A 57671-nucleotide genomic window follows, 5' to 3' on the forward strand; every position below is an offset into this window, starting at 1 on the left:
ATGGATGGTGGTCCGATCTAATAGGTCAAAACAAAGTTATAGATACCAATTTTTATTCGGTATTGGCTTTTAATATTCCTGGTAATGGTTTTGATGGGTTTATTATTGAAAACTACAAAGATTTTGTAGCAAGAGATGTTGCCAATTTATTTTTGCTTGGCCTGGAGAGGTTAAAAATACAAAAACTTTTTGCGGTTATAGGTGGCTCTTTAGGAGGTGGTATTTCATGGGAAATGGCAGTAATTAAACCCGATTTCACCGAGCATTTAATTCCTGTTGCAACCGACTGGAAATCGACAGACTGGTTATTGGCCAATTGCCAAATTCAAGAACAGTTTTTGTTAAATTCTAAAAATCCCGTTCACGATGCACGCATGCATGCCATGCTTTGCTATCGTACGCCAGAGTCTTTTAAGGAACGTTTCCAGCGTTCAAAAAATGAGGATTTAGAAATATTTAATGTAGAAAGTTGGTTGCTTCATCACGGGAATAAATTGCAAGAGCGTTTTCAGCTTTCGGCCTATAAATTAATGAATCAGTTGTTAAGAACTATCGATGTGACTAAAAATAGAAAAGACGATTTTAACGTACTGGAAAATATTAAGGCCAATATTCATATTATTGGGGTCGATTCCGATTTGTTTTTTACCGCCGAAGAAAACAGGCAAACCCATAAGCAGCTGGCCCTTACACATCCTAATGTAACGTATAGCGAAATTAATTCGGTACATGGTCACGATGCCTTTTTAATTGAATACGAGCAACTAGAAAGAATAATTGAAGGCATTTTTGTGCCCAATTCTAAAGCCAAAAAATTGAAAGTTTTAAAGTTTGGTGGAAAATCTCTCGCCAATGGAGACGGGCTAAACCAGGTGCTTTCTATTATTAAGAATAAAACAAACGCGGGCGAGAAGATAGCCGTCGTGGTGTCTGCTAGAGGGCAAGCAACCAACGAGTTAGAGGCTATTTTGAGTCAGGCCGTAAGTGGTGAAGATTATCAAGAGGCTTTAAATGCTTTTAAAGCTTATCAAAAAGCGCCTGTGCCAACCATTGATTTTTCTCAAGAGTTTTCAAGACTAGACAAACTGTTTGAGGGCGTGGGTTTACTGCGCGATTGCAGTAAAAAAACCAAAGATGAAATTTTAGCGCATGGTGAGTTATTATCCATTAAATTAGTATCAGAATTACTGAATAAAAGCGGCGTAAAAGCGCAAGCAACAGACTCGAGAAAATTAATAGTAACAGATGATGATTTTGGTAATGCGCAACCCATTTCTAAAGACACTAAAGAAAATATAACGCATTATTTTAAATTAAAAAATAATGAAACTATAAGTATTTTTAGTGGTTTTATTGCTTCAAATTCCAAAGGAGAAACCACCACCTTGGGGCGAAATGGCAGTAACTATTCGGCGGCTTTATTGGCAAATTATTTAGATGCCGAAGAGCTTCAAAACTACACCCATGTAAATGGGATTTATACGGCAAATCCAGATTTGGTTGCCGATGCTCAAAAAATTAGAACCTTATCTTTTGGCGAAGCTAACGAGCTGGCAAACTTTGGTACAAACGTGCTACACGCAAAAACCATCATTCCTTTAGTAGAAAAAAACATTAATCTTCGTATTTTAAATACGTTTAACCCCGACGATGAAGGTACGCTAATTACGGCTAAACCAAGCTCTAAAGAAGCCACCTCATTATCGGTTTTAGACCATGTGGCCTTGTTAAATTTAGAGGGTCGTGGGTTGCTAGGTAAAATTGGAGTGGATGCTAGAATCTTTGGTGCTTTGGGGAACCAGGGTATTAGCGTGAGTATAATCTCTCAAGGCTCATCAGAACGAGGTATTGGCTTGGTTATAGAGGCAGACAAAGCTGCATTGGCCGTAAAAGCTCTAGAGCGCGAATTTGAAACTGATTTTTACTCGCAAGACGTGAGCAGAATTGAAGTGATTGATGATGTTTCGGTTATTTCTATTGTGGGTATCGAGTTGAGTTCCTTCCATAAACCATTCAATGCCTTAATTAAAAACCAAATTACGCCTTTGTTATTTAACAATGCCGTTACGGGTAGAAATGTGAGTTTGGTGGTAAGAAAAAACCAATTAAGCAAAGCCCTTAATGTTATTCATGGCGAAGTTTTTGGCGTCTCAAAAAAGATAAATATTGCTATTTTTGGTCATGGAGGGGTAGGAGGTGCTCTAATTCATCAGATTTTAAAATCTAAAGCCGAGATAGAAAAACGCAAAGGCATCAGTTTAAATGTGTTTGCCATTGCAAATTCAAAACATGTCGTATTAAATAACAATGGCATTCACAATAATTGGGAAGACTTATTAAAGACATCTACTGGTAAAAGTCATGTTCAGGATATTATCGCTTTCGCGGAAACACATCATTTAGAAAACTTAATTGCCGTCGATAATACGGCGAGTACAGATTTTTATAAAAATTATATCCCTCTAGTTGAAGCGGGTTTCGATTTGGTATCTTCTAACAAAATTGCCAATACCATTTCGCATGAGTATTACTCCAATTTAAGGAAACATTTAAAAGAAAATAATAAGCAATATTTGTACGAAACCACGGTTGGCGCAGGTTTGCCCTTAATCGATACCATTAAATTATTACATGAGTCTGGAGAGAATATTACTAGAATTCGAGGGGTGTTTTCGGGCACTCTAAGTTATCTGTTTAATACGTTCTCTTTAGAGGATAAACCGTTTAGTCAAATTATTAAAGAAACCATCGATAAAGGCTTTACCGAGCCCGATCCGCGTGAGGATTTTTCTGGAAATGATGTAGCCAGAAAGTTATTAATTCTTGCTAGAGAATTGGATTTGCAAAACGAATTTGAAGATGTTGAGGTGTTGAATTTAATACCAGAAGCCTATCAAAATATCCCTTTAGAATCTTTTTTAACACAATTACAGGTTTTAGATAGTCCTTATCAAAAAATAAAGGACAATCAAGAGCCCGGACATGTATTGCGCTATGTTGGCGATTTATCTGGCGATTTATCTCAAGATAAAGGGGTTTTAGAAGTAAAATTGGTGTCTGTTCCAGAAGACAGTACCTTAGGTCATGTAAAAGGCAGTGATGCCATTTTTGAAATTTTCACAGAGTCTTATGGCGAGCAACCCATAGTTATACAAGGTGCAGGTGCAGGAGCTCAGGTTACAGCACGTGGGGTTTTTGGTGATATTTTAAGGTTGTCAAAACACATAGATTAGAGTTTAAACGCGATGTTCAATACTTCTAAAATTTTGTTTTAAGAATTATTTTTTTATTATTACACAAATTAAAAATACGCGTGTTCGTGGGGAAAAAACAATAAATATGAAAAAGAAACAGTTTGAAACCGAAGCTATACGCACCCAACTAAATAGGAGTGAGTTTTTAGAGCATTCCAATCCGTTATACTTAACATCGAGCTTTATCTTTGAAGATGCCGAAGACATGCGGGCGTCGTTTAGTGAAGAAAAAGAGCGTAATATTTACAGTCGTTTTTCAAACCCAAATACTTCAGAGTTTGTCGATAAAATTTGCAAAATGGAAGGTGCAGAAAGCGGTTACGCTTTTGCAACGGGAATGGCCGCGGTGTTTTCAACCTTTGCAGCCTTGTTAAATAGTGGTGATCATATTGTTTCGGCGCGTTCTGTCTTTGGGTCTACCCACACGCTTTTTACAAAAATATTACCAAAATGGGGTATTGAAACGAGTTACTTCGACATTAATAAACCCAATACGATTGAAGATTTTATCACTTCAAATACTAAAATCCTCTATGCCGAATCGCCTACAAACCCAGCAATCGATATTATAGATTTAGAGTTATTAGGCAGCATTGCGAAAAAGCATAATTTAATATTAGTTATCGATAATTGTTTTGCCACGCCATATTTACAACAACCTATAAAATACGGAGCTCATTTAGTAATTCACAGTGCGACAAAGTTAATTGATGGTCAAGGCCGAGTTTTAGGTGGTGTAACAGTGGGGAACGCCAAACTAATTCGAGAGATTTATTTATTTGCCAGAAATACAGGGCCTGCCTTATCGCCATTTAATGCATGGACTTTGTCTAAAAGTTTAGAAACACTAGCCGTAAGAGTAGATAGGCATTGCGAAAATGCTTTAAAAGTGGCTGAATTTTTAGAACAGCATCCTAAAGTAAATTGGGTGAAATATCCGTTTTTAAAATCGCATCCCCAATATGAAGTAGCTAAAAAACAGATGAAACTTGGCGGAAACATTGTGGCTTTTGAAATTAAAGGCGGTATCGCCGCAGGCATTAAGTTTTTAAACACTATTAAAATGTGCTCGCTATCGGCAAACTTAGGAGATACCAGAACCATTGTTACCCATCCTGCATCTACAACACACAGTAAACTGGCGGACGCAGATAAATTAGAGGTTAATATTACAGATGGCTTGGTGCGCATTTCGGTGGGCTTAGAACATGTCGATGATATAATTCTAGATTTAGAGCAAGCCTTAAACTCATAAATTAATTTTAGTACAGTAAAGTTTAAACGCTAATTTACAGGACAAAGGCCGTTAAGTTTAAAGTTTAAAAGTTAATAAATTCATAAAAGTTATAAAATTTTCTTCATTTATTTTGATTTTCAACGATTAAAGTCCCTTTTTCTTCTTTAAAGTGGATAAATATGTTTTGTATTGGTAAATATATTTTACATTTGTACCCCTAATAAGTTTGAAAGGGAGAATTAAAAATGAGACTGAATGATTATTGATGCTATTTTTAGTAGAAAGAATAAAAATGTTAAAGTGACAGATATAAATAATTCAACTGAAAATGATGTAGGCAAAAAAACCAATAAATCCGAAGAGAAAGTCACACGAAGTTTGGCTAAAACCATTAGTTGGAGAATTATTGGTACGCTAGATACCTTAATTTTGTCTTGGTTAATTACAGGAGAAGTTGTTATGGCGTTTACAATAGCATCAGTCGAATTTGGATCAAAATTGATATTGTATTTCTTTCACGAGCGTGTTTGGAATATTATAAAATGGGGAAAGTAATGATAGATCAAAATCAAATTGAAGCTTTAAACGAAGCTTACAAAAGCGAATCGCCTTCTACAATTATTCAAAAAGCTTTAGAGCTTAGTAGCGAAGTCGTGGTTACTACAAATTTTAGACCTTATGAAGCTGCTATTTTGCATGCCGTTTGTAAGGAGAAGTCTAACATACCTGTTATTTGGTGCGACACAGGCTACAATACACCACAAACTTATAAACATGCTGAGCAGCTTATAAAAGATTTAGCCTTAAACGTTTATCTGTATGTGCCCAAACAAACAGCAGCACACCGAGATGTGTTTATAGGCATTCCAGATGTTGATGCTCCAGAGCACGCTTTGTTTACCGAACAAGTTAAGTTAGAGCCTTTTAAACGCGCAATGGATGAGCACAAGCCTAAAGTGTGGTTTACAAATTTACGCGAAGGGCAAACTGCTTTTAGAAATAGTATTGGGATCTTTAGTTTGAGTAAAGATGGCATTTTAAAAGTAAGTCCGTTTTATTATTGGTCTGATAAAAAATTAGACGGCTATTTAAAGGAAAATAATTTACCAAACGAATTTAAATATTTCGATCCCACAAAAGTCACAGCCAATAGAGAATGTGGGTTGCATATATAAAATGTTTACACTCTTAGTAAGCCGCCATGCAACAATACTAATATCAATAATACGTTTACAAATCCTAAGAGGACATTCTCTTTTAGGTACAGATATTTTTAATTATGAATAAAGACACATCGCATATAAATTCGCTCGAAAACGAAGCTATTTATATCATGAGAGAAGTAGCAGCGCAATTTGATAAGCCTGTCTTGCTTTTTTCAGGAGGAAAAGATTCCATTACCTTGGTAAGATTAGCTGTAAAGGCGTTTTACCCTGCAAAAATTCCGTTTCCTTTAATGCATATTGATACGGGACATAATTTTCCCGAAACCATTGAGTTTAGAGATCGTTTAGTTAAAGAACTGGGTTTAGAGCTTATTGTTAGAAACGTACAAGACTCTATCGATGAGGGTAAGGTAGTAGAAGAGTCTGGCCGTTATGCAAGCAGAAACACCTTGCAAACAACGACGCTTTTAGATGCAATTGAAGAATTTAAATTCGATGCTTGTATAGGTGGTGCTCGTCGCGATGAAGAAAAAGCAAGAGCAAAAGAACGCATTTTCTCGGTGCGTGATGATTTTGGCCAATGGGACGAAAAAAATCAACGTCCTGAATTATTCGATATGCTAAATGGTGCTATTGAACACGGACAAAATGTACGGGTTTTCCCGATTTCGAATTGGACAGAACTAGATGTGTGGTCTTACATTCAAAAAGAAAACATCGAAATTCCTTCTATTTATTTCGCACATAAAAGAAAAACTTTTTTACGAGACGGATTAATATGGTCTGCAGACGATGAGGTAGTTTTTAGAGACGATAACGAGGAAGTTGCAGAACGAATAGTAAGGTTTAGAACCGTTGGTGACATGAGTTGTACCGCAGCAGTTTTATCTGATGCAGCAGATATCGATAGCGTTGTTCAAGAAATTAGAGAGAGTTCAATCTCCGAGCGTGGTGCGCGTATCGACGATAAGCGCTCAGAAGCAGCTATGGAAAAGCGTAAACAGCAAGGGTATTTTTAACATACCAAATTTTTTGTTTCCGCGAAAGCGGAAATCTTTTAAAACAGAATATAAAAACAAATTTTAAAATATAACCCAAACAAATGCCTGTTTCTGTTAAAGCGGGTTGGGTAAAGGCTATGGAAGTATTAAAAATTGCGACAGCAGGAAGTGTAGATGATGGGAAGAGTACCTTAATAGGACGTATTCTTTACGATACAAAATCATTAACAACAGATAAGCTCGAGGCTATCGAAAAAACCAGTAAACAACGTGGTTACGATTATTTAGACTTCTCTTTAGCAACAGATGGCTTAGTGGCAGAACGAGAGCAAGGCATTACCATAGATGTGGCGCATATTTATTTTTCGACTGCTAAAAAAAGCTATATTATTGCCGACACTCCAGGGCACATCGAATACACACGTAATATGGTTACAGGAGCTTCTACATCTCAAGCTTCTGTTATTTTAATCGATGCTAGAAAAGGTGTCATTGAGCAAACTAATCGTCATTTTTTTATCAATAATTTATTGCGAATTAAAGACGTGGTTGTAGCTATTAACAAAATGGATTTGGTCGATTATTCTGAAGATGTCTATAATAAAATCAAAGCAGACTTCTCTGAGTTGATGAGTAAAAGAGATTTCCAAGAGCAGAAAATTACCTTTATTCCAATAAGTGCTTTAAAAGGCGACAACGTAGTAAATATATCCGATAAAATGTCTTGGTATCATGGGGAAACCTTATTAGAGCATTTAGAGAAATTGGACAAGCAAGATGTATTTAATACCGGATCTCCTCGTTTCCCAGTACAATACGTGATACGACCAAAAACCGAAGAATTTCACGATTTTAGAGGATACGCGGGGAAAGTTTATGGAGGGAATTTAAGTGTAGGTGACCATATTGTTGTTTTACCATCGCAAACAAAGTCTAAGATTGCAGATATTTATTTCTATAACGAGAAATACGAAACAGCATCAAGGCGTTCTTCTGTTACTATTACTCTAGAAGACGATATTAACGTAAGTCGTGGGGATATGATTGTTAAAGAAAGCGATTTACCAACTGTAGAAAAGCAGTTTACGGCTAATGTATGTTGGATGGATTCCAACCAGCTTACAGCAGGCAAAAAATATATTATTCAACACGGTATAAATAAGGTTTTAGCTAAGGTTGACAAGATTCATCATAAAATTAACCCTGATTATTCTGGTATAGAAACTAATGTTTCTGGTTTAGAGGTTAACGATATTGCATCGGTAAGTTTTAAACTAAATAAACCTATTTTTTACGACAAGTTTAAAGATCATCGCACAAATGGTTCGTTTATCATCATCGATTCTCAAACCAACAATACCGTGGGTGTAGGCTTTATTCAATAAAACCCAGAGTTTAAAAAAACGACGCTTTAATCTTAAGTGTATTACAAGCTTATTGATTAATAAAAAGCACTTTTTAATTGCATAATTCTAGCGACTTAATTAATGTTTTGTATTTTGTAATCATTAATCTCATGTCTAAGTAGGATATTTGCGTTAAAAAAAGGTAAAGTATGTTAACTATAAAAAGGTTAGGTTAAGTACTCGTAATTTGCACATAAGGAGAAAACCAAGAAGTTTAAAGGGTTGGTTATGAGGTTGTTATTTTGATGCGTGTCATAATTTTAAATTTATATTTGTTGTAACTAATTAAGGGGTTATCATGTTGGTCTCGATCTTGTCTATCCTCAATACAGTAGTTCGGAAATTAGCAATCCGTTATTTTTTATAACAATTGCGTTGCAAATCTTTTCATAAGAAACTTTATCTTTGCTAGCTAAAAGGAGGAGAAGTTGTGGAGCTAATGTAGTGGATTGTAATGATTTGCCTTTAAAAAAAAATGTTGTAAATATTGTAAAATAGTAATATTCCTTTTTTACGATCATTTTAAGTTTTAAAAACGACAAGACAGCATAAGACACTGCAACATGAGTACAACGCTAACAAAAAACGATACGATTCAAGGTTTTTAAATACCAGTGGTAGAGCTAGGATTTAAATAAACACATTAAAAAAATATAGGAGATTTTTATAACAGTACAAGTACTTTATAAGGTCGCCAAAGAATAAATTGCAAAATAGAAGTTTAAAATGATTAAAACAGATATACTTATTATTGGAGCTGGGCCAACAGGACTCTTTACAGTCTTTGAAGCGGGATTATTAAAATTAAAATGTCATTTAATTGATGCTTTACCACAACCAGGTGGACAATGTTCAGAAATTTACCCCAAAAAACCGATTTATGATATTCCGGGCTTTCCAGAAATATTAGCAGGCGACTTAACTAAGAATTTATTAGAGCAAGGTAAACAATTTGAACCTGGCTTTACTTTAGGAGAGCGTGCAGAAACCATAGAAAAGTTAGACGATGGTACTTTTGTTGTCACTACGAATAAAGGTACAAAACATCACGCCCCTGTGGTGGCCATTGCTGGAGGATTGGGTTCTTTCGAGCCTAGAAAACCTCAAATTGATCGGATTAGCGATTTTGAAGATAAAGGCATAGAGTATTTTATTAAAAATCCAGAGATATACAGCGGTAAAAAAGTGGTGGTATCTGGTGGGGGAGATTCTGCTTTAGATTGGAGTATATTTCTAGCAGACATTGCATCTCAAGTAACCTTAATTCATAGAAGACATGAGTTTAGAGGCGCTTTAGACTCCGTAGAAAAAGTAAGAGAGTTAAAACTTTTAGGAAAAATAAATTTAATCACGCCTGCCGAGGTTACTAAACTGCATGGCACCGATAAATTGGAGGCCGTAACCGTTTTAAAAGAAGGGGTTGAACAAAAACTTGAAACCGATCATTTTATACCATTATTCGGACTTTCGCCAAAACTCGGCCCAATTGCAAACTGGGGACTAGAAATTGAGAAAAATGCCATTAAAGTAGATAATTCTCTCAATTACCAAACCAACATTCCTGGTATTTTTGCTATTGGAGACGTGAATACCTATCCCGAAAAATTAAAACTTATTCTTTGCGGTTTTCACGAGGCTACTTTAATGTGTCAGGCAGCTTACAGAATTATTAACCCAGGTAAAAGATACGTTTTAAAATATACAACAGTAAGCGGCATTGATGGTTTTGATGGTACCAGAAAAGAAGCGCCAAAGGCTGTAGTAAGATCTATTGAAGCATAAGAAAGTTGTATGAGTTTATTTGGAAAACCATTTAAATGCTTCAATCTTAAATTGAAGGATACGGTAGAAGATTTTACAAAAAAACTATTTTATGCCCTTTTTGATGATGAAGATGAGAAGGAGTGGCAAATGCTAAAAAGCACATTTTTAGAGATAGGGAAGCAGGTTTGTAAAAAAGACAGAGTTCTAACTTGGGAGGCCTTCTATAAAACACTACCAGAAGTAAGACGAAAGTTAGATTTAGATGCCATAGCCATAAATAAAAACGATCCAGCATCAAAATGTTTAGAAGAGGTGTATTTAGCCTACCCAGGGTTTCACGCTATAGCTATTTATAGAATAAGCCATGAGTTGTATAAGCTAGATATGCCCATAATTCCTAGAATGATGAGTGAATACGCTCACAATCTTACCGGTATCGATATTCATCCTGGTGCGACTATTGGCGAATCGTTCTTTATAGATCATGGTACTGGCATTGTTATAGGAGAAACCTCTGTGATTAAAAAACACGTCAAGATTTTTCAAGGGGTAACCTTAGGCGGTTTGCAAGTAAACAAAAGCATGGCGTCTACCAAACGACATCCTACCATTGAAGATCATGTAACCATTTACGCCAATGCCACGATTTTAGGAGGCGACATCGTAATTGGAGCTCATAGCACCATAGGAGCGAATGTATGGATTTCAGAGTCGGTGCCAGAACACTCGCTAGTGACTTATAAAACAGAAATTAAAATTAGACCAAAAAATAATGGAGTACGGTAAATCAATATTAGACCAAATAGGAAACACGCCATTAATAGAAGCAACGCATATTATTTCAAACAAAAAAGTAAGGCTGTTTTTAAAACTTGAAGGTAAAAACCCAGGTGGAAGCCTAAAAGACCGAGCCGCTTTTAATATGATAAATGAAGCCATGAAAAGAGGCGACATTAAAAAAGGTGATACTTTAGTGGAAGCCACTAGTGGTAACACGGGAATTGCGCTTGCCTTTATAGCACAACTTTTAGGTTTGAATATGGTTTTGATCATGCCAGAAAACTCTACGGTTGAACGCGTAAAAACCATGCGTGCTTATGGTGCTCAGGTTATTTTAACACCTGCCAATATTGGGATTGAGGGTTCAAGAGACCTCGCCTTTAAACTTAGAGACGAGAAAGGATATACGCTACTAAATCAGTTTGAAAATGACGACAATTGGAAAGCGCATTACAAAACCACTGGTCCAGAAATCTGGAAAGATACCGAAGCACAAGTAACCCATTTTGTAGCAACTATGGGCACCACAGGAACCATAACAGGAGTTTCTAAATTCTTAAAAGAGAAAAACCCGAACATTCAAATTATTGGTGCACAGCCAGCCGACGGGTCAAGTATTCCAGGCATTAGAAAATGGTCACCAGAATATGTACCTAAGTTTTTTGATAGCAGTAGAGTGGATCGAGTGATTGAGGTTAATGAAACTCAGGCTAGAGCCATGACGCAGCGGCTAGCAAAAGAAGAAGGCGTTTTTGCCGGAATGAGTAGTGGAGGCTCGGTGTTTAGCGCCCTACAAGTCGCAGAATCCCTTAAAGAAGGTGTAGTTGTGGCCATTATTTGCGATATAGGAGATCGCTATTTATCTTCTACTTTATTCGATTAAAGATTTTTTGATTTTTATTGTGAAAACAAAAATATAGTTGCTATTTTTGGCAACTAGTTCATAAACGTTTTATATCAATTTATATTTATAGTGTTTTGTAAATAAGCGTATTATAAATTTAATTTGATGTTAATAGTTATCAAGAAAGGTTGAGGGATTAGACCCAACGAAGCCTTGGCAACCCTTTATTTTTAAAGAAGGTGCTACATTCTACTAATATTTTTATATTAGAAAGATAACGAAAAGTTTTTCCTTTGCTTTTCTTGATGACATACAGATATATACAATCAAAATGTCAAAAATACAACAAGCCTTAAAAGATAGAATTTTAGTATTAGATGGTGCCATGGGTACGATGTTGCAGGCCTATAAATTTTCAGAAGACGATTTTAGAGGCGACCGCTTTAAAGATTATCCCACCCCATTACAAGGCAATAACGATTTGCTATCTATTACCCAGCCAGAGGCCATAAAAACCATACATGCAAAGTATTTTGAAGCCGGTGCAGATATTGTTGAAACCAACACCTTTTCAAGCACAACCATTGCTATGGCCGACTACCAAATGGAAGATTTGGTGTACGAGCTCAATTTTCAATCGGCTAAATTAGCCAAAGAGGTCGCCGAGGTTTTCACCGCTAAAGAACCGCACAAACCACGTTTTGTGGCGGGTGCCATTGGACCAACAAACCGAACCGCAAGTATGTCTCCAGATGTTAACGATCCGGGTTATAGAGCGGTGACCTTCGATGAACTCCGTGTCGCCTATAAACAACAAGTGGAAGCCTTAATGGATGGAGGTGTAGATATACTTTTAGTTGAAACCGTGTTCGATACCTTAAACGCAAAAGCAGCATTATTTGCTATTGAAGAAGTTAAAGAAGCTCGAAACATCGATATTCCAATTATGCTAAGTGGTACAATAACCGATGCTTCTGGAAGAACACTATCAGGACAAACCGCCGAGGCATTTTTAATTTCGGTGTCCCATATTCCATTATTATCTATCGGTTTTAATTGTGCCTTAGGCGCTAATCTACTACAGCCCCATTTAGAAGCCATTGTGAATAAAACAGACTTTGCCATATCGGCGCATCCCAATGCAGGTTTACCCAATGCCTTTGGAGAATACGACGAATCTCCAGAAGAAATGGGGGAGCAGATTGAGGTCTATTTACAAAAAAATCTAATTAACATTATTGGAGGCTGTTGTGGTACAACACCAGAGCACATAAGGGTGATCACAAATATTGCAGCAAAATATAAACCACGTTGTTATGCAGGAAGCGTTTCGGCATCACATTAAAATTGTTGAGTGAAGATGAAAGTAAAACAAACTAAATACATGCGGTTGTCTGGTTTAGAACCTTTGGTTTTAAACGAAAATAGCAATTTTATAAATGTAGGTGAGCGCACTAATGTTGCTGGGTCTCGTAAGTTTTTAAGATTGATAAAAGAAGAGAATTATGACGAAGCTTTAGATATTGCACGACATCAGGTTGATGGGGGTGCTCAGATTTTAGATGTTAATTTTGATGATGGTTTGATTGATGGCAAAGAAGCCATGATACGGTTCTTAAACCTCATTGCAGCCGAGCCAGATATTTGTAAAGTGCCCATAATGATCGATAGCTCAAAATGGGAGATTATAGAAGCTGGACTTCAAGTGGTGCAAGGTAAATGCGTTGTTAATTCCATTTCTCTAAAAGAAGGTGAAGCGAATTTTATTTGGGAAGCCAAGCAAATTAAACGTTATGGTGCTGCAGTAATTGTAATGGCTTTTGATGAAGTAGGGCAAGCCGATACTTACGAGCGCCGTATAGAAATAGCCAAACGGTCTTATGATATTTTAGTAGATAAAGTGGGTTTTCCTTCTGAAGATATTATTTTCGATTTAAATATATTTCCTGTAGCCACAGGGATGGAAGAACATCGTAGAAATGCCATAGATTTTATTGAAGCCACACGCTGGGTACGTGAAAACTTACCAAATGTAAGTGTAAGTGGAGGCGTGAGTAATGTGTCGTTTTCTTTTAGAGGAAATAATGGCGTTCGCGAAGCCATGCACTCTGTGTTTTTATATCATGCCATACAGGCGGGCATGAATATAGGTATTGTTAACCCTGCACTTTTAGAGGTTTATGACGATATTCCAAAAGACTTGCTAGAACATGTTGAAGACGTTATTTTAGATCGCAGAGACGATGCTACCGAGCGGCTTTTAGATTTTGCCGAAACCGTAAAGGGATCTAAAAAAGAAGCTGGAGCCGATTTGTCTTGGCGAGAAAACCCTTTACAAGACAGAATTACTCACGCCTTAGTAAAAGGTATAGATTCTTATATTGTTGAAGATGTTGAGCAAGCTCGACAGGAAGCCAATTCGCCAATAGATGTTATTGAAGGACATTTAATGACGGGTATGAATGTCGTTGGCGATTTATTTGGAGCTGGTAAAATGTTTTTACCTCAAGTTGTAAAATCTGCAAGGGTTATGAAAAAAGCCGTAGGCTATCTCAACCCCTTTATTGAAGCAGCAAAAACCGATAAACAAGAACCGGTTGGTAAGATACTTATGGCCACTGTAAAAGGCGATGTTCACGATATTGGTAAAAATATTGTAAGCGTTGTTTTAGCTTGTAATAATTACGAAATTGTGGATTTAGGTGTCATGGTGCCGCCAGAAAAAATTATTGAAACGGCAATAAGAGAACGTGTAGACGCTATTGGTTTGTCTGGCTTAATTACACCATCATTAGATGAAATGGTATATTTAGCCAAAGAAATGCAACGCAACAATCTTGAATTACCTTTGCTTATAGGGGGAGCAACCACATCAAAAGCACATACTGCAGTTAAGATTGACACCCAATACAACAACGCAGTGGTTCATGTAAACGACGCCTCACGTGCCGTAACCGTTGTTGGCGATTTGTTGAATAAAAAATCTTCTCAAGACTATGTTGCAAAGTTAAAAAAAGATTATGATGAGTTTCGAACAAAGTTCTTAAAACGGGGTAAAGAAAAATCATATATTTCTATTGAAGAAGCCAGAAAAAGAAAATATAAAATTGATTGGAATGCTACCGAAATTGTAAAACCAAATACCTTAGGTATTCAGGTGTTAGAGCAATTAAGCCTAAAAGAGTTGTTGCCTTTTATAGATTGGAGTCCGTTTTTTAGAAGCTGGGATTTACACGGGAAATTCCCCGACATTTTAACCGATAAGGTGGTTGGCGAGCAAGCTACAATTATGTACGAAGAAGCACAGCGCATGATTAAAGTTATTATTGCAAAACAATTGTTTAAACCTAAAGCAATTTTTGGCTTGTTTGAGGCAAATTCAATTCACCATGATGACATCTCAGTGATAAGAAAAGGAAAGGAAATCGCTGTTTTTAGAACCTTACGCCAACAATTAAAAAAACGAGAAGGTATTCCAAACCACGCACTAGCAGATTTTATTGCTCCTAAAGATTCTGGGAAAACCGATTATTTAGGTTTGTTTAGTGTAGGTATTTTTGGTGCACAAGAATTGGCCGAAAGCTATAAGTTAAAAGACGATGACTACAATGCTATTATGGCACAAGCCATAGCAGATAGATTTGCAGAAGCCTTGGCCGAATATCTACATAAGCAAATACGCATGAAGCACTGGGGGTATGCTGCTAATGAAAATTTAACTAATGACGATCTGATTAAGGAAAGCTATAAAGGGATCCGACCAGCGCCGGGGTACCCAGCATGTCCAGATCATCTTGAGAAAGAAACCATCTGGGAATTATTAGATGTGGAAAAACGAATTGGTATTTCATTAACCGAAAGCTTGGCCATGTGGCCTGCTGCTGCAGTGTCGGGGTATTATTTTGCTAATCCAGAAGCCAAGTATTTCGGATTAGGGAAAATTACAGACGATCAGGTTACCGATTATGCTAAACGAAAGGGAATCACTAAAGCAAAAGCCAGAAAGTGGTTGCACGCTAATATTGCAGAGTAAATATCTGTTTATATTTGCTTACATCTAAATGGCATCTTTTTTTTTCTACCACATCTGGCAAAAAAAGACCTGTCGCTGGTAAGCAGGTATAGCAGAAAGCACGAGCCTCGTGGTAACAACGAACAAAAAAGCAAGTTGGAATTACTCGTGAGTTCGAAAGCACATAAAATTAAAATAAATACTGATGAGATTTCTGCTGTTGCGGAAAAGATAAATAAGAACTAATGAAAGTAACAGAGCATATTGAAAAAGCAAAAGGTAAAACCTTGTTTTCTTTTGAAATTATACCACCAAAAAAAGGGAATAATATTCAAGAATTATATGATAATATAGATCCTTTAATGGAATTTAATCCACCTTTTATTGATGTGACAACTTCTAGAGAGGAGTTTGTGTACATTGAAAAGGAAGGTTTGTTCGATAGGAAAATTACCAGAATGCGACCTGGCACTCTTGGTATCTGTGCTGCCATAAAACACAAGTATAATGTAGATACGGTGCCGCATGTGTTATGTGGAGGATTTACTAAAGAAGAAACCGAATACTTATTGGTAGATTGTCATTATTTAGGTATTAATAACGTCATGGCTCTTCGCGGTGATGCCATGAAAGGAGAACAGTATTTTAAACCAACAAAAGGGGGACATACTTATGCCACTCAACTGGTAGAACAAATGCAAAATTTAAATTCTGGTAAGTATTTACACGGTATTTTAGAAGCAAACCATAAAGCCGATTTCTGTATTGGTGTTGCTGGATATCCAGAAAAACATTTAGAAGCCCCCTCGATGAAAACCGATTTAAAGCGCTTAAAAGAAAAAGTGGATGCTGGTGCCAATTATGTGGTTACTCAAATGTTTTTTGATAATAAAAAATACTTCGAGTTTGTAGAAGCGGCCCAGAAAGAAGGCATTAATGTGCCCATTATCCCCGGGATTAAGCCCATTGCGGTAAACCGCCATTTGCAGCTGTTACCACAGGTTTTTAAAATCGATTTGCCAGAAGCTTTAATTACCGAGGTGGAAAAATGTAAAGATAATAAGCAAGTGCGCCAAGTGGGGGTGGAGTGGTGTATCCAGCAATCTAAAGAATTGTTAGATGCAGGAGTACCCGTGTTACATTATTACTCTATGGGTAAAAGTGATAATATACATGCAATTGCCAAGGCGCTGTTTTAACCAAGCCGTCCTATAGAGAAATTATAGATGAAATTATTTCATACGTTTATTTTTTGTTTTACTTTTTTAACGGTGTTTTCGCAAGAAAATAGTAAGGCATCTTATATTGATGTCAATTATTTTAAGGGAAATATTGCACTTCACAATAACGATATCTTACATTTAATTAAAGGGCGCCCCGAAGGTTATATTTTGAGTTGGAACAAGAAAACATTTGGTTTTAACGATTGGGAGCAACGCTATAATTATCCAGATTTGGGTCTGTCGTTTGTGTATCAAAATTTAAAAAATGAAGTTTTGGGTGAGGTGTCTGGACTGTATGCTCATTATAATTTTTATTTTTTACAACGGCATGTCATGTTGCGCATTGGTCAAGGCTTGGCCTTTACTGAAAATCCCTACGATAAAGTTGATAATTTCCGAAACATTGCCTTTGGCTCTAAAATAATGAGCGGGACTTATCTTATGCTTAATTATAAAAAGGAGCGTATTATAGATAGGTTTGGTTTACAAGCTGGTTTTACCTTACTCCATTATTCTAACGCAAACATAAAAGCTCCCAACACTAGTATAAACACGGTAACTCTTAATTTGGGGCTTACTTATAATTTAGAAGATCAAGCGCCTGAATATATTGCAACAGTTTCGAATGCTAAAAACGAAACATATACGCAACCTTTAAAGTATAATATGGTATTTAGAACTGGGATTAATGAGAGCGATGTGGTGGGTAGCGGACAATATGCATTTTATATTCTCTCGGCTTATGCCGATAAAAGAATTACCCGTAAAAGTGCTTTGCAACTTGGGACAGATGTGTTTTTTTCAAACTTTCTAAAAGAACTTATTTATTATAAAAGTGTGTCTTTTCCAGAAGAAAACGTCACTGGCAATGAAGACTATAAACGTGTTGGTGTTTTTGCTGGGCACGAATTGTTTATTAATAAAACCTCGGTGGTTAGCCAATTCGGATACTACGTCTATTATCCCTTTGATTTTGAAGGCAAAACCTATTTAAGAATAGGTTTGAAGCGCTACTTTAGCACGAAATGGTTTGGGGCCATAACCTTAAAATCGCATGGAGCCAAAGCGGAAGCCTTAGAATTTGGTCTTGGGGTTAGGTTGTAAAAAACTCAGGTTAATTGTAGGTTGTGTTTTATAGATGATGTGTATTTTTAACACTTGTAATAACCTGACCTTAAACGATAAGCTTATCTCTAAATCAAATGCTTTATAGGAAATTGTAAAGCCTTAATTTCATTGAAGTTTTGAAGTTTTTTTTATGTTAAATAATATGATATTTGTCATGTATTAACAAGTTAAAGTTATTTAATTTTAATGATGAATTTAAATTAGAATATTATGAAAAAAAGAACGCCAGTTTCAGAAATAATGTCAAAAAAAATAATCGCCTTAACACGTACAGACGATTTATACACCGCCGAAAAACTTTTCAAGAAACATAAAATCAGACATATTCCAGTGGTGTCTCAAGAATCTATAATCGGCATGCTGAGTTATTCTGATTTGCTGAGAATTAGTTTTGCCGATGCTGTAAATGACGAGAATGAAGTGGACTCAGTGGTTTATGATATGTTTACTATCGAGCAAGTTATGAGCAAAAATCTGGTAACTGTTAGTAGTACAACAACTATTAAAGAAGTGGCAGAAATTCTTTCTGAAAAAGAATTCCATGCCCTTCCTGTAGTAGACGATTCTGTGTTAGTTGGTATCGTTACGACTACCGATTTAATTAACTTTTTGCTAAAACAATTTTAAGAATTAGCAATGGCTCTTAAGTTTTTAATGGTTTCAATTTGGTTATTGCTTTTAAAAACATAACTGCCTGCAACTAGTACATCGGCACCTGCTTTTGTTAAGGCCTTAGCATTTTTATCTGTAACTCCACCATCTATTTCAATGAGTGTCGATGCACCTTTTCGCTGTATTAATGCCTTAAGTTGTTCCACTTTGTTGTACGTATTCTCTATAAAGCTTTGGCCACCAAAACCGGGGTTTACACTCATTAAACACACGAGATCTATGTCGTTAATCGTATCTTCTAAAACGTTTATGTTGGTGTGCGGATTTAATGCAACACCGGCCTTCATACCTTCACTTTTAATAGCTTGAAGGGTGCGGTGTAAATGGGTGCAAGCCTCGTAGTGCACGGTAAGAACATGACTGCCTAACTCTGCAAATGTTTTAATATAGCGATCAGGATTCACGATCATTAAATGCACATCGATAGTTTTTTTTGCGTGTTTAGCAATCGCTTCTAAAACGGGCATACCAAAAGAAATGTTTGGTACAAAAACCCCATCCATAATATCGATATGAAACCAATCGGCTTCACTTTGGTTAACCATTTCTATGTCGCGTTGTAAGTTTGCAAAGTCTGCAGCTAAAATTGAGGGTGCTATTAGTTTAGAGCTCATATTGTATTTAATTTAACGTACAAAAATAACGACTTTGTCTTGTTAATTGAGTTTTTTGTCAATAAAGTTTTCAACCATAATAATAACCTTGTTTGCTACTGCATTTTCTGCTGCGCGTAGCCAAGTTAAATAGTCTTGTAGCTTGTTTAGTGTTTCTTTACTATCAATAAAAGTAAAACCAAAATTATAATCTTCGAAGATGCGATGCTCTATAGTAGTATCAATAACCTTGAAAATATTTTTGTGCCTTTGGTCGTGTTTTATGGTTTCAAAAGCCTCATCGACAATGTTTTTTTCACCTTCAAGAACTTGTAAAAAATTTTTATTCTTGTAGATGAGCACGCCAGTAATATCTCGTTTCAAATTGTTGGCCTTAGCTTTTGTGTGAAGTTTTTTTAATTCGTCTAAGGTATCGCATCCATTGGAGTCACTTATATAACATATCGTCTTATTCATGTGCACTAATTTTTTTCAGCTAAGGGTTAAGTTTTGTGTTTGAAACGCCAGTCGAGTTTATTGATATGTTTTGCGCATCGAACGTGTGAAGTTACTAAAAAAAAAATTATCAAAAAAACCCTTGGTAATCAGCCAAGGGTTCATTCATCAATCAAAAAACGAACAGTTCTTTAAAACTGTTTGTCACGTTTATTTAGGTTGAAATTTTAACCTAAATATGTTTTCAGTATTTTACTTCTAGAAGTGTGCTTTAATCTTCTTATCGCTTTTTCTTTTATTTGTCTTACGCGCTCACGAGTTAAATCGAATGTTTCTCCAATTTCTTCAAGCGTCATAGGGTGTTGACTTCCCAAACCAAAGTATAAGCGGATAACGTCTGCCTCACGCGGAGTTAAAGTTTCTAAAGCGCGCTCAATTTCTGTACGCAGCGATTCGTGTAATAACTCTTTGTCTGGATTTGGAGATTCACCACTATTTAAAACATCGTATAAGTTAGAATCTTCTCCTTCAACTAACGGCGCATCCATACTTACATGGCGACCAGAGTTTTTCATAGATTCTTTAACGTCGTTAATAGTCATATCCAATTCTTTAGCAATTTCTTCTGCAGAAGGTGGACGTTCGTGACTTTGCTCTAAAAAGGCAAATGTTTTATTAATTTTGTTAATTGAACCAATTTTATTTAATGGTAAGCGAACAATACGAGATTGCTCGGCTAAAGCCTGAAGAATGGATTGACGAATCCACCAAACAGCGTACGAAATAAATTTAAAACCACGTGTTTCATCAAAACGTTGAGCAGCTTTAATTAATCCTAAATTACCTTCATTAATTAAATCTGGTAAGGTAAGACCTTGATTTTGGTATTGCTTAGCTACCGATACAACAAAACGTAAATTAGCTTTGGTTAATTTCTCTAAGGCGATTTGATCTCCAGCCTTAATACGTTGTGCTAATTCTACTTCTTCGTCTGCGGTAATTAAGTCAACTTTTCCAATTTCTTGAAGGTATTTATCTAAAGATGCTGTTTCTCTGTTGGTAACCTGCTTCGTAATTTTAAGTTGTCTCATGTAATATTCTCCTTTTTTTTATAATTTCTATTCTTAATGCTATGGTTATACGTAGCAATACCTAATAATGTTACAAGAAAGTCGATAATTTTTCAAATTGCATTAGTTTACTTTAAAAAAGCTATATTTAACGGTTTTATATTAGCTGGCATTTTTTATTTTTGTTTTCGCATCGTTTATTTGTAAAACGCAGGCAAGGCATTTATGCTGTTGGGCTTTGTGTTTTGCTATAGTCAATGTCGGTTTTAATTAATAAACTATTTTTGTTATTTGACGAGAGCCTCGTTTATACTGTTAATTTTAATGGCATGAAAATACCAGATACCCCTAAATTAAGCATGCACTTACCTACAAAAGGCCTGTATATCAGTTCTATTGGCTTAGAAATAAAATTATAGTGTTTATTCTTTTTTCTAATACTCTAGAGCCTTAAATTTACCAGCCATAAATTTGAATGAATGAAATTTATAAAACAAGCATTTGATAATGATTTGTATTTAGCATTAATGGTTAAAATTATCAGCTTATGTACACTCATATTCATTGTGGTTTACTTTTTTTTCGGACTCTATAAAGAGCAAAATACATATGCTAAAATTATTAAAGAAAAGGCTGAATGTGAAAAGATTATAAACGAAATTCGTCAAAATTCAGAGGATTTAACCCGTTTAGCGAGGTTGTACACCAATACCAAAGACAGTCTTTTTCGAGATCAATATTTTGAGGTTTTAAATATTAACAAGGGTCAAGCTCCAAGGCCAGAAAAATTTAACAGAATTTATTGGAATGTATTAACCACAAAAGATCATCGAGAACCGCCATTTACGAAACGAAAAAACATATCGGCAAACAAATTAATTGATGATGCGAGTTTTGACGACCGAGAGCGGGCTGCTATAAAAAAAGCCCTGCAGTTTTCGTTTGCATTAACAAATCTTGAAATGGAATCCTTTTTAGTACTCGAAGGTAATACAGCAATAGGAGAGATGCCAAACCAAGAGAAGGCGGTTAGTATGGTTAATTCTGAGCATTACCATACCCAGATAATTTCCATTATGGAGCAACTCAATAAGGCTTATAATTTATTAGAAACACGAGTAGAAAACAATTTAAACGGTTTAAATAAGAAAATTAATAAGACGATTATTTTAATAGCAATAATTTTTGTGGTCATTGTATTAACCATGTTGAATATTATTGCATCTGCGTCAAATTTAAAAAAAGAAACCATAAGTCAGTTAAAAATTTCGGTCGAGGAGAAAACCGAAGAGTTAACAGCCTTAAACACCTCAAAAAATTTGTTTTTTTCCATTATCGCTCACGATTTAAAAGGACCATTTAATTCTTTAATAGGTTTTAGCGATGTGCTGTACGATCAAGTAAAAGTGAGTAAAAATGAAGGCTTGCTTGAGTCTGTTGAGATTATTAAAAATGTTTCTCAAAATACTTTCGAGCTGTTACAGAATCTTCTAGAGTGGGCTCAAATGCAGAGTGGAAGACTTGAGTTTAATCGCGAAAACATTAGAATAGACCAAGTTATAAACGATGTGTTAAAAGTATTGGCGTTACAGTCCAAACAAAAGAATATTACCATTAATGTGTCAATCGACCAACCAGACACCTTGGTTTATGCCGATAAAAATATGATTAGTACAGTGCTTCGAAATCTTATTTCGAATGCTGTAAAATACAGTTATGAAAATAGTAGTATTGATGTAACGTGCAGTGTAGAAAACCATGCTGTTAAAATTAGTGTGGCAGATCAAGGTGTGGGGATTGCCAAAGAGGCTCTAGAAAACCTTTTTAAAACCAAGTACGCTCAAAAAACCTTAGGGACATCAGGTGAGAAAGGTACAGGTATAGGTCTTATTCTTTCCAAAGATTTCATAGAAAAACACAACGGAAGTATTTGGGTAGAAAGTGAATTAGGCAAGGGTTCTACATTTATATTTACAATACCTTTTGTTTAGTGGCACAAAAACCTGCTCAAAAAGCCTGCTAAATATGCCGTTTTTTTAGAGGTTTATACACTGCTTTTTTTAGTTCGTTTTTAGCTTGTAATCACAATTTTAGCATCAATAAATAGAGTTCTTTATTTAGGTTTAATTAAAATGCGGGTGTAAAAAATTCTAATTATTGAATAAAACCACGTTTTTATTAGCTTTATTTTAAAATAACTTGTTCTGTTTTTGCGAGCTTTTCATCGCTTTTTTTCTTTCAAATATTTAGAGACTTCTGCAGTTTTCTGGCTAAACATTGCATTTATAAGTTAGGGTTTTGAGAATATGATTATAATGCCTTTCTTTGCCCAAAATTTTTAGTGCTGCTTTTAGGGGTTTTTGCAATAATGCGATACCAAGCGAAACTCTTAAAAGTAGCACGAATTAAACTTATAAACTTAAATTATTAACGTAAATTAAAATTATGGATGCAAAAGAAGCTAAAAAGAAAGCAAATAGGGTACTTATAGCGGGTCTCCTATCCAACTTTAGTGTGGGTATTTTATACACCTGGAGTAACATCAAGGACGCTATTGAGTACACTATGGTTCCTGGCACGAACGAAAGAATGTATGCAGCATGGGATATTGCTGATTTAAACTGGCCATACTCCGTTGGAGGGATGGTTTTTGCTGCAATTTTAATTTTTGCAGGAACATTACAAGATAAAATTGGACCTAAAAAAGTAATGTTAATGGGTATTGTTATGGTAGGTCTTGGAACTATTGTATCAGGATTGGTTGTAAAATCGCCACTAGCCTTTATTATCGCATTTGGAGTAGTAGTGGGAGCCGGTATTGGTTTTGTTTACGCTTGTCCGCGTCCTGCAGCAATGAAATGGTTTCATCCTTCTAAAAAAGGTATGATTAACGGAGTTGTTGTTGCTGGTTTTGGATTAGGAGCTGTTTGGTTAGGTCCTTTACAAGTGTATTTCTTAGAAAGCGTTGGTTTATCTTTAACACAAACACTTATGGTATTAGGTGGTCTTATTTTAGCTATTGGTATTCCATGTGCTTTAAACGTTGTTGATCCACCAAAAGGATACGTTCCTCCAGTACCAGAAGGATACGACCCAAGCAAGAGTAAAGTGGCTACTAATTCACCATCTGTTGCCTTATCAACTACGGCTAAAACGCCACAAGCTTGGACATTATTAGTTATATATGCATTTATGTGTTCTGCTGGAGCTCTTGTAATTTCTAATGCTACAGATTTAATGAGAATTCAAACAGGAGGAGCAGAAAGTCAATATGCTGCTATTGTTGCTGGAATTTTAGTATTTATGGTGCCATTAACAGCAGTATCAAATGCTACAGGTAGAGCCTCTGGAGGTATTCTTTCTGATAAAATTGGTAGAAAGCAAGCTTACTTTATCATGCACGCTATTGCTGCATTAAACATGTTAGGTTTCTATTTCTTATACACGACTCCTACATTAGTGGTAATTGGTATTATTTTGGCTTGTGTTACTTACGGTACAACCTTATCTATTACACCATCTATTGTAGCAGATTATTTCGGATTAAAGAACTACGGTGCAAACTACGGTTTAGTGTACTACGGTTGGGGACTATCTTTAATTATTGGCCCTCAAATTTCACAAATGGCAAAAGGTGCTACAGGTAACTACGATTTTGCATTCTTAGCAGCTGTTGTGTTAATTGCTATTTCTGCAATATTAGTGGCAACATTAAAACAACCTAAATTTACTCCAGAGCAAATAGTAGCGGAGTAGTAAATTAAAAATTATTTGAAGAGTAAATAGTTGGTTTAAAAATTAACCCAAATTATTATATAAATTCAATTCATTATGAAAAAGCAATTTTTTAGTACTAATGGCACTATGTGTTGGCCTAGTACAATTTAACACTGTTCAAGCTCAAGAAGAGCAAGAAAAAGATTTTACCGTAAAATGGAATGGTTACGTAAAAGGTGACTACCAGTTAGATACGCGTAGACTAAAAGACACCAGAGAAGGTCAATTCTACGAGTATCCTTTACCTGAGGTATTAGATGCTAATGGTAACGACATTAACGAAGAGTTTAGCTTTAACAGTTTCGCTATCGAAACCCGTTTAAAAGCTAGCGTTACCGGTCCAGAATTTTTAGGATTCCAAACAGCTGCTGTTATTGAAGCGCACTTTTTTGGAGCTAATGGAGGTGACATTAACAGTCTTGGACTAAGACATGCCTTCTTTACACTATCTAACGATAAAGTAGAGTGGTTGTTTGGTCAGTACTGGCACCCAACGTTTGTAACTAACGTGTCTCCTGGAACACACGCCTTTAATGCTGGTGTACCTTACCAACCGTTTAACCGTTCGCCACAAATTCGTTTCTCTACAAAAGGAGATGTACGTTTTACAGCAGCGATGTTAACCGAAAGAGATTTTACTACAGCAAGTGGTAGAACTGATTTTGGAGGTGCTGGCGTTAAGTTCTCTGGAGTGCCTACATTCCACGTACAATTACAAGCTGGTGACGACGATAATATCGTTGGTGGTATTGGTGCTACTGCAAAAACTATCGATTTTAATGATAGAACTGGTGGTTCTGCAGAAAATGATAACCACACTAGCTTATCTTTCATGGCTTATGGTAAAGCTCAATTAGGTGAAGTAACTTGGAAGCTTTACGGACAGTACGGTGGTAACACAACTGAGCAATTAGCTTTAGGTGGTTACGCTAGAGAGGCTAACGGAGACTTATTGGATAGTGAAGTACTTTCTGCATGGACAGAGTTTAGTGGTAAATTTGACGACAACTGGGGTTGGGGTCTATTTGCTGGGTATACTCAAGATGGTGGATTTGGTAACGATTACGATTCTGTTATTGTTTCTTCTGAAGTTGAAAATTCATACAGAATTTCACCGCGTGTAGATTATACTGTTGGTAAAGTACGTTTTGGACTGGAGTTAGATTATACTACTGCTCAGTATGGTAATATTGATTCTAATGGAGACTTCAATACTACCGGAATTGACGAAGTTGGAAACTTTAGAACTGCATTTTCTGCAACATTCTTCTTCTAAGAAGATTAAAGTTTCTTAAAATAATTAAAAATCGGAATCTTAGGGTTCCGATTTTTTTTTGTCTTAATGTCTATTCCTATATTTATAGAACATAATATTTTTCCCTGCGCACTGTATGACACGTTCCTATGATGAATGGCAACACATACTAATTACCCGTCATGGCGAGGAAGCATGACGAAGCCATCTTTCCATTAAAACGACAAGTAAAAACCTTGAGATTCTTCGCTGTACTCTGAATGACAGGCTGCTCTGAATGACAGGATTCGTTATAAACAACTACACACATCAATAATCCGTCATGGCGAGGAGGTACGACGAAGCCATCTTTTCAATTAAAACGACCAGTAAAAACCATGAGAATCTTCGCTGTGCTCTGAATAACAGGCTGCTATGAACAACCTCACACCGTAACAACCCGTCATGGCGAGGAAGTATGACGAAGCCATCTTTCCATTAAAACGACAAATAAAACATGAGATGCTTCGCGGTGCTCTGAATGACAGGCTGCTATGAACAACCTCACACCGTAACAACCCGTCATAGCAAGGAAGCATGACGAAGCCATCTTTGCATTAAAACGACAAATAAATCATGAGATGCTTCGCGGTGCTCTGAATGACAGGCTGCTATGAACAACCTCACACCATAACAATCCGTCATGGCGAGGAAGCATGACGAAGCCATCTTTCCATTAAAACGACAAATAAAACATGAGATGCTTCGCTGTGCTCTGAATAACAGGCTGCTATGAACAACCTCACACCGTAACAACCCGTCATGGCGAGGAAGTATGACGAAGCCATCTTTCCATTAAAACGACAAATAAAACATGAGATGCTTCGCGGTGCTCTGAATGACAGGCTGCTCTGATTGACCGGATTCGTTATAAACAACTACACATATCAATAATCCGTCATGGCGAGGAAGCATGACGAAGCCATCTTTTGATTGAAAGGGCAAGTAAAATCATGAGATTCTTCGCTGTGCTCTGAATGACAGGCTGCTCTGAATGACAGGATTCGCTATAAACAACTACACACATCAACAATCCGTCATGGCGAGGAAGCATGACGAAGCCATCTTTCCATTAAAACGACAAGCAAAAATCATGAGATTCTTCGCTGTGCTCTGAATGACAGGCTGCTCTGAATGACAGGATTCGCTATAAACAACTACACACATCAACAATCCGTCATGGCGAGGAAGCATGACGAAGCAATCTTTCCATTAAAACGACAAGTAAAAATCATGAGATTCTTCGCTGTGCTCTGAATGACAGGCTGCTATGAACAACCTCACACCGTAACAACCCGTCATAGCAAGGAAGCATGACGAAGCCATCTTTGCATTAAAACGACAAATAAATCATGAGATGCTTCGCGGTGCTCTGAATGACAGGCTGCTATGAACAACCTCACACCATAACAATCCGTCATGGCGAGGAAGCATGACGAAGCCATCTTTTGATTAAAACGACCAGTAAAAATCATGAGATTCTTCGCTGCGCTCTGAATAACAGGCTGCTATGAACAACCTCACACCGTAACAACCCGTCATGGCGAGGAAGTATGACGAAGCCATCTTTCCATTAAAACGACAAATAAAACATGAGATGCTTCGCGGTGCTCTGAATGACAGGCTGCTCTGATTGACCGGATTCGTTATAAACAACTACACACAGTGGTAATCCGTCATGGCGAGGAAGTATGACGAAGCCATCTTTCCATTAAAACGACAAATAAAACATGAGATGCTTCGCGGTGCTCTGAATGACAGGCTGCTCTGATTGACCGGATTCGTTATAAACAACTACACACAGTGGTAATCCGTCATGGCGAGGAAGCATGACGAAGCCATCTTTCCATTAAAACGACAAGCAAAAATCATGAGATTCTTCGCTGTGCTCTGAATGACAGACTTCGCTTTGAATGACAGCATTCGTTATAAACAACTACACACCGCAAAAATCCGTCATGGCGAGGAAGCATGACGAAGCCATCTTTTGATTAAAACGACCAGTAAAAATCATGAGATTCTTCGCTGCGCTCTGAATGACAGGCTGCTCTGAATGACAGGCTGCTCTGATTGACAGGATTCGTTATAAACAACTACACATATCAATAATCCGTCATGGCGAGGAAGCATGACGAAGCCATCTTTTGATTGAAAGGGCAAGTAAAATCATGAGATTCTTCGCTGTGCTCTGAATGACAGGCTGCCCTGTATGACGGGATTCATCCAGAATGATAGGATGCGGTTTTTATCTAAAACCTCATATTGCTTCTCCTTTCAAAAACACCCGTTCTATTTGATGGTTTCCAAAAGCATAGGGTATAAAATAATACGAATTAATAGGTTTTGTTAGTATTAAGTTCGCCAGTTTCCCTCTTGTAATGCTACCAACTTGTGTTTCTAATCCCATCGCATAGGCACCATTTATTGTGGCGGCATTTAGGGCTTCCTCTGGGGTCATTCTCATTTTAATACAGGCTGTAGAAATCACAAAATTCATGTTTCCAGATGGTGTTGAGCCCGGGTTGTAATCGGTTGCTAAGGCTAAAGGTAAACCCGCATCAATCATTTTTCTGGCAGGTGTGTAGGGAATACTTAAAAAGTAAGAGCAACTAGGTAACGCCACCGGCATGGTTGTTGTATTTTGAAGCGCAGTGATATCTTCATCGCGCATAATCTCTAAATGATCTACAGATAAGGCCTGGTGTTTTACACCAACTTGTACGCCACCAATAGCATTAAATTGGTTAACGTGTATTTTAGGTATTAAGCCGTGTTTTTTGCCAGCTTCTAAAATGAGTGCGGTGTCTTCCACAGAGAAATAGCCCGTTTCACAAAAAATATCGACATATTCTGCGAGTTTTTCCGAGGCAATTTTGGGCATTACGTCATCAATTAACATTTTAAGATAAGCCGCTTTATCATTTTTATAATCTTTAGGAACAGCATGCGCCCCTAAGAAAGTGGCTTTTATCTCAATGGGATAGTTTTCTTTTAAGCGTTTAATTACACGAAGCATTTTTAATTCGGCATCGGCCGTTAAGCCGTAACCCGATTTAATTTCGACCGCTCCTGTGCCCAATTGCATCACTTCTTCTAAACGGATTTTACTCTGATTGTACAGATCATCTTCTGAAGCTTCTTGAAGTGTTTTAGCAGAATTTAAAATACCGCCACCTTTATTAGCTATATCTTTATAAGACAAGCCGTTAATTCTATCTACAAATTCACCTTCACGATTTCCAGCATAAACAATATGCGTATGCGAATCGCACCAAGAGGGCAGTATCATTTTCCCTGTGGCATCGATTATCGTATCGAATGTCGTTTTCGGACAATCGTTCATGTGTCCATAATCTGAAATTAATCCGTCTTCAAGCACTAAAAAAGCATTTTTAATGGTTGGTAAAATTTTCATATCTGCACCAGAAATAAAATCGATGTGCTGGTCGCGAACTTGAATAAGTTCTTTTATGTTTTTAAATAAAGTCGTCATTAAAATAAATTGTTTAAAATGCTGTCTTCAACTAAATTGGGTAATGTTACTTTTAAATCTGGCCGGCGTTCCATTTCACGTTTTATAGCAAATAAAGCAGGTTCGTTTCTTGCCCAGCTTCGGCGTGCAATACCGTTATTTACATCGTAAAACAGCATGTTTTTTAAACGGGATTCCGCTTCGGGTGTACCATCTAATAACAAGCCAAAACCGCCATTAATAACTTCGCCCCAGCCTACGCCACCGCCATTGTGTATAGAGACCCAAGTTGCGCCTCTAAAACTGTCGCCAATAACGTTGTGCATAGCCATATCTGCTGTAAATTTACTGCCGTCGTAAATATTAGAGGTTTCTCGGTACGGCGAATCGGTACCGCTAACATCGTGGTGATCTCGGCCTAAAACCACAGGGCCAATAGTGCCTTTGGCAATGGCTTGATTAAAGGCCTGGGCTATTTTGGTTCGACCTTCGGCATCGGCATACAAGATACGCGCTTGCGAACCCACAACCATGTTGTTTTGTTTTGCGTTTTTTATCCAGATAATGTTGTCTTGCATTTGCAATTTTATTTCTTCAGGTGCATGCAGCATGATATCCTCTAAAACTTGCGCAGCAATTTCATCAGTTTTATCTAAATCTTCAGTTTTTCCAGAAGCGCAAACCCAGCGAAATGGTCCAAATCCATAATCGAAACACATAGGACCTAAAATATCCTGTACATACGACGCGTATTTAAAATCGATGCCATTTTCTGCCATAACATCGGCTCCTGCTCTTGAGGCTTCCAATAAAAAAGCATTGCCGTAATCGAAAAAGTATGTGCCTTTATTGGTGTGCTTATTAATGGCCGCGGCATGGCGACGCAAAGACGCCTGTACCTTTTCTTGAAATAGTTCTGGAGCTTCACGAATTAATCGGTTTGACTCTTCATAAGACACACCAACAGGGTAATAACCACCAGTCCACGGGATATGGAGCGAGGTTTGATCGGATCCGACGTGCACAAAAATGTCTTCTTCATCAAAACGCTCCCAAACATCAACTATATTTCCAATAAAAGCTATCGAAACCACCTCGTTATTGGCTTGTGCTTGTTTTACTCGAGCAACCAAATCGTCCATAGTATCAATAAGCAAATCCACCCAACCTTGCTCGTATCTTTTTGTGGCCGCTTTTATATTGACTTCGGCACAAATACTAATACAACCCGCAATATTTCCTGCCTTGGGTTGCGCGCCACTCATGCCGCCTAAACCCGAGGTTAAGAATATTTTCCCTGCTGGGGATTCGTTCTTTTTTAAAATCTTTCTAAACGCATTCATAACCGTAATGGTAGTACCGTGAACAATGCCTTGCGGGCCAATATACATAAAGGAACCAGCCGTCATTTGTCCGTATTGCGAAACCCCCAAAGCATTAAATTTTTCCCAATGGTCGGGTTTCGAATAATTGGGAATTACCATGCCATTGGTGACGACCACTCGAGGCGCATGTTGAGATGATGGGAATAACCCCATAGGATGCCCAGAATACAAATGTAAGGTCTGTTCATCTGTCATAATCGCTAAATACTGCATTACTAAAAGGTACTGCGCCCAATTTTGAAACACGGCGCCGTTACCACCATAAGTAATTAATTCTTCGGGATGTTGTGCTACAGCAGGATCGAGGTTGTTTTGAATCATGAGCATTATCGCTGCCGCTTGGGTGCATTTGGAAGGATATTCAGCAAGGTCTCTGGCGTACATTTTGTAATCTGGCTTAAAACGGTACATATAAATGCGTCCAAAATCTTGTAGTTCTTGAGCAAATTCTTCCGCTAAGGTGTCATGCCATTTCTTAGGAAAGTACCGCAAGGCATTGCGAATGGCGAGTTTTTTTTCTTCTTTCGATAAAATATCCTTTCGCTTTGGTGCGCGGTTGGCATCTTTTGGGTAGGGGCGTTTTACAGGTAATTGGCTTGGAATGCCTTGTAATATATGTGCTTTAAAGGTCATGATTTAAACGGTGTTAGTTTACAATAAAAGCGCGGTTTTTCACCATAGTTATTAGGGTGTGGATGTCGTCTTTTAAAATACGATCATCTTCTAATTTGGGCACCTTGCTCCTAATTATTTTAAAATTTTCTTCAATGATTTCAGAAAAGGTATTGGGTCTTCTAAATTCCATAGCTTGTGCAGCGTACATGAGTTCGATGGCTAAGATACTTTCAATATTTCCTAAAATCTGATTGAACTGCCGTCCAGAAATACTGCCCATAGATACGTGGTCTTCTTGCCCTAAAGACGTTGGAATACTATCTGCCGATGGCGGAAAACACAAGGATTTGTTTTCTGTTACCAATGCTGCGGTGGTGTATTGCGGAATCATAAAACCAGAATTTAAACCACCAGCTTTGGTTAATAATCGTGGTAAGCCGTATTGGCCTTCTAATAACAAATAACAACGCCTATCTGCAATATTGCCTAATTCTGAGGCGGCAATAGAGGCGTAGTCTAAAGCCATGGCTAGGGGTTGACCATGAAAATTTCCGCCAGAAATAGCCTCTGTTTCACTTAATATAATGGGATTGTCTGTAACCGAATTCATTTCAATTTCTGCCAATTCATTTAAATGATAGTAGGCATTTCTTGAAGCGCCATGTACTTGTGGCATGCAGCGTATTGAATAGGGATCTTGTACGCGGTTGCATTTAAAATGATTTTTTAGGTTTTGCGAATCTTTGAGTAACATTCTAATGCGTGCGGCGACTTTTATATTGCCTTTAAACGGCCGAATGTTATGCAAGGCTTCTTTAAAAGGTGAGGCACTGCCTTGATAACCCTCTAAACTCATCACGCCAGCAACATCGGCTAAATCGAGTAAATAGTTCATTTTGTCTAAACCCATAATGGTGTGGGCTAAAATAAACTGTGTCCCATTTATTAGACCTAAGCCTTCTTTAGCTTCTAAGCTCATTGGTTTTAAACCGTGCTGTTTCAGAATATTTTTTGCGGGTGTAATGGTGCCTTCAAACCAAAATTCACCCTCGCCTAATAGCGGTAAAAACAAATGGGCTAAAGGCGCCAAGTCTCCAGACGCACCAACCGAGCCTTGCTCTGGAACTACAGGAATTAAATCGTGATCTATAAAATAGAGAATGCGCTCAATTAATTCTAAACGCACTCCAGAAAACCCTTGACATAGGGCATGTACTTTACAAATCATCATGATTTTAGAACCCATTTTATCAATTGGTTTACCCACACCAACAGCATGTGTAATTAATAGGTTTTCTTGTAGTTTGCTGGTCTCCTCGGGTGTGATTTGAACGTCGCACAAGGGACCAAACCCGGTATTAATACCATATACGGCTTGGTTTGAACAGGCTATAGTTTCAACGTTTTGCCTGCAGTCTTCTATTTTTTTAATGGCTGCTTGATTAATAATTGCCTTTAAACTTCCGTTGGCAATCGCCATTACTTTTTTTACTGTAAGTTGATCTATTCCGTATTTAAACATGGTTTTGGTTTAACGGGGGTTTTAACAAAGTTATTCTTATTTTTGATGCTTAACAAGATTAATTATATAGTTAATTAATAATTATGAAGCATCAATTAGAGTTAAGGCATTTTAAATATTTTATTGCAGTAGCTGAAGATTTGCATTTTAGAAAAGCCGCCGAACGTCTATTTATATCACAACCTGGCTTAAGTAGACAAATTAAGCAAATGGAAGACGATTTGGGTTTGACATTGTTTGAGCGGCACAACAGAAAAGTGGAACTTACAAAAGCAGGACAGTATTTAAAAACCCAAATCACACAACATTTAAAAGATCTAGACCGTATTTTAAACCAAACGAAATTAATAAACAACGGTATTAAAGGCGATTTAAAATTTGGATATGTGGGATCTGCTATGCAAGAAATTATTCCGAATTTACTTTTAAAATTCAGATCACAAAATCCCTATGCGCAGTTTGGTTTAAAGGAGTTGGGCAATCAAAAACAAATAGACAGTTTACTGTCTTTAGATATAGATATTGGTTTTGTGAGGATAGAACGTGTGCCAAGGGATTTACAGATGAAGCCCATTTTAAAAGAGAATTTTTGCTTGGTCTTGCCCGAAAACCATCCTATAAATGAGGCTAGTTTTATAAATATGAATCAGTTTAAAGATGAAGATTTTATATTGTTCGATCCGCAATATAGTGCCTCATATCATGAAAAAGTGATGCAAATTTTTGACGACGCGGGTTTCACTCCAATAATTGCGCACAATACTATTCATGCCACGTCTATTTATAAATTGGTTGAAAATAATTTTGGTATTTCTATAGTCCCAAAATCACTTCAAAATTTAACGGTTAAAGGCATTAAATTTATCGAGTTGACTAACATTTTACAAAAAACAATATTATCGGTTGTTTGGAATAAAAACAATAGAAACCCTATGTTAAAGAAGTTTTTAGTGAATATTAATTAAAAGGGAATAAAAACCTGCTTTGTATACTGCAATAAAAACCATATTTTTACCGTCAATTTAAAAACAAACTATAATAATGAAAACTATTAAATTTTTAAGTGTCGCTTTTGTGGCAACTCTGTTATTTTCTTGTAATCAAAACGGAGTGACTAACAAACCATTAAATACTCAACTAGATTCGGTTAGTTATGCCGTTGGTTTAAATATGGGTAAAGGTTTAAAAGGTAATATAGAGCGTAGTAATTTTAATGAAGCCGATATAGATTTAATAAAACAAGGATTTATTAATGGTTTAGATTCTTTAAATATTTTAATGGAAGATGATCAGGTACAAACTCTTTTAACCGATTATTTCACAAAGAAGCAACAAGAAGAGCAAGAAAAACAACAAGCGGAACAATTAAAGAAAGCTGAAGAAGAATTTAACGATGTTAAAGTTGCTGGAGAAAACTTTTTGGAGGAAAACAAAACTAAAGATGGTGTTCAAACTACCGCTTCTGGATTACAATATATTGTATTAAAAGAAGGTAAAGGGGATAAACCTCAAGAAACGTCTAAAGTTAAAGTGCACTACCACGGTACAACAATTAATGGTGAGGTTTTTGATAGCTCTGTAGAAAGAGGTGTTCCATCAGAATTTGGTGTTAATCAAGTTATTCCGGGGTGGATAGAGGGTTTACAGCTTATGCCTGTAGGTTCGAAATACAAGTTTTTTATTCCACAAGAACTTGCTTATGGTGCTTTTCCACGTCAAGGTGGTAAAATTAAGCCATTCGACGCTTTGATTTTCGAGGTTGAATTATTAGAAATTACCGAGTAATAATACTCCAATACGAATTAGTAAAACAGCCGTTTAATAATAATTTAAGCGGCTGTTTTTTTTTAACACCCTATGTATTATATTATGTCTTTTAAATAAAGGTGGCAAGATATAGAGTTCTTTAGATTAATAAATACTTATCATTAAAACGTCTTTTGCAAAAACAGTAGGTTATTTTTGTCTTCAATAATGAAATCGTTAGCCTCGATTTTAGTGGAGTTAGCACTTTGTTATTAACAATTATATCAATAATAGTTGAGAAGACAGCGGTAAATATTTCTTGGTTTTTTTTGAGTTTAGACAATAAATAGTGAAAATAAGGCATCAAGGTTGTAACTTTGCAACCATAAATATGAAATAACAATATGGGTCATAAAGCAGGTTTTGTAAATATTATTGGCAATCCAAATGTTGGTAAATCCACATTAATGAATGCCTTTGTTGGCGAAAAACTATCCATCATAACATCTAAAGCACAAACAACCAGGCATAGAATTTTGGGTATTGTTAATGGAGATGATTTTCAAGTATTGTTTAGTGATACGCCGGGCATTATAAAACCAGCCTACCAATTACAGGAATCTATGATGGGGTTTGTAAAATCGGCTTTCGAAGATGCCGATATTTTACTTTATATGGTTGAAATTGGTGAGCATGAACTAAAAGACGATGCTTTTTTCGATAAAATTAAAAACAGTAAAATTCCTGTGCTCCTGTTGTTAAATAAGATTGATAAAAGTAACCAAGAAGAATTGGAAAATCAGGTTCAATTATGGACTCAAAAAGTGCCTAATGCCGAAATTATTCCTATTTCTGCTTTAGAAGGGTTTAATGTGAAAGAAGTTTTTAATCGTATTTTGGAATTACTTCCAGAATCGCCAGCTTTTTATCCAAAAGACCAGTTAACCGATAAACCCGAGCGTTTTTTTATAAACGAAACCATACGCGAGAAAATTTTAATGCATTACAAAAAGGAAATCCCTTATGCAGTCGAAATTGAAACCGAGGAGTTTCTTGAAGAAGAAAAGATTATTCGCATCCGATCTGTTATTATGGTCGAGCGTGACACTCAAAAAGGTATTATTATAGGCCATAAAGGAGCCGCTCTAAAACGAGTTGGTGTGGAAGCACGAAAAGATTTAGAAAAATTCTTTGGCAAGCAAATTCATCTTGAATTATACGTAAAAGTGAATAAAAATTGGCGTAGTAATCAAAACCAATTAAAACGTTTTGGTTATAATTCTTAGTTAGAAGTTTAAACCTTGGTTTTCTAAAATTCGCGTCATAAAATTATGTAAATCCTCGATTTCATTTTTGCTTGAGGCTTTACCTATGCGGCCTGCAAAATAAAGTACAAACCAGACAATTACCATTAAAAACATAAGGCTTAGTTGTACAACATAATCATTTTTTAAAGTCCAATTGCTATAAGCCCAAGCACCAAAACCAATAAAAAGGGTGGCTACAATAAAGTGAAAAAACATGAACATGGACCAAACCGTGGGGTTTGGGCCAAATAATCCATGTAATGAACAAGTGTGTTTTCCAGATTCATTTATTTCTAAATGAAGTTCTGGAGACCAAAATTTTTGTTTGGCCTTGGGTAGTCTAATAAAAACATGGTCGTCTATTCTATTAATGATAAAATCTGTTTGGGTTTTTTTAGCATCTTCGAAGGCCTTCAAGAGCGTTTCGCTGTTTGTTGTTAATTCAATTTTAAACCGCGGTCGTAATACAATATCGTTAGTAATTGGCATAGATTTATTTTACAGGTTTAAAGTAGCGATTTTTTTTTAATTTATAAATAGTTTTATTCTTTACTTAAAAATCGTGTAGCATCAGGTATATTTTCTATTTTTGCAAAAATTATATCCCAAGCGATATTAAATTCAGTTATAGACTGTTATAGAATTAAAAAAGTATGAGTAATATAGTAGCAATAGTAGGTCGTCCAAACGTAGGTAAATCTACATTTTTTAATCGATTAATTCAGCGAAGGGAAGCCATAGTTGATGCCACAAGTGGTGTTACGAGAGATCGACATTATGGAAAAAGTGATTGGAACGGTAAAGAGTTCTCATTAATCGATACTGGCGGATATGTTTTAGGAAGTGACGATATTTTTGAAGCTGAAATCGACAAACAAGTAGAGTTAGCTATTGAAGAAGCCGACGCCATTATTTTTATGGTTGACGTCGAGTCTGGTGTTACTGGAATGGATGAAGATGTGGCTAAATTATTGCGAAAGGTTGATAAGCCCGTTTTTCTTGCTGTAAATAAAGTAGATAACGCCAAACGTGCCCAAGATGCTGTAGAGTTTTATTCACTTGGACTGGGTGAATACTACACTATCGCCAGTATTAGCGGAAGCGGAACAGGTGATCTTTTAGACGCCTTAGTGGAAGCATTGCCAGAAACTAAGGAGGTTGAGGAGGATGTTTTACCACGATTTGCAGTAGTTGGTCGCCCAAACGCAGGTAAATCTTCTTTTATAAATGCATTAATTGGTGAAGATAGGTATATCGTTACCGATATTGCGGGAACAACAAGAGACTCTATCGATACCAAATACAACCGCTTCGGTTTCGAGTTTAATTTGGTTGATACAGCAGGAATTCGACGAAAGGCTAAGGTAAAGGACGATTTAGAATTTTACTCAGTTATGCGTAGTGTGCGAGCTATAGAGCATGCCGACGTTTGCTTGTTGGTTATGGACGCTACACGAGGTTTTGATGGGCAAGTGCAAAATATTTTCTGGTTGGCAGAACGCAATCGAAAAGGTATCGTTGTTCTAGTGAACAAATGGGATTTGGTGGAAAAAGACCATAAATCTATGAAAGAATACGAAAAAGCCATTAGAAAAGAAATGGAACCTTTTACCGATGTGCCTATCGTTTTTATTTCCGTGCTTAACAAGCAACGAATTTTTAAAGCTATTGAAACCGCTGTAGAGGTTTACAAAAACAGAAGCAAAAGGATAAAAACAAGTGAGTTAAATGAGATTTTCTTACCGTTAATAGAAAACTATCCGCCGCCGGCATACAAAGGCAAATATGTAAAAATTAAGTATGTTATGCAATTGCCTACACCGCAACCTCAATTTGTGTTTTTTTGTAATTTACCACAGTATGTAAAAGATGGTTATAAGCGTTTTCTTGAAAATAAACTGCGTGAGCATTTCAATTTTACAGGTGTGCCCATTAGTGTTTATATGAGGAAGAAGTAATATTTTACCGTATTAAATTTAACAAAGAAGCACATTAAAGTATCTTATTTTAATGTGCTTCTTTGTGTGGTAATACCTATTTCATTTTAAAATGTCGCATGGTTAATTTCAATTGTTTTTTTGCTCAGATGAGATATACGCAGATTCACGAACTCGTTATTTTACTATAATATGTGCGTGAGCTAAAATCAAAGCATAGTCAAAGTTATGGTTTAATCTTATACCGAAATATGGACTGAAAAGAACTGCGAAGCACATCATGAACACCTTATAAAATAGAAAGATGTGAGTAAACGATTTATAGGCGGCATGACCTGGTTAATTTGGTATGATGGATTTAAAAACGGTAAAACGACAGATTAGGTTTACCAACCACCAGATGCGCCACCTCCGCCGCCAGAACCTCCGCCAAAGCCTCCTCCAAAGCCACCGCCACCAAAACCACCGCCACCAAAACCACCAGAGCTACCTCTGTAAGATCCTCGTCCAGCATTACTTAAAATTAGCGCTTCTAAAAGACTCATGCCATCCCGGTCATGGCCATTAAATCCACCTCCGCCTTTGCCTCCGTTTTTACGGTTTTTAAAAAAGGATAAAAGCAGTAGTAGTAAAATGAAAATAACCACAACGATAAAACCAATAGGGATTTCAGTACTAGGATTAGATTGTCGAGTGCCTTGATATTCACCTTTTAGAACTTCAAAAATAGATTCTACACCCCGATTTAAGCCTCCATAATAATCATTGACTTTAAAATATGGTATAATATCGCGTTCTATAATGCGTTTAGATAAGGCATCAGTTAAAAGATGTTCCACACCATAACCTGTATTAATTCCTATTCTTTTATCGGTTAACGCTAAGAGTACCAGTATGCCATTGTCTTTCCCTTTTTGACCAATACCCCATTTATCAATCCAATGAGCGCCCAAATAGTTAATGTTCTCGCCATTTGTCGACTCTATAATAGCGACAACTATTTGAGTAGATGTCGTATCTGAATATTTTATAAGCTTCTCTTCTAAGCTATTTTTTTGAAATTCTGAAAGCAAATTGGTGTAATCGTAAACACTTGTTTGAAACTTAGGTATTTCAGGGACATCAAATTGCGCAAAAGAAATATTACAGGCAAAAAGTGCAAGAAGTACTGCTTTGAAAAGGTGGGGGGCTTTAAAAACAGATGTAATAATGAAAACTAAATGTGGCATGCCTTTTTTACTATCCTTTAGAAATATCGTTAGAGAGCTCGTTGGTATCTGAGTCTGAATATGGAAAATAAGATTTAAGTTGTTCTCCAGATTTCTGAACACCTTCAATTAAACCTTGTTTAAAGTTTCCTTTTTTAAAATGCGATTGCATCACATCTTTTGTGCTATCCCAGAAATCATCTGGGACAACTTTGTTTATGCCAATGTCGCCATAAATTACAAAGGTTTTGTCTTTAACAGCAACGTAAATTAACACACCATTTTTAAGTTTGGTATTGTCCATTTTCAAGTCGTGAAAAACCTCTAAAGCACGGTTTGTGGCGTCTCCATTCGAGGTTTTTTCAATATGAATTTTTACTTCGCCAGAGGTGTTTAATTCGGCTAACCTAATGGCTTCAATAATATCACGTTCTTCTTGGGGAGTTAAAAAGGCTTCAATATGGTTTGGCATCTCTTATTTAAAATTCAAATTCTACATCTGGAGCCAATTCACTTCCTGCTTCTGCTTTGTAGTAATCCATGGCTTCGAAATTAAAAATCCCGGCTAAAATGGAATTAGGGAATCGTTTAATATGTTTGTTATAAGGCTCTATGGCTGCATTAAAACGATCTCTAGCCACGTTAATTCTGTTTTCTGTGCCTTCCAATTGCGCTTGTAGTTCTAAAAAGTTTTGATTGGCTTTTAAGTCTGGATAACGTTCTACACTTACTAATAAGCGTGAGAGTGCACTGCTTAATCCGCTTTGAGCTTGATTGAATTCTTGCAACTGATCGGGTGTAATATTGCTAGGGTCTATATTTATTGAAGTCGCTTTGGCTCGCGCGTTTATAACCGCTTCTAGAGTGCTCTTTTCAAAATCGGCTGCGCCTTGAACCGTTTTTACTAAGTTGCCAATCAAATCGTTTCTCCTTTGGTAACTGCTTTCTACATTAGCCCAAGATTTTGTAGCTGTTTCACTTAAATCAATAGCGGTATTATTAAAGTTTTTCGCCCAAGAATAGCCTGCAAAAGCCAAAATAGCGATAATAATCCATGGTAAAAATTTTTTCATCGTAATCGTTTTTTAGTTGTTTGTTTTGTTAATTTATAAGTGTACCGTAAACTCAAATTGTTACAAGTGATTTTTAATTTTAATCAATTGGTTTTTTACATTTTCAAGTTTACTAATAATTTCAAAATTGGTTAGGGTTTCTTTTTTACCTTCTTTTAAATGCGTTTTTGCGCCTTCTAAAGTAAAACCACGTTCTTTAACGAGATGGTATATCAATTTTAAATTTTGTATGTCTTCAGGTGTGAACTTTCTATTGCCCTTGGCGTTTTTTTTGGGTTTAAGCACATCAAATTCTTTCTCCCAAAATCTTATTAATGAAGTGTTTACATGAAAGGCCTTGGCTACCTCGCCAATACCATAATATCTTTTTTCAGGTAAATCTATATGCATTAATCTAAAGATTGATTTTCTTGAGACGCGCTTTCTAGCAATTTGTTAAACTCTTCTGCGGTTAAACTACCGTAGTAAAAGTTTATTGGGTTAATACGTTTGCCGTCTTTATAAATCTCGTAATGTAGATGTGGTCCCATAGATCGGCCAGTATTGCCAACAAAGCCAATAATGTCGCCACGTTTTACTTTTTGGTTCTTTTTTACATTGTATTTATGTAAGTGAGCATAAAGACTTACGTATCCAAAACCGTGGTCTATTCTAATATGTTTACCGTAGCCACTAGATCTAGAATCTGCACGAGTAACAATGCCATCGCCAGGAGCGTAAATAGGGGTTCCTGTTGGTGCAGAAAAATCCATACCCCAATGCATTTTTTTAACTTTGGTAAACGGATCGGTTCGTACGCCGTAACCTGAGGCCATACGAGTTAAATCTTCATTTTTTACAGGTTGAATGGCGGGTATAGCACTTAAAAGGATTTCTTTTTCTTCAGCTAAAACGGTAATTTCATCAAGTGATTTTGATTGTACTACTATCTGTTTTTGTAAAATATCTAATCGCTTACTACTTTCAATAATGAGTTTAGAATTGTCGAAACCCTCTAGATCTCTATATCGGTTTATACCTCCAAAACCCGCTCTTCTTTGTTCTTCAGGAATAGGGTTTGCTTCAAAATATACACGGTAAATATTGTTGTCCCTTTCGGCAACATTTGCTAAAACCGCTTCGGCTTCATCCATTTTTTTGTTGAGTAATTGAAACTGCAACTCCATATTTTGAAGCTCTCTATTTAATGCTTTTTCCTTAGGAGATTCAACATACAAATTGGCGATAAAAAAAATGATTAATGAAAACAAAAATGTGCCTAATAAAAATAAAGAAGCATAGGCAAATGTTGTCCTTTTTTTGCGTTCAATTTTTCTATAGGAAAGCGTTTCAGAATCGTAATAATATTTTACCTTACTCATTGTTTAAATTATACTATTTTTGCATTTAAAAAATCAATCTCAATATTGGTTTAAAAATGAAAACGAACAAAGATAAAAATTGTTTTACATACAAGGCAATTTAATAGAAATAAGATTTACAATAAAAGTACATGAAATCACAAGATATCCGTTCAAAATTTTTAAGTTTTTTTGAAAGCAAAAAGCATACCATTGTACCCTCTGCACCAATGGTCTTAAAAGACGACCCTACACTAATGTTTGTGAATGCTGGCATGGTGCCGTTTAAAGAATATTTTTTAGGCAATGCCCAACCCAAAAACAACAGAATTGCAGACAGCCAAAAATGCTTGCGGGTTTCTGGTAAGCATAATGATTTAGAAGAGGTGGGCTACGATACCTACCACCACACCTTATTTGAGATGTTGGGTAATTGGAGTTTTGGTGATTACTTTAAGAAAGAGGCTATTGATTGGGCATGGGAATTGTTAACCGAGGTCTATGGTATTGATAAAGATATTTTATACGTTACCGTTTTTGAAGGTAGTGATGATACCGATAACTTACCTATGGATACCGAAGCTTATGATTTTTGGAAACAACACATTGCCGAAGATCGTATTTTAAAGGGTAATAAAAACGATAATTTCTGGGAAATGGGCGATCAAGGGCCTTGCGGACCCTGTAGTGAGATTCATGTCGATATTCGTTCGGCTGAAGAAAAAGCCAAGGTAGACGGAAAGACTTTGGTTAATATGGATCACCCTCAAGTAGTCGAAATTTGGAACTTAGTTTTCATGCAATACAACCGAAAAGCCAATGGAAGCCTAGAAAACTTACCAGAAAAACATATTGACACAGGTATGGGGTTTGAACGACTCTGTATGGTTTTACAAGGCGTACAATCTAATTACGATACCGATGTATTCATCCCCATAATTCGCGAGATTGAAACTATTACCAGTAAAGATTATGGCAAGGACGAACCCACCGATATCGCTATTCGTGTTATAGCAGATCATGTTCGCGCTGTGGCTTTCTCCATTGCAGATGGACAATTACCCAGTAATTCGGGGGCAGGCTATGTGATACGTCGAATATTGCGTCGTGCCGTGCGTTACGGGTTCACTTTTCTCAATAAAAAAGAACCTTTTATTTTCCGTTTAGTTGATGTTTTAAGTAAACAAATGGGAACCGCTTTTCCAGAAATACTTGCCCAAAAACAACTTATTGAAAATGTTATAAAAGAAGAAGAACAATCCTTCTTAAGAACCCTAGATCAAGGTTTGGTATTGTTAAACGCCATAGTTAGCGAAACTAAAGGCGATACCGTTTCTGGTGAAAAAGCATTCGAGTTGTATGATACTTATGGCTTTCCTATAGATTTAACAGCTTTGATTCTCTCTGAAAAAAACTTAAAGTTAGATGAGAAAGGCTTTAATGAGCAACTCGAAAAACAAAAAAACCGTTCGCGTGCCGCTAGTGAAATGTCTACAGATGACTGGACCATTTTAAGCGATGACGACGTCGAAGAATTTGTAGGTTACGATACCCTAAAGGCTCATGTAAAATTAACGCGCTATAGAAAAATCAGCTCAAAAAAAGAAGGGGATAGGTATCAATTAGTGTTTAACTTAACACCATTTTATCCTGAAGGTGGTGGTCAAGTTGGCGATAAAGGCTATTTAGAATCGGCTCAAGGCGATGTGGTATACATCTTAGATACCAAAAAAGAGAATAATGTCATTATTCATTTTACAAAAAACTTACCAAAGGATCTTAATGCCACTTTTAAAGCTGTAGTAGATGCTAAACAGCGACACAGAACCACATGTAATCATACCGCAACCCATTTATTGCACCAAGCATTAAGAGAGGTTTTAGGTGCGCATGTCGAGCAAAAAGGAAGCGCGGTACACTCAAAATATTTGCGATTTGATTTTTCACATTTCTCAAAATTAACAGCAGAGCAGTTACAAGAGGTCGAAAACTTTGTAAATAGAAGAATTGAAGGGAAATTACCATTAATTGAGAAACGAAACATACCAAAAGAGGAAGCCCTAGCTGATGGTGCTGTAAGTTTATTTGGAGAAAAATATGGCGATACGGTACGTACCGTTCAATTTGGACAGTCAGTAGAACTTTGTGGAGGGACACACGTGAAAAACACAGCCGACATTTGGCATTTTAAAATCGTGTCTGAAGGCGCCGTAGCAGCGGGCATACGCCGTATTGAAGCCATTACCAACGACGCTGTAAAAGATTTTTATTCTGAAAATACTAGCGCGTATTTTAAAATGAAAGATTTGCTTAACAATGCTAAAGAACCTGTTAAAGCACTTCAAAATTTACAAGATGAAAACAGCAATCTTAAAAAGCAAATAGAGGCGTTATTAAAAGAAAAAGCTAAAAATATTAAAGCCGAACTTAAGAGTGAATTACAAGATGTAAACGGAATCCAATTTTTAGCTAAACAAATAAATTTAGATGCCTCTGGAATTAAAGATGTAGCTTTCGAGTTGGGCACTCAGTTTGATAATCTATTCTTATTATTTGCCACAGAGCAAAACGGAAAGGCCTTACTGTCTTGCTATATTTCAAAAGAATTGGTGGCTAGTAAAGGTTTAAATGCGGGACAAGTGGTTAAAGACTTAGGTAAATTTATTCAAGGCGGCGGCGGCGGACAACCATTTTTCGCTACTGCTGGAGGTAAGAAGCCCGGAGGGATTAATGAGGCTTTGGAGGCTGCTAAGCGTTATATCGAATAGTCGCACAAAGACACAAAATTAAAACACAGAGGCTTCCACAGAAATTTTAAAAGTATATCTCTGTGAATCTCTGTGTTGCTCTGTGAATCTCTGTGTAAAAACTACAATAAAATGAACCTTCAAACCAAAATAAAACTAACCCAACAATCTCAAAATTTAATAGATTACAATTCTAATCTACTATTGTTAGGCTCTTGTTTTGTGGAAAACATAGGTAAGAAGTTAGACCATTTTAAATTTAATAAGCTTCAAAATCCTTTAGGGATCTTATTCAATCCAAAGGTTATTGAAACATTGGTTTTTAATGCTGTAAATCAAAAAGAATATCGAGAGGAAGATGTGTTTTTTCATAACGAACAATGGCATTGTTTTGAGGCACACTCTCGGTTAAGTAACACATCAAAAGAGAATTTGTTAAGAGATTTGAATACTGCCATTCAATTAACAAATCAACAAATTCAAAAGACAACACATATTGTAATTACACTGGGTACAGCTTGGATTTACAACGCTCTTGAAACTGGTAAAACCGTTGCGAACTGTCATAAAGTACCTCAAGAACAATTCCGTAGAGAAAAAATGACGGTTAATGCCATTTGCAAATCGCTAAACCACACGGTGGCATTGGTAAGACGTGTAAACAAAAATGCATCCATGGTGTTTACGGTTTCGCCGGTAAGACATTTAAAAGATGGTTTTGTAGAAAACACCTTAAGTAAAGCACATTTAATTACCGCCTTACATCAAATAATTAATCATGATGAGGGGTTGTATTATTTTCCTTCCTATGAAATCATGATGGATGAGCTGCGAGATTATAGGTTCTATGCCGAAGATATGGTGCATCCAAACCAAGTGGCTATAAATTATATTTGGGAGAAATTTCGAGATGTTTGGGTCTCGAAAGACGCTTTACAAACCATGATGGAAGTCGATGCCATTCAAAAGCGATTACAACACAAACCATTTAATTCTAAGTCTGAAGCACATCAAAAATTTCTTCAAAATTTAGATATGAAGATAAAAAGACTACAATCTCAATATCCTCAAATTTATTTTTAACATCAGATTTTAAGAACACAAAATCAGAAATCAATTGCAATTAACTTCATGGTTTTATAAATTGAATTTTGTGACATATTACCAAAATTATTTCTAAATTAGTACATGCGAAAAATTTTGTTAGGTGTTGTAATAACGCTGGTTGTTTTATTTGCGTTTAAATATTGTGAAGATAAAAAAGAAGATAAAATAGTACTTCAGGAAAGTTCTATGCTTATTCAAGAGCAAATTTTAAACGTGGGTAAACTCATTGTTACCGAAGGTCATTTTAGTGAAGTTTTTAATTATAAACATTCTCAAGAAATTTTCGGTAAATACCTTTCTTTCGATAAAAAAGCGCTTGTTGTTGTAAATGCTGATGTCACGATAGCCTACGATTTAAGTCAAATTGAATTTAAAATTGATGAAGCCAACAAAACACTTGAGATAATTAGCATTCCAGAAGAAGAAATTAAAATTTATCCAGATTTCGAATATTACGATGTGCAAGCCGATTTTCTTAATCCGTTTGTGGCCAAGGATTATAATCAAATTAAAAACACAGTTAAAGCCTCTTTATCTGAAAAAATAGAAAAATCTGGGTTAAAAGCTAATGCTAAAAATAGATTAGTAACCGAGCTTTCAAAATTTTATATTTTAACTAATTCTCTAGGTTGGACATTAATATGCAATGAAACACCTATGGATTCGATGAATAGTTTTCAAGATTTAAAACTATAAATTACGTAATAATGGATAAAGTGACTTTGCAAAATGTGCATAATCGGATAAAATCATACATTCACAATACCCCAGTGTTAACCTCACAATTAATAAACACTATTTGTGAAGCTCAAGTATTCTTTAAATGCGAGAACTTTCAGAAAATGGGGGCTTTTAAAATGCGGGGTGCTACGAATGCTATTTTAAACTTAACCGAAACTCAAAAAAGTAAAGGCGTAGTTACGCATTCATCGGGTAATTTTGCACAGGCCTTATCATTAGCCGCCAAACAAATGGGTGTTAAAGCTTATATTGTAATGCCTAAAAATGCACCACAAGTTAAAAAAGAGGCTGTAAAAACTTATAAAGGTATTATTGTGGAATGCGACTCAAACCTCGAGGCGCGCGAGTTCGAAGCAAAACGCATTCAAATGGAGAAAGGTGCAACTTTTATACACCCCTCGAATGATGATGCTGTAATTTACGGAAACGCTACAGCTGCCATAGAATTTTTGGAAGATTATCCCGATTTAGATTATATTTTCACGCCCGTTGGTGGTGGTGGCTTGTTAGCTGGTACCTTATTAGCATCTAAATATTTTTCTAAGAACTGTAAAGTGATTGCTGGCGAACCCATAGCAGTCGATGATGCTTACAGGTCGTTAAAATCTGGAATTATTGAAAAAAATGAAACCTCAAATACTATTGCAGATGGTTTAAGAACGCATTTAGGCGATAGAAATTTCCCGATTATAAAAGCGCATGTCGATACTATTATTCGTGTTGAAGAAGATGATATTGTTTACGCCATGAAACTGATTTGGGAACGCATGAAAATCGTTATCGAACCATCAAGTGCAGTCGCTTTTGCAGCGCTGTTAAAAGAAAAAGAAGTTTTAAAGCACAAAAAAATTGGTGTGATACTTTCTGGAGGCAATGTAGATTTAAGCCAGTTACCGTTTTAGTTTATTCTTCTAGTTTTTTATACAAACTATACCAACCACCTCCATTTACAGCTTCAATACCGTTATTTTTTAAAATAGAGGCCGCACTCGCAGAGCGCATACCGCTTGCACAACACGTGATTACCGGTTTATTATATTTTTTTATCTCTTTAATTTTAGAATTAAAGACTTGTAGTGGTATGTTTTTAGATTTTGGAATAGCGCCTTGATTGTATTCACCTTGTGATCTCACATCAATTATAATAGCGCCTTTTGCTTTAAATTCTTTAATCATTTCTTGCCTTTTGTTACCAAAGAACAGGCTAAATAACCCCATATTTTAGTTTATTATTTGTGCAAATATCCAATTAATTTTAATGAAGAATGTAACAAGTGTTACTTTTAATTTTTATATATTCAACCTCAAAATATATTGATAATGCAGCCATATGTTACGTTACAAATAGAAGCTGGTGTTGGAACGATTGAGTTTTTTCATCCCGATCACAATGCCATGCCAAGTGACAATCTTAAAAAATTAGAAAACACTATTATTGAAGCTGCTAAAAACGAGCGAGTTAAAGTCGTCGTTTTAAAAAGTGCTGGCGACAGGACATTTTGTGCAGGAGCTAGTTTTAAAGAACTAATCGCTATTAATAATACAGAAACAGGAAAGGAGTTTTTCTCTGGTTTCGCTCATGTTATAAATGCCATGCGAAAATGTCCAAAACTAATTATTGGACGTGTACAAGGTAAAGCTGTTGGCGGCGGTGTTGGTTTGGCAGCAGCGACAGACTATTGTTTAGCAAGCCAATTCGCCGCGATAAAATTAAGTGAGTTAAGTATTGGAATTGGCCCCTTTGTAATTGAACCTGCAGTCTCCAGAAAAATAGGACAAACGGCCATGTCTCAAATAACGATTAATGCCGAGCAGTTTTATACGGCGCAATTCGCTAAAGAAAAAGGCCTTTATGCTGATGTTTTTGATACTGTTGAAGCTTTAGATGAAGCCGTTAAAACTTTAGCTGAAAATCTAGCAACTTATAATCCTGAAGCTTTAGTGCAAATGAAAAAGGTATTTTGGAAAGATACGGCACACTGGGATAGTTTGCTTATGGAGCGTGCCGAAATTAGTGGTCATTTGGTGTTGAGTACGTTTACAAAAGAAACTTTGAAGCGGTTTATGTAGTTTTTATATTTAACGTTGCAATATGAATGTTATTTGAGGAAAAACCCCAATAGAGAGTTAATAATCTGTTGACTTAGTAAGTTCGTTCTTTAAAATTGTACTTTTATATTGTGAGATGGCTTCGTCGTTCCTGCTCGCCATGACGGATTGTTATGGTGTACTGTTATTCATAGCAGCCTGTCAGAGTACAGGGAAGAATCTCTTTCTCTATAAACTTAGCATAACCCATTATAAAGATTCTTCAGTCGTGCCTCCTTCTGAATGACAGACGTGGATTATTCAAAGCGAAGTCTGTCATTCAGAGCAGCCTGTCATTCAGAGCGCAGCGAAGAATCTCACGATTTTACTTGTCGTTTTAATTGAAAAGATGGCTTCGTCATGCTTCCTCGCCATGACGTATAATTAGTATGTGCTGTCTTTCAAAGCGAAGTCTGTCATTCAGAGCCTGTCATTCAGAGCACAGCGAAGAATCTCACGATTTTACTTGCCCTTTCAATCAAAAGATGGCTTCGTCATGCTTCCTCGCCATGACGGATTGTTACGGTGTATTGTTATTCATAGCAGCCTGTCAGAGTACAGGGAAGAATATCTTTCTCTATAAACTTAGCATAACCCATTGTAAAGATTCTTCAGTCTTTCCTCCTTCTGAATGACAGACGTGGATTATTCAAAGCGCAGCCTGTCATTCAGAGCGCAGCGAAGAATCTCATGATTTTACTTGCCCTTTTAATCAAAAGATGGCTTCGTCATGCTTCCTCGCAATGTCGGAACACCACTGTGTGTAGTTGTTTATAACGAAGTCTGTCATTCAGAGCACAGCGAAGAATCTCACGATTTTACTTGCCCTTTCAATCAAAAGATGGCTTCGTCACGCTTCCTCGCCATGACGGATTGTTACGGTGTATTGTTATTCATAGCAGCCTGTCAGAGTACAGGGAAGAATCTCTTTCTCTATAAACTTAGCATAACCCATTATAAAGATTCTTCAGTCGTGCCTCCTTCTTAATGACAGACGTGGATTATTCAAAGTGAAGTCTGTCATTCAGAGCAGCCTGTCATTCAGAGCGCAGCGAAGAATCTCACGATTTTACTTGTCGTTTTAATTGAAAAGATGGCTTCGTCATGTTTCCTCGCCATGACGGATTGTTACGATGTATTGTTATTCATAGCAGCCTGTCAGAGTACAGGGAAGAATCTCTTTCTCTATAAACTTAGCATAACCCATTATAAAGATTCTTCAGTCGTGCCTCCTTCTGAATGACAGACGTGGATTATTCAAAGCGAAGTCTGTCATTCAGAGCAGCCTGTCATTCAGAGCGCAGCGAAGAATCTCACGATTTTACTTGCCCTTTTAATCAAAAGATGGCTTCGTCATGCTTCCTCGCCATGACGTATAATTAGTATGTGCTGTCTTTCAAAGCGAAGTCTGTCATTCAGAGCAGCCTGTCATTCAGAGCGCAGCGAAGAATCTCACGATTTTACTTGCCCTTTCAATCAAAAGATGGCTTCGTCATGCTTCCTCGCCATGACGGGTTGTTACGGTGTATTGTTATTCGTAGCAGCTTGTCAGAGTACAGGGAAGAATCTCTTTCTCTATAAACTTAGCATAACCCATTATAAAGATTCTTCAGTCGTGCCTCCTTCTGAATGACAGACGTGGATTATTCAAAGCGAAGTCTGTCATTCAGAGCAGCCTGTCATTCAGAGCGCAGCGAAGAATCTCACGATTTTACTTGCCCTTTTAATCAAAAGATGGCTTCGTCATGCTTCCTCGCCATGACGTATAATTAGTATGTGCTGTCTTTCAAAGCGCAGTCTGTCATTCAGAGTAGCCTGTCATTCAGAGCACAGCGAAGAATCTCATGATTTTACTTGTCGTTTTAATTGAAAAGATGGCTTCGTCGTTCCTCCTCGCCATGACGGATTGTTACGGTGTATTGTTATTCATAGCAGCCTGTCAGAGTACAGGGAAGAATCTCTTTCTCTATAAACTTAGCATAACTCATTATAAAGATTCTTCAGTCGTGCCTCCTTCTGAATGACAGACGTGGATTATTCAAAGTGGAGTCTGTCATTCAGAGCAGCCTGTCATTCAGAGCGCAGCGAAGAATCTCACGATTTTACTTGCCCTTTCAATCAAAAGATGGCTTCGTCATGCTTCCTCGCCATGACGGATAATTAGTATGTGCTGTCTTTCAAAGCGAAGTCTGTCATTCAGAGCGCAGCGAAGAATCTCACGATTTTACTTGCCCTTTCAATCAAAAGATGGCTTCGTCATGCTTCCTCGCCATGACGGTTTGTTACGGTGTACTATAATTCATAGGAACTCTTTAATTAAAGCGTAACCTGTCATTGAGAGCTTAGCGAAGAATCTTATGATTTTACTTGCCCTTTCAATCAAAAGATGGCTTCGTCATGTTTCCTCGCCATGACGGATTGTTACGGTGTATTGTTATTCATAGCAGCCTGTCAGAGTACAGGGAAGAATCTCTTTCTCTATAAACTTAGCATAACCCATTATAAAGATTCTTCAGTCGTGCCTCCTTCTGAATGACAGACGTGTATTATTCAAAGCGCAGCCTGTCATTCAGAGCAACCTGTCATTCAGAGCGCAGCGAAGAATCTCACGATTTTACTTGCCCTTTCAATCAAAAGATGGCTTCGTCATGTTTCCTCGCCATGACGGGTTAGTGTTTTGATAATAGCGTTTTTTCAATAATCGCCAAACCATCATCAATTAAATGTCCAACTTCTGGTCTGTTTTGTTTTACGGTCTCTAAATGCTCCATAATGCTTTGGCATAATTTAGTTTCATTTGCTAAGAAAGCTAATTCATAAAGTTCTACGGACAGCAACCAATCGTTTGGATAGTTTTTTATTAATTCTTCCAAAACTTTAGTTCTAGAAATAGTTTTATTTACACCATCTCTGTAATCCCTAACTTGTTGGTAAAGTGTTTCCAGATGAAGTAATTGATCTGATTTTTCAACATGAATGGTTTTAGAGCTCGGTACATGCGTAATTAAATCGAAACTATTGTAATCTGCAGGCCCAGAAAACGCCGATACCATAGTTTTACCTACAGCCATATGATAAATCCCCCATTCGGGTTTAAAAAGTGTGGTTTTACCATGTGTAACCGTGCAGTTTTTAAAACTAATCAGTATTATTTTTCCTTGTAGATTTCGTTTTCCTGTAATAATTTCACCTGAAACGCTAATGCCGCCTTCAAACTCCAGGGTCACATTTTTTTCTTCAAAAATATGGTAAGCGCTTAAATCACGAGGACTCATATCTTCAATAGCCAAATTAATACCTTTTAATTTTCCTATAGGTGAGCCAAAGCCATTTTTGTGTGTTTTAATACCATGGCCTACCAACTCTTTTTCTCGATAGGCAAGTGCGGTTTCACCCATTGTTTGTATGTAAATGGGTTGGCTTTCATGTTCAATAACTTCACTAAAAACACCAGATATTTGTATGCCTGTACTGAGTTCTATAGTGCCTAATGCTTTAGACTGAATTAATTTGGTAACCCCTGTTAACCCACCTTTTCGCAAAGCCATAGTATTGGCAAACTCCTCTAAAATTAAATTTAAATGCGCGAAATTAGGTGTGACAAAAAGTTGAGGTTGAGGTTTGGTAATATCAAAATCCTTGTAAGCTGCTTCAATGGTATAGGGTAGTTTTTTAACTTCGCTAGTCATACACCAAGCACTTTCGCCTATAGAAGATAGTAGGCCTGCGCCATAAATTTTTGGATTCTCTAGACTGCCTATTAAGCCGTATTCTACCGTCCACCAATGTAGGTTTCTTATTAATGCCATTTCACTGGGTTCTCCCATGTTTTGTTGCAGTTCTTCAACTTTTTTTTCCGCGGAAGCGATCGCATCTTCTGTCGAATTTGGAGCTTCTTTAATAATAGAGAGCTGCCTAACGGCTTGGTACAATTCATAGTCCTTTGCCGATGAAATCGCTTTACATCCAATTTCGCCAAACCGTCGTAAATACTCGGCATATTCGGGGTTCGCTATAATGGGAGCATGTCCTGCACCTTCGTGAATAATATCGGGTGCTGGTGTGTATTCAATATGGTCTAATTGTCTAATATCGCTTGCAATAACGAGCACGTTATAGGCCTGAAATTCCATAAAAGCGTTGGGTGGAATAAAACCATCGACAGCTACGGCTGCCCAGCCAATAGCCTTCAAAATACGGTTCATGCCATACATATTTGGAATATTATCAATAGAAATTCCCGTTTGTTTTAAGCCCTCTAAATAGGATTTGTGGGCTACTTTAGCTAAAAAATCTACGTTTTTTCGCATCACATAACGCCAAACCGCTTGGTCTATAGCCGAATAATCCTCATAATGTTGAGGTTTTATAAATTGTTTTAAATGTTCTGGTAGACGATTTAAAATGCTGTTAGATTCAAAGGCGTTAGACATGATTTCTGTTTATAATGCTTTATGTAAAAATACAAACTCTAAACAAAAAATTATAGAACTTAGTCTTAAAATTAATGATTCTCCCCAGTGTGTTTTTTAAATTAAAAAGAAAAAAGTGTTTTGAGATTTCGTTTTTTTGGAGCTTGAAAGACAGTGGCAATACTGTTAAAACTGTTTCTATAAACGTTATAAATATTTTTAGAAGATGTTTGATTTTGGGGTTATTTTAAGAGATTTTAAATCTTAATTTCAAAAAAAAGCAACCCAAATTGAGTTGCTTTTTATAAATGTTTTACTGTGTCGCCCCTGGAGGATATTTCTCCATGATTTTGGCAACAAATTCCTTAATACGCAATTCTTTTTTCTCCATATCTTGAGTTAAATAACCGGTACCCACGCCTTGCCAAACGAGTTCTTTTTTATTGGCATCAATTAAATCGACGTATAAAGCGCCTTCTGTAGATCGTGATACCGAAGTAGAATTATAACGATTCCAATACCAAGGATGCCAACCCCAACCATAACCGTAAGGACCAAAATTATCGTTGTAAATGTTTATTTTTTCACGAGACTTGGTAAAAAGGCTAACTAGTAAATCTGGGTTTTCAGATTTTGTAAATCCTTTGGCCAAAAGTTCAGCTTCAATAGCACGTAGAATTCTGCGTTTGTCTAGATCGTTAATTTCTGCTTTATCAATTCCAGTTTTGTAAAATGCAAAAGTCTTATATTCATTAAAGTTAGCATTTCTGTCGTAATCTGTAGCTACTTTTACCGAACTGCAAGATGATATAAAAATTAGCAATGCTAAAAAAGGTAGTGTTTTTAATAGTTTTTTCATAGCCTTAAAATTTTGTTTCTGTTAATAGCCTGTAGTAAATCGCTTAAAATAATGGACTTAGTTAATTAACTACATCAAAAATCGTACCAAGGGGTTTAAATGTTTTTTCGCAGAATTAAGTTCTTTTTTTTAATACTGTTTGTTTTTTTTGTTTGTCATGACTGCGGTTGAAGCGTTATAACCATATGGACAATGTCTGCAACCACTCTCACAGCAATAGCCTCTTTTTAAAAGATATTGTGCTGTAAAGCAGCGGTAACCTTCGGGCGTTAAATAGTAATCGCCATCTTCTATAGGAATTATTTTTTTCATTATCTTACAAATATAACCTATCTTGGATTAATTTTTGATTACAATTTTGTTTATGATTCTTATTTCAAAACGCTTGATCCCAAAAGGCTACACTGGCCTAACAATTTTTCCTTTTGTGTTTTTAAAATACAGAAGTTTTAAAACCGATTATGTTTTAATTAACCATGAGAAAATTCATTTAAAGCAACAGTTAGAGTTATTAGTTTTGCCATTTTATATACTTTACGGTATCGAGTTTTTAATTAGAGTGTTACAGTATAGAAATTGGAATTTAGCTTACAGAAACATCTCTTTTGAACGTGAGGCTTATGATAACGAATTGAATTTAGATTATCTCAAACAGCGTACTTTCTGGGGATTTTTAAAGTATATTCGCGTCCATGACTTTTAAGCCTGAAAATAGCATAAACCAAACTGTTTTTTTGCCAAAAAACAAAGGTATTGAGTTGGTTGTAAAACGTGAAGATAAAATTCATCCTTTTGTTTCTGGTAATAAATATAGAAAGCTAAAATACAACCTTATTGAAGCTCAAAATAGCGGTTTTAAAACCCTCCTTACTTTTGGCGGTGCCTATTCCAACCATATTGCGGCAGTAGCTTCTGCTGGGCAAAACCTGGGCTTTAAAACCATTGGCGTTATTCGCGGTGACGAGTTAGGGTCTAAAATTGAACGTAATCCTACTCTGAGTTTTGCAAAGGAATGTGGTATGCAGTTTAAATTTGTTTCGCGAACAGATTACCGCGATAAAACATCTCAAAATTTTATCGATCATTTAAAGAAAGAGTTTAATACTTTTTATTTAATTCCCGAAGGGGGTACCAATACATTGGCTGTAAATGGCTGTGAAGAAATATTAAACGATTCTGATAAGGATTTCGATTATATATGTACATCTGTTGGAACTGGGGGTACAGTTTCTGGATTAATAAACGGCTCTAATTCCAATCAAAACGTTTTGGGTTTTCCGGCTTTAAAAGGTGATTTTTTGAAAGAAGAAATTACTAAATTTGTAACGCAATCAAATTGGAGTTTAATAACCGATTATCATTTTGGGGGGTATGCTAAAATAAACCCAGAACTAATTCGTTTTATTAACCATTTTAAAAACACGAATCGAATTCCCTTAGACCCTATTTATACCGGGAAAATGATGTTTGGAATTTACGATTTAATCCATAAGGGTTATTTTCCTGCGGGTTCTAAAATTTTAGCTATTCACACTGGTGGTTTACAAGGAATTGCCGGAATGAATATGATTTTGAAAAATAAAAATTTACCAATAATTGAATAAAAATGAAACGATTACTATTACTATTCTGCTTAATGAGTGTGGTTTTTAGTTGCCGCTCTAAAAAAGTAGCTGTTAGCAAGAAAACCATAATAAAGCCGAATACCGAGCAGATTGTAAAACCTGTTGAAAAACCTGTAGTTACTGCGCCTCCCAAGGTTTATGCAGATAAAATAGATAAGTATATTGACACGTATAAAGACATCGCTCAAAGCGAAATGCAATTGTATCATATTCCTGCTAGTATTACTTTAGCGCAGGGTATTTTAGAGTCGGGATCGGGCTATGGCAGATTGGCAATGAAAGCCAATAATCATTTTGGAATTAAATGTCACGGATGGACAGGGCAAAAAATTTATCATGATGACGATGAAAAGCAAGAGTGTTTTAGAAAATATAAAGATGCCAAATACTCCTTTAGAGACAGGTCTTTATTCTTAACAGGACGTAAAAGGTATGCAAAGCTTTTTGAGCTTAGAAAGGAAGATTATAAAGGATGGGCAAAAGGCTTACGAGCGGCAGGGTATGCAACCGATAGAAAATATCCACAAAAATTAATTAGCATCATCGAACGTTATAATTTGTACGAATATGACAAAGAAGTTATGGGTGCTAATTATGTTAAGATCGAGACGCCAAAAATCAACTCTGGCAAAACATATAGGGTTATAAAAGGTGATACTTTATATTCGATATCAAGAAAATACAATATTAGCGTAGAGCAACTTCAAAATATAAATGGGTTAAAGGATAACACCATTAGTATCGGTCAAGAGTTAGTTATTAGATAAATGCTTTTAAAATAAACAGTAAAAATGATATACAAACGTAGCAGTGCGTTATTCACAGAAGCCGAAAAAGTTATTCCTGGAGGTGTGAACTCTCCAGTACGTGCTTTTAAAGCCGTTGGCGGAACACCAATTTTTGTAAAAGGAGCTAAAGGGGCTTATTTATACGACGAAGATGGCCATAGATTAATAGACTATATAAACTCTTGGGGTCCCATGATTTTGGGGCATGCTTTCGAGCCTGTTGTAAACGCGGTTATTGATAAAGCTAAAAAAGGAACTTCTTTTGGAATGCCAACCGAAATTGAAACTAAAATTGCAGAATTAGCGGTTTCGATGGTGCCAAATATTGATAAAATCCGATTTGTAAATTCGGGAACAGAAGCCTGCATGAGTGCCGTACGTTTAGCAAGAGGTTATACTGGAAAAGATAAAATTATAAAATTTGCAGGTTGTTATCATGGGCATTCCGATTCGTTTTTAATTCAAGCGGGTAGTGGTGCAGTAACTTTTGGTACACCAAATAGCCCAGGTGTTACCGAGGGCACCGCAAAAGATACGTTATTGGCACGCTATAACGATCTTGAAAATGTAAGCCAATTAATTGAGGTGAATAAAAATGAAATAGCCTGCATTATAATAGAGCCTGTTGCGGGTAATATGGGCTGTATTCCACCAAAAGAAGGGTTTTTGGAAGGCTTGCGAAACTTATGCGATGCTCATAATATCCTTTTGATTTTTGATGAGGTGATGACGGGTTTCCGATTAGCAAAGGGAGGTGCGCAAGAGCTTTATAATATTAAAGCTGATATAGTTTGCTTCGGTAAAGTAATTGGAGGGGGCTTACCAGTAGGCGCTTTTGCCGCTAGAAATGAAATTATGAATCACTTAGCGCCTTTAGGACCTGTATATCAGGCCGGAACTTTAAGCGGTAACCCCTTAGCTATGGCTGCCGGATTAGCCATGTTAAAGGCTTTGAATGATGACGTTGAAGTGTTTAGGCGTTTAGATGAAAAAACAACATATTTACACGAAGGTATGTCTAAGGTTTTAAATGAAAACCGTGTTGTACATACTGTAAATAGAATTGGTTCGATGATTTCGGTGCACTTTGATGATGCTGCGGTTGTAGATTTTGATACGGCAGCAAAAGGAAATAACGAGACCTTTAAAAAGTTCTTTCACGGAATGTTAAATGAAGGGGTTTATATTGCGCCAAGTGCTTTTGAAACCTGGTTCATTACAGACGCTCTAACTTACGAAGATTTAGATTTTACTATTGCAGCCGTAAACCAAGTGGCAAAAACATTATAAATGAAAAAAAGCGCATTTCTAAATTTAGAAATGCGCTTTTTAATAAAAACACTATAATCAACTAAACAAAAACTTTATTGTCTTTTTCCGCCGAAACGTTTTTTATGATTTTTCCCTTTCTTGCGATTCATGTCTTGATGTTTTTCCCACTTTTCAAACTGCCCTGGATTTAAAATGGTTTTCAATTCGGCTTTTCTAGCAATTTGATTATCTAATCTGGTATTCATCATTTCTAAGCGTTCTTCTTTAGAAAGTTTTTCAGTCTTACCACTCGCTTTTTTGGCTTTACGCGCCTCCATCATCGCTTTTCTTCTAGTGGCATTTTCCAAATTTAGTTTTTGGATTTTAGTTTGTTGCGATGCGGTTAAATCTAAATGTAAAGTCATCTTTTTTGTTTGTAAGCTTGCCATTTCTTCAGCAGAAAAGTCTGCCATCCTTTTACCGCTCTCTTGTTTGAAACCACGATTTTTTCCACCCTCTTGTCCTGTGGCATGTAAGGCTAAAAAAGCAACTGCAATTATTACTATTTTTTTCATTTTATTATGTTTTAAGTTATTTGTGGTTAGGACTACGGCCCATCAAAAAGGTTTAACGCATTCCCTGGTTTTAACGATACATTAACGTTTTGTGTTTTTTATAATTTTTACAGCTATCTTTTTAAACCAATTTAGTTTTGAAATGTCGTATTATTAATTTGAATTATTTTTTGTTCAGATAATATAGAAATCGCAG

At 36.4% G+C, this 57671-nt stretch carries 47 protein-coding genes and 1 riboswitch (1 of these 48 running past the window's edge); of the genes, 30 read left to right on the forward strand and 17 right to left on the reverse strand.

The genetic code is table 11. The annotated features are described in order from the left end of the window. The 14 genes from thrA to FEZ18_RS10020 form a co-directional block, all read left to right on the forward strand. Nucleotides 1-3233, forward strand: the 3' portion of a protein-coding gene (thrA, locus tag FEZ18_RS09955) for a bifunctional aspartate kinase/homoserine dehydrogenase I (RefSeq protein WP_153268163.1). It extends 169 nt beyond the left edge of the window; 3233 of the gene's 3402 nt are visible here — the last part of the coding sequence; the start codon falls outside the window, past its left edge; it ends in the stop codon at nucleotides 3231-3233. Between the two features lie 106 nt (nucleotides 3234-3339). Continuing rightward, nucleotides 3340-4509: a trans-sulfuration enzyme family protein gene (locus FEZ18_RS09960; protein WP_153268164.1), complete on the forward strand. Its 1170-nt coding sequence runs from the start codon at nucleotides 3340-3342 to the stop codon at nucleotides 4507-4509. A 237-nt stretch (nucleotides 4510-4746) separates the two neighbouring features. Further along, complete coding sequence (locus FEZ18_RS09965; RefSeq protein ID WP_153268165.1) at nucleotides 4747-5046, forward strand: DUF2061 domain-containing protein; 300 nt, start codon at nucleotides 4747-4749, stop codon at nucleotides 5044-5046. Beyond that, complete coding sequence (locus tag FEZ18_RS09970) at nucleotides 5046-5666, forward strand: phosphoadenosine phosphosulfate reductase family protein (RefSeq protein ID WP_153268166.1); 621 nt, start codon at nucleotides 5046-5048, stop codon at nucleotides 5664-5666. The genes FEZ18_RS09965 and FEZ18_RS09970 overlap by 1 nt, the downstream gene beginning before the upstream one ends. Nucleotides 5667-5770: 104 nt before the next feature. Further along, nucleotides 5771-6676 carry a sulfate adenylyltransferase subunit CysD gene (gene cysD / locus FEZ18_RS09975; RefSeq protein ID WP_153268167.1) on the forward strand — a complete coding sequence of 302 codons (906 nt, stop codon included), beginning with the start codon at nucleotides 5771-5773 and terminating at the stop codon, nucleotides 6674-6676. A 119-nt stretch (nucleotides 6677-6795) separates the two neighbouring features. Next, nucleotides 6796-8043 carry a sulfate adenylyltransferase subunit 1 gene (locus tag FEZ18_RS09980; protein WP_153269102.1) on the forward strand — a complete coding sequence of 416 codons (1248 nt, stop codon included), beginning with the start codon at nucleotides 6796-6798 and terminating at the stop codon, nucleotides 8041-8043. A gap of 747 nt (nucleotides 8044-8790) precedes the next feature. After that, nucleotides 8791-9846 carry an NAD(P)/FAD-dependent oxidoreductase gene (locus tag FEZ18_RS09985; protein WP_153268168.1) on the forward strand — a complete coding sequence of 352 codons (1056 nt, stop codon included), beginning with the start codon at nucleotides 8791-8793 and terminating at the stop codon, nucleotides 9844-9846. Nucleotides 9847-9897: 51 nt separating this feature from the next. Beyond that, nucleotides 9898-10614, forward strand: a complete 717-nt coding sequence (gene epsC, locus FEZ18_RS09990) for a serine O-acetyltransferase EpsC (RefSeq protein WP_317164436.1) — start codon at nucleotides 9898-9900, stop codon at nucleotides 10612-10614. After that, nucleotides 10601-11491: a cysteine synthase CysM gene (gene cysM, locus FEZ18_RS09995; RefSeq protein ID WP_153268170.1), complete on the forward strand. Its 891-nt coding sequence runs from the start codon at nucleotides 10601-10603 to the stop codon at nucleotides 11489-11491. The genes epsC and cysM overlap by 14 nt, the downstream gene beginning before the upstream one ends. A 133-nt stretch (nucleotides 11492-11624) precedes the next feature. After that, a riboswitch (SAM riboswitch) is annotated at nucleotides 11625-11733 on the forward strand. A gap of 50 nt (nucleotides 11734-11783) precedes the next feature. Further along, entirely contained in the window at nucleotides 11784-12797 is a 1014-nt protein-coding gene (locus tag FEZ18_RS10000) for a homocysteine S-methyltransferase family protein (RefSeq protein ID WP_153268171.1), read from the forward strand. Nucleotides 12798-12812: 15 nt separating this feature from the next. Further along, entirely contained in the window at nucleotides 12813-15485 is a 2673-nt protein-coding gene (gene metH / locus FEZ18_RS10005; RefSeq protein WP_153268172.1) for a methionine synthase, read from the forward strand. 224 nt (nucleotides 15486-15709) lie between these two features. Further along, nucleotides 15710-16663, forward strand: coding sequence for a methylenetetrahydrofolate reductase [NAD(P)H] (gene metF, locus FEZ18_RS10010; protein ID WP_153268173.1), 954 nt, complete (start codon nucleotides 15710-15712; stop codon nucleotides 16661-16663). Between the two features lie 27 nt (nucleotides 16664-16690). Further along, a complete protein-coding gene (locus FEZ18_RS10015) occupies nucleotides 16691-17791 on the forward strand; it encodes an acyloxyacyl hydrolase (RefSeq protein ID WP_153268174.1) in 1101 nt (366 codons plus the stop codon). A 234-nt stretch (nucleotides 17792-18025) separates the two neighbouring features. Further along, nucleotides 18026-18442, forward strand: a complete 417-nt coding sequence (locus FEZ18_RS10020) for an HPP family protein (RefSeq protein ID WP_153268175.1) — start codon at nucleotides 18026-18028, stop codon at nucleotides 18440-18442. On the opposite strand, the gene rpe is transcribed toward FEZ18_RS10020, so the two are convergent. The 3 genes from rpe to FEZ18_RS10035 form a co-directional block, all read right to left on the reverse strand. Next, nucleotides 18439-19101 carry a ribulose-phosphate 3-epimerase gene (rpe, locus tag FEZ18_RS10025; RefSeq protein ID WP_153268176.1) on the reverse strand — a complete coding sequence of 221 codons (663 nt, stop codon included), beginning with the start codon at nucleotides 19099-19101 and terminating at the stop codon, nucleotides 18439-18441. The genes FEZ18_RS10020 and rpe overlap by 4 nt on opposite strands. Nucleotides 19102-19143: 42 nt before the next feature. Then, nucleotides 19144-19557, reverse strand: coding sequence for a BLUF domain-containing protein (locus FEZ18_RS10030; protein WP_153268177.1), 414 nt, complete (start codon nucleotides 19555-19557; stop codon nucleotides 19144-19146). 206 nt (nucleotides 19558-19763) lie between these two features. Then, entirely contained in the window at nucleotides 19764-20627 is an 864-nt protein-coding gene (locus tag FEZ18_RS10035) for an RNA polymerase sigma factor RpoD/SigA (protein ID WP_153268178.1), read from the reverse strand. A gap of 458 nt (nucleotides 20628-21085) precedes the next feature. Here FEZ18_RS10035 and FEZ18_RS10040 point away from each other — a divergent pair, with 458 nt between their 5' ends. The 3 genes from FEZ18_RS10040 to FEZ18_RS10050 all read left to right on the forward strand — a co-directional run bounded on the left by FEZ18_RS10040 (nucleotide 21086) and on the right by FEZ18_RS10050 (nucleotide 25659). Next, nucleotides 21086-22597: a sensor histidine kinase gene (locus FEZ18_RS10040; protein WP_153268179.1), complete on the forward strand. Its 1512-nt coding sequence runs from the start codon at nucleotides 21086-21088 to the stop codon at nucleotides 22595-22597. Between the two features lie 454 nt (nucleotides 22598-23051). Further along, complete coding sequence (locus FEZ18_RS10045) at nucleotides 23052-24362, forward strand: OFA family MFS transporter (RefSeq protein WP_153268180.1); 1311 nt, start codon at nucleotides 23052-23054, stop codon at nucleotides 24360-24362. 100 nt (nucleotides 24363-24462) lie between these two features. Continuing rightward, a complete protein-coding gene (locus tag FEZ18_RS10050; RefSeq protein WP_153268181.1) occupies nucleotides 24463-25659 on the forward strand; it encodes a hypothetical protein in 1197 nt (398 codons plus the stop codon). 2275 nt (nucleotides 25660-27934) lie between these two features. On the opposite strand, the gene hutI is transcribed toward FEZ18_RS10050, so the two are convergent. Genes hutI through hutH form a run of 3 tightly spaced genes read right to left on the reverse strand, consistent with a single transcriptional unit; the run spans nucleotide 27935 to nucleotide 32671 of the window. Further along, nucleotides 27935-29170: an imidazolonepropionase gene (gene hutI, locus FEZ18_RS10055; RefSeq protein WP_153268182.1), complete on the reverse strand. Its 1236-nt coding sequence runs from the start codon at nucleotides 29168-29170 to the stop codon at nucleotides 27935-27937. Beyond that, nucleotides 29170-31167, reverse strand: a complete 1998-nt coding sequence (locus FEZ18_RS10060; RefSeq protein WP_153268183.1) for a urocanate hydratase — start codon at nucleotides 31165-31167, stop codon at nucleotides 29170-29172. The genes hutI and FEZ18_RS10060 overlap by 1 nt, the downstream gene beginning before the upstream one ends. A 13-nt stretch (nucleotides 31168-31180) precedes the next feature. After that, a complete protein-coding gene (hutH, locus tag FEZ18_RS10065) occupies nucleotides 31181-32671 on the reverse strand; it encodes a histidine ammonia-lyase (RefSeq protein ID WP_153268184.1) in 1491 nt (496 codons plus the stop codon). Nucleotides 32672-32754: 83 nt separating this feature from the next. Here hutH and FEZ18_RS10070 point away from each other — a divergent pair, with 83 nt between their 5' ends. The 3 genes from FEZ18_RS10070 (at nucleotide 32755) to era (ending at nucleotide 35703) form a co-directional block, all read left to right on the forward strand. Continuing rightward, nucleotides 32755-33636 (forward strand): LysR family transcriptional regulator, encoded by an 882-nt coding sequence (locus tag FEZ18_RS10070; RefSeq protein WP_153268185.1) that lies wholly within the window; start codon nucleotides 32755-32757, stop codon nucleotides 33634-33636. Between the two features lie 76 nt (nucleotides 33637-33712). Next, nucleotides 33713-34456: an FKBP-type peptidyl-prolyl cis-trans isomerase gene (locus FEZ18_RS14865; RefSeq protein ID WP_153268186.1), complete on the forward strand. Its 744-nt coding sequence runs from the start codon at nucleotides 33713-33715 to the stop codon at nucleotides 34454-34456. 365 nt (nucleotides 34457-34821) lie between these two features. Further along, nucleotides 34822-35703, forward strand: a complete 882-nt coding sequence (era, locus tag FEZ18_RS10080) for a GTPase Era (protein ID WP_153268187.1) — start codon at nucleotides 34822-34824, stop codon at nucleotides 35701-35703. Here the strand turns inward: era and FEZ18_RS10085 are convergent, their stop codons facing one another. After that, nucleotides 35704-36213 (reverse strand): GTP-binding protein, encoded by a 510-nt coding sequence (locus FEZ18_RS10085; RefSeq protein ID WP_153268188.1) that lies wholly within the window; start codon nucleotides 36211-36213, stop codon nucleotides 35704-35706. A 164-nt stretch (nucleotides 36214-36377) separates the two neighbouring features. On the opposite strand from FEZ18_RS10085, the gene der reads away from it, so the two are divergent. Then, nucleotides 36378-37682 carry a ribosome biogenesis GTPase Der gene (gene der, locus FEZ18_RS10090; protein WP_153268189.1) on the forward strand — a complete coding sequence of 435 codons (1305 nt, stop codon included), beginning with the start codon at nucleotides 36378-36380 and terminating at the stop codon, nucleotides 37680-37682. 365 nt (nucleotides 37683-38047) lie between these two features. Here der and FEZ18_RS10095 read toward each other — a convergent pair whose 3' ends face one another. The 5 genes from FEZ18_RS10095 to FEZ18_RS10115 are packed head-to-tail and all read right to left on the reverse strand — an operon-like array spanning nucleotide 38048 to nucleotide 41303. Then, nucleotides 38048-38890, reverse strand: a complete 843-nt coding sequence (locus FEZ18_RS10095) for a TPM domain-containing protein (RefSeq protein ID WP_153268190.1) — start codon at nucleotides 38888-38890, stop codon at nucleotides 38048-38050. A 10-nt stretch (nucleotides 38891-38900) separates the two neighbouring features. Next, a complete protein-coding gene (locus FEZ18_RS10100; RefSeq protein WP_153268191.1) occupies nucleotides 38901-39341 on the reverse strand; it encodes a TPM domain-containing protein in 441 nt (146 codons plus the stop codon). Nucleotides 39342-39348: 7 nt separating this feature from the next. After that, a complete protein-coding gene (locus FEZ18_RS10105; RefSeq protein ID WP_153268192.1) occupies nucleotides 39349-39942 on the reverse strand; it encodes a LemA family protein in 594 nt (197 codons plus the stop codon). A 60-nt stretch (nucleotides 39943-40002) separates the two neighbouring features. Further along, nucleotides 40003-40332 carry a MerR family transcriptional regulator gene (locus FEZ18_RS10110; protein WP_153268193.1) on the reverse strand — a complete coding sequence of 110 codons (330 nt, stop codon included), beginning with the start codon at nucleotides 40330-40332 and terminating at the stop codon, nucleotides 40003-40005. Further along, nucleotides 40332-41303, reverse strand: a complete 972-nt coding sequence (locus tag FEZ18_RS10115) for a M23 family metallopeptidase (protein WP_153268194.1) — start codon at nucleotides 41301-41303, stop codon at nucleotides 40332-40334. Before FEZ18_RS10115 ends, FEZ18_RS10110 begins: the two co-directional genes overlap by 1 nt. Nucleotides 41304-41434: 131 nt before the next feature. Here FEZ18_RS10115 and alaS point away from each other — a divergent pair, with 131 nt between their 5' ends. The 4 genes from alaS to FEZ18_RS10135 all read left to right on the forward strand — a co-directional run bounded on the left by alaS (nucleotide 41435) and on the right by FEZ18_RS10135 (nucleotide 46779). Next, nucleotides 41435-44050, forward strand: a complete 2616-nt coding sequence (gene alaS / locus FEZ18_RS10120) for an alanine--tRNA ligase (protein WP_153268195.1) — start codon at nucleotides 41435-41437, stop codon at nucleotides 44048-44050. 111 nt (nucleotides 44051-44161) lie between these two features. After that, nucleotides 44162-45112, forward strand: coding sequence for a GSCFA domain-containing protein (locus FEZ18_RS10125; RefSeq protein ID WP_153268196.1), 951 nt, complete (start codon nucleotides 44162-44164; stop codon nucleotides 45110-45112). Between the two features lie 105 nt (nucleotides 45113-45217). Further along, complete coding sequence (locus FEZ18_RS10130; RefSeq protein ID WP_153268197.1) at nucleotides 45218-45832, forward strand: DUF4230 domain-containing protein; 615 nt, start codon at nucleotides 45218-45220, stop codon at nucleotides 45830-45832. An 11-nt stretch (nucleotides 45833-45843) separates the two neighbouring features. Next, nucleotides 45844-46779: a pyridoxal-phosphate dependent enzyme gene (locus FEZ18_RS10135; RefSeq protein ID WP_153268198.1), complete on the forward strand. Its 936-nt coding sequence runs from the start codon at nucleotides 45844-45846 to the stop codon at nucleotides 46777-46779. Between the two features lies 1 nt (nucleotide 46780). On the opposite strand, the gene FEZ18_RS10140 is transcribed toward FEZ18_RS10135, so the two are convergent. Further along, nucleotides 46781-47095 carry a rhodanese-like domain-containing protein gene (locus FEZ18_RS10140; protein ID WP_153268199.1) on the reverse strand — a complete coding sequence of 105 codons (315 nt, stop codon included), beginning with the start codon at nucleotides 47093-47095 and terminating at the stop codon, nucleotides 46781-46783. Between the two features lie 99 nt (nucleotides 47096-47194). On the opposite strand from FEZ18_RS10140, the gene FEZ18_RS10145 reads away from it, so the two are divergent. Continuing rightward, nucleotides 47195-47947 carry an enoyl-CoA hydratase/isomerase family protein gene (locus FEZ18_RS10145; RefSeq protein WP_410505151.1) on the forward strand — a complete coding sequence of 251 codons (753 nt, stop codon included), beginning with the start codon at nucleotides 47195-47197 and terminating at the stop codon, nucleotides 47945-47947. A 2687-nt stretch (nucleotides 47948-50634) separates the two neighbouring features. Here the strand turns inward: FEZ18_RS10145 and FEZ18_RS10150 are convergent. The 3 genes from FEZ18_RS10150 to FEZ18_RS10160 all read right to left on the reverse strand — a co-directional run bounded on the left by FEZ18_RS10150 (nucleotide 50635) and on the right by FEZ18_RS10160 (nucleotide 53548). Continuing rightward, nucleotides 50635-52398 carry an aromatic amino acid hydroxylase gene (locus tag FEZ18_RS10150; protein WP_153268201.1) on the reverse strand — a complete coding sequence of 588 codons (1764 nt, stop codon included), beginning with the start codon at nucleotides 52396-52398 and terminating at the stop codon, nucleotides 50635-50637. Nucleotides 52399-52690: 292 nt separating this feature from the next. Continuing rightward, the gene (locus FEZ18_RS10155; RefSeq protein WP_153268202.1) at nucleotides 52691-53236 is read right to left on the reverse strand and encodes a DUF4136 domain-containing protein; all 546 of its coding nucleotides are present in this window, start codon (nucleotides 53234-53236) and stop codon (nucleotides 52691-52693) included. A 129-nt stretch (nucleotides 53237-53365) separates the two neighbouring features. Further along, nucleotides 53366-53548, reverse strand: coding sequence for a DUF5522 domain-containing protein (locus FEZ18_RS10160; protein ID WP_153268203.1), 183 nt, complete (start codon nucleotides 53546-53548; stop codon nucleotides 53366-53368). A 52-nt stretch (nucleotides 53549-53600) separates the two neighbouring features. Between FEZ18_RS10160 and FEZ18_RS10165 the strand changes: the two genes are divergently transcribed. Genes FEZ18_RS10165 through hemL form a run of 4 tightly spaced genes read left to right on the forward strand, consistent with a single transcriptional unit; the run spans nucleotide 53601 to nucleotide 56939 of the window. Beyond that, nucleotides 53601-53939 (forward strand): hypothetical protein, encoded by a 339-nt coding sequence (locus FEZ18_RS10165; RefSeq protein WP_153268204.1) that lies wholly within the window; start codon nucleotides 53601-53603, stop codon nucleotides 53937-53939. Further along, nucleotides 53929-54840: a 1-aminocyclopropane-1-carboxylate deaminase/D-cysteine desulfhydrase gene (locus FEZ18_RS10170; RefSeq protein WP_153268205.1), complete on the forward strand. Its 912-nt coding sequence runs from the start codon at nucleotides 53929-53931 to the stop codon at nucleotides 54838-54840. Before FEZ18_RS10165 ends, FEZ18_RS10170 begins: the two co-directional genes overlap by 11 nt. Nucleotides 54841-54842: 2 nt before the next feature. Next, a complete protein-coding gene (locus FEZ18_RS10175) occupies nucleotides 54843-55628 on the forward strand; it encodes a glucosaminidase domain-containing protein (RefSeq protein ID WP_153268206.1) in 786 nt (261 codons plus the stop codon). A gap of 24 nt (nucleotides 55629-55652) precedes the next feature. Beyond that, nucleotides 55653-56939, forward strand: coding sequence for a glutamate-1-semialdehyde 2,1-aminomutase (gene hemL, locus FEZ18_RS10180; protein ID WP_153268207.1), 1287 nt, complete (start codon nucleotides 55653-55655; stop codon nucleotides 56937-56939). A 74-nt stretch (nucleotides 56940-57013) separates the two neighbouring features. On the opposite strand, the gene FEZ18_RS10185 is transcribed toward hemL, so the two are convergent. Continuing rightward, on the reverse strand, nucleotides 57014-57475 hold the full coding sequence (locus FEZ18_RS10185) for a hypothetical protein (protein WP_153268208.1): 462 nt from the start codon (nucleotides 57473-57475) through the stop codon (nucleotides 57014-57016). Between the last annotated feature and the right edge of the window lie 196 nt (nucleotides 57476-57671).

The organism is Oceanihabitans sp. IOP_32, from assembly GCF_009498295.1.
GTDB classification, from domain to species: domain Bacteria; phylum Bacteroidota; class Bacteroidia; order Flavobacteriales; family Flavobacteriaceae; genus Wocania; species Wocania indica.

Coding starts and splice junctions, on each gene's coding strand:
- FEZ18_RS10125 (WP_153268196.1), top strand. CDS start 44,162: ATGAACCTTCAAACCAAAATAAAACTAACCCAACAATCTCAAAATTTA.
- rpe (WP_153268176.1), bottom strand. CDS start 19,101: ATGAGCTCTAAACTAATAGCACCCTCAATTTTAGCTGCAGACTTTGCA.
- FEZ18_RS10015 (WP_153268174.1), top strand. CDS start 16,691: ATGAAATTATTTCATACGTTTATTTTTTGTTTTACTTTTTTAACGGTG.
- FEZ18_RS10095 (WP_153268190.1), bottom strand. CDS start 38,890: ATGCCACATTTAGTTTTCATTATTACATCTGTTTTTAAAGCCCCCCAC.
- FEZ18_RS14865 (WP_153268186.1), top strand. CDS start 33,713: ATGAAAACTATTAAATTTTTAAGTGTCGCTTTTGTGGCAACTCTGTTA.
- metF (WP_153268173.1), top strand. CDS start 15,710: ATGAAAGTAACAGAGCATATTGAAAAAGCAAAAGGTAAAACCTTGTTT.
- alaS (WP_153268195.1), top strand. CDS start 41,435: ATGAAATCACAAGATATCCGTTCAAAATTTTTAAGTTTTTTTGAAAGC.
- FEZ18_RS10155 (WP_153268202.1), bottom strand. CDS start 53,236: ATGAAAAAACTATTAAAAACACTACCTTTTTTAGCATTGCTAATTTTT.
- FEZ18_RS10185 (WP_153268208.1), bottom strand. CDS start 57,475: ATGAAAAAAATAGTAATAATTGCAGTTGCTTTTTTAGCCTTACATGCC.
- FEZ18_RS10020 (WP_153268175.1), top strand. CDS start 18,026: ATGAAAAAAAGAACGCCAGTTTCAGAAATAATGTCAAAAAAAATAATC.
- hutH (WP_153268184.1), bottom strand. CDS start 32,671: ATGTTTAAATACGGAATAGATCAACTTACAGTAAAAAAAGTAATGGCG.
- era (WP_153268187.1), top strand. CDS start 34,822: ATGGGTCATAAAGCAGGTTTTGTAAATATTATTGGCAATCCAAATGTT.
- FEZ18_RS10030 (WP_153268177.1), bottom strand. CDS start 19,557: ATGAATAAGACGATATGTTATATAAGTGACTCCAATGGATGCGATACC.
- FEZ18_RS10135 (WP_153268198.1), top strand. CDS start 45,844: ATGGATAAAGTGACTTTGCAAAATGTGCATAATCGGATAAAATCATAC.
- FEZ18_RS10175 (WP_153268206.1), top strand. CDS start 54,843: ATGAAACGATTACTATTACTATTCTGCTTAATGAGTGTGGTTTTTAGT.
- FEZ18_RS10110 (WP_153268193.1), bottom strand. CDS start 40,332: ATGCATATAGATTTACCTGAAAAAAGATATTATGGTATTGGCGAGGTA.
- FEZ18_RS10140 (WP_153268199.1), bottom strand. CDS start 47,095: ATGGGGTTATTTAGCCTGTTCTTTGGTAACAAAAGGCAAGAAATGATT.
- FEZ18_RS10085 (WP_153268188.1), bottom strand. CDS start 36,213: ATGCCAATTACTAACGATATTGTATTACGACCGCGGTTTAAAATTGAA.
- FEZ18_RS10035 (WP_153268178.1), bottom strand. CDS start 20,627: ATGAGACAACTTAAAATTACGAAGCAGGTTACCAACAGAGAAACAGCA.
- FEZ18_RS10150 (WP_153268201.1), bottom strand. CDS start 52,398: ATGTCTAACGCCTTTGAATCTAACAGCATTTTAAATCGTCTACCAGAA.
- FEZ18_RS10105 (WP_153268192.1), bottom strand. CDS start 39,942: ATGAAAAAATTTTTACCATGGATTATTATCGCTATTTTGGCTTTTGCA.
- FEZ18_RS10100 (WP_153268191.1), bottom strand. CDS start 39,341: ATGCCAAACCATATTGAAGCCTTTTTAACTCCCCAAGAAGAACGTGAT.
- cysD (WP_153268167.1), top strand. CDS start 5,771: ATGAATAAAGACACATCGCATATAAATTCGCTCGAAAACGAAGCTATT.
- hutI (WP_153268182.1), bottom strand. CDS start 29,170: ATGACGACTTTATTTAAAAACATAAAAGAACTTATTCAAGTTCGCGAC.
- FEZ18_RS10060 (WP_153268183.1), bottom strand. CDS start 31,167: ATGACCTTTAAAGCACATATATTACAAGGCATTCCAAGCCAATTACCT.
- FEZ18_RS10070 (WP_153268185.1), top strand. CDS start 32,755: ATGAAGCATCAATTAGAGTTAAGGCATTTTAAATATTTTATTGCAGTA.
- FEZ18_RS09980 (WP_153269102.1), top strand. CDS start 6,796: ATGGAAGTATTAAAAATTGCGACAGCAGGAAGTGTAGATGATGGGAAG.
- der (WP_153268189.1), top strand. CDS start 36,378: ATGAGTAATATAGTAGCAATAGTAGGTCGTCCAAACGTAGGTAAATCT.
- FEZ18_RS09985 (WP_153268168.1), top strand. CDS start 8,791: ATGATTAAAACAGATATACTTATTATTGGAGCTGGGCCAACAGGACTC.
- FEZ18_RS09965 (WP_153268165.1), top strand. CDS start 4,747: ATGATTATTGATGCTATTTTTAGTAGAAAGAATAAAAATGTTAAAGTG.
- FEZ18_RS09970 (WP_153268166.1), top strand. CDS start 5,046: ATGATAGATCAAAATCAAATTGAAGCTTTAAACGAAGCTTACAAAAGC.
- cysM (WP_153268170.1), top strand. CDS start 10,601: ATGGAGTACGGTAAATCAATATTAGACCAAATAGGAAACACGCCATTA.
- metH (WP_153268172.1), top strand. CDS start 12,813: ATGAAAGTAAAACAAACTAAATACATGCGGTTGTCTGGTTTAGAACCT.
- FEZ18_RS10165 (WP_153268204.1), top strand. CDS start 53,601: ATGATTCTTATTTCAAAACGCTTGATCCCAAAAGGCTACACTGGCCTA.
- FEZ18_RS10000 (WP_153268171.1), top strand. CDS start 11,784: ATGTCAAAAATACAACAAGCCTTAAAAGATAGAATTTTAGTATTAGAT.
- hemL (WP_153268207.1), top strand. CDS start 55,653: ATGATATACAAACGTAGCAGTGCGTTATTCACAGAAGCCGAAAAAGTT.
- FEZ18_RS10050 (WP_153268181.1), top strand. CDS start 24,463: ATGGCACTATGTGTTGGCCTAGTACAATTTAACACTGTTCAAGCTCAA.
- FEZ18_RS10130 (WP_153268197.1), top strand. CDS start 45,218: ATGCGAAAAATTTTGTTAGGTGTTGTAATAACGCTGGTTGTTTTATTT.
- FEZ18_RS10170 (WP_153268205.1), top strand. CDS start 53,929: ATGACTTTTAAGCCTGAAAATAGCATAAACCAAACTGTTTTTTTGCCA.
- FEZ18_RS09960 (WP_153268164.1), top strand. CDS start 3,340: ATGAAAAAGAAACAGTTTGAAACCGAAGCTATACGCACCCAACTAAAT.
- FEZ18_RS10160 (WP_153268203.1), bottom strand. CDS start 53,548: ATGAAAAAAATAATTCCTATAGAAGATGGCGATTACTATTTAACGCCC.
- FEZ18_RS10045 (WP_153268180.1), top strand. CDS start 23,052: ATGGATGCAAAAGAAGCTAAAAAGAAAGCAAATAGGGTACTTATAGCG.
- FEZ18_RS10040 (WP_153268179.1), top strand. CDS start 21,086: ATGAAATTTATAAAACAAGCATTTGATAATGATTTGTATTTAGCATTA.
- FEZ18_RS10115 (WP_153268194.1), bottom strand. CDS start 41,303: ATGAGTAAGGTAAAATATTATTACGATTCTGAAACGCTTTCCTATAGA.